Below are 56,551 nucleotides of genomic sequence, written 5' to 3'. Positions count from 1 at the left end.
CGAGGTCGTCCTCGATTTGGGTCAGCAGGCGGCCCACCTCCGAGACGAGGACGGTGCCGACGCCGTTGTCGTTCGCGCCCTCGCCCACGTCGTGGGCGTCCACGTGCGCGGTCAGCAGGACCTCCTCGTCGGTGTCGGGTCCGATGACCGCTTCGATGTTTCGCGAGGTGGCGGGTTCGTTGCGACACTCCACGGAGAGTTCGGCGTCTATCGGGCCGTCCTCGCAGTACCGGACGAGTCGGTCGCCGACTTCCTTGGAGACGCCGACCGCCGGAATCGGGCCGGGACCGTCCTCGTTGCCGATGCTCCCGGTCGGCGGGAGACAGCCCTCGATGTGGTTTCGGAACAGGAACGCGGCGGCCCCGGCCTTCGCGGCCGCGCCGTACTTCTCGGCTCGGTGAATCCACCGGCCGTAGTCGTCGGGGGTGACGCTCGACGCCATCACGATTTTCCCGTCGAGGTCCGCGCCCTCGAAGTCCTTCGGAAGGCCGTCCCCCACGTCCACGATTTCGGCGTCCACTTCGCCGCTCGGGGTCCCCGGCAGTTCGACCATCTCGAACCGCTCGTCGAAGGTGTGGGTCCGGTCGGGTTCGACGGTGAGCGAACACGACCCGCGCCACCATCCCGGAATGCCGAACTCGTTGATAGACGCGTCGCGGAAGCCGTGTTCCTCGAAGGCGTCCTTTACGAGCTCGGCCCCATCGGCTTCGCCTTGCTGTCCCGCCATCCGATTGTCGATATCGACGAGGTCACAGAGCAGGTCCCACGTGTGGGTGCTGGTGTACGCGTCGCCGACGAGCGTGGTCGGTAGTGTTGACATCGTTGAAGACGACTGGAGCAAGGGAGACTACCTACATGGTCATTTGGTTAGCGGTAGCCTCGTCTCGTCAGAGTTTGGCCTTGGTATCGCCGTCGGTCACCTGACGTTCGGCGTTCGTGCGGCGTCTCGCGGTGATTGTGTTTTCGTCGCTCGTTTCGGTGTCGAGACATACGAGACGGTTCGGCGTTCGAACCTCTCCGCGCTTCGAGTACCGAAACACATTTGGACATAGATAATCCTTATTAAATTGGCCGAAAAATATAATTTTTAGACGCTTACGACGCCGATATTCGGCAATTTGCTTCCTGCCGTTTTTAACTATCGGTAGGTTTTTATAGGCGCTTGTGTAACGATGTCACGTTCCATGGCGAAGTCAGACGATTTGAAACGGCGAGATTTCCTGAAAGCGACCACCGCGGGCGGCATGGTCGGCATGACTGCACTGGCTGGCTGCTCAGGTGGCGGCGGTCAGGACGATGAGACGACAGAAGACTCCGGTGGCGACGATACCGGTGGCGACGAGACGACCGAGGACTCCGGCGGCGACGACGGTGGCTCGGGCGAGACGCTCCCGACGTACACGTACGTCAACAACGCGCAGAGCTACAACCCGCCCCGACACGACGCGATTAACATCATCGCCGACCAGTTCGGCGACATCGGCCTCGATGTTGAAGTCGACGTGCTCGAATGGGGTACCCTGTTCAGCCGCGTGTCCGAGGAGTACGACTACAGCTTCGCGACGTGGCACACGTTCTTCGTCTCCGAGCCGGTGACGGAACTGAACAACCTGTTCAACTCCGACAACACCGACCCCGGCGACGGGAACTACTCGGGCTACGAGAACCCCGACGTGGACGAGCTGATGTCGAGCTACCTCGCGGAACCCGACGAGGACACTCGTATCGAGCAGTGCCACGAAATCCAGCAGACGCTGATGGACGACGTGCCCATGATGCCCATCACGCACATGCCGCAGTTGGCCATCTACAACAACGAGCAGGTCGACAACTGGCAGTCGGACCTGGCCAACGGGTACAACTCCTACTGGACCATGATTAACCTCGAGATGCAGGGTGACGAGGACACCCTCAAGGGCTACTGGCCCGAGACGCTCTCGACCATGAACGTGCTCGGCCACAACGACGAGAGCAAGCACGTCTACCAGTTCAACGTGATGTACGACAAACTGGTCCAGCTCAACAACGAGGGCGAAATCGACCACGACGTGAGCCTCGCCACCGACTTCGAGCGCGTGGACGAGACCACCATCGAGTACACCATCCGCACCGACCACTCGTGGCACGACGGCGAAGACCTCACCGCCGAGGACGTCGCGTTCACGTACAACTACATCAACGACAACGAGGTCCCGCTCTACTCGACGCAGACGAGCTACCTCGAAGGCGCGGAAGTCGTCGACGAGGAGACGGTCCGCATCAACATGTCCGAACCGCTCGGTCCGTTCAACCTCGCGGTCGCGAACCTGATTCCCATCATCCCCCAGCACGAGTGGGAAGATGTCGACGAGCCGAGTCAGGCCAACATCGAGGAGCCCGTCGGCAGCGGTCCGCTCCAGTTCGACTACTGGAACGAGGGCAGCGAGTTCGGTCTCACGAAGTTCGAGGACCACTTCGCACCCGTCGACTTCGAGCAGCGCTTCTGGCGCATCATCCCCGAAGCCTCGACCGTGTGGGAGAACCTCATCAACGGCGACCTCAACTACGAGCCGTTCGGTCGTGTCGACCGCAGCCTCGACGAGAATCAGGACGAAGACGTCATCACGGTCGAAAGCAACCCGGCCGCGACGTTCTGGAAGTTCACGCCCAACGAGCGCGAGGACTACCTCGACGACGCGCAGATGCGCAAGGCGCTCGTGGAGACGATTCCGCGGACGCCCATCGTCGACCAGGTCCTGTTCGGCTTCCCGGAAGTCGGCTTCAACCTCGTCTCGGAGGCGTTCGGTCCGCTCCACACCGAAGACGTGACCGAGTACGAGGAGAGTCCCGAGGCGGCTCGGAGCCGCCTCGAAGAAGCGGGCTACTCGTGGAATGACGACGACATGCTCGTCGCCCCGAGCGAGTAACGATTCATCGGGCGTTTGTACACCCGATAGATTTTTTAAGAACGAAGGACAGAGGACAACGTAAATCAGTAACATGGGAAAAGCTAGCTTTGTTGTAAGACGGTCACTCCAGCTCGTGGTGACGTTCTGGGCGGTCGGGACGGTCCTGTTCGGACTGTTCCGGCTGATGCCGGGCGACCCGACATCGTACATCGTGTCGTCGTCGATGACGCCCGAGGCGCGCCAGGCGATTATCGCGAGTTACGGACTCAACGAACCGATGCACATCCAGTACATCAAGTTCCTACAGAACATCGTCGTACTGGACTTCGGTCAATCGTTCCACTCGAACGCTCCGGTGAGCGAAGTAATTGCGACGTACCTGCCGAACACGCTCGTCTTGATGCTGACGGCGTTCGTGCTCGCGTACGCCGCCGGTATCACGCTCGGCGTGCTGTCGGGATGGTATCGCGGGTCGCGCTTCGAGCGCACCGCGGTCATCGTCGCGCTGGTCGCGCGGAGCGTCCCGACGTTCTACGTCGGCCTGTTGGTGCTCTGGATATTCGGCGCGGGTTTCGGCGTTATCCCGATGAGCGGGATGACCAGCGCTGGGACGGCGAATCTGAGCTTCTTCGCTATGATAACCTCGGTGGACTTCCTGCAACACCTCGCAGCACCCGCGCTGGTGCTGGCGTACTACTTCATGGGCTACCCGCTGCTCATCATGCGGTCGAGCATGCTAGAAGTTCTCTCCGAGGACTTCATCGACGTGTGCCGGGCGAAGGGCCTCAAAGAGCGCACCATCATGTTCAAGCACGCCGCGCGAAACGCGCTGTTGCCCATCGTCACCGCCGCAGCAATCGCGCTCGGCTACGCGGTCGGCGGAAGCGTGCTCATCGAGACGGTGTTCGCGTGGCCCGGTATCGGTCGGGAGATGGTCCGTGCGGTGCTCCGCCGTGACTTCCCGGTCGCGCAGGGAACGTTCATGGTGCTGGCCGCGACCATCATCATCCTGAACTTCATCGCCGACCTCGCCTACGGCTACCTCGACCCGCGGGTGACCTACGACTAGAATCATGGCACAAGAAGAAACTACAGGCTCGATATTCACGGACATCGACGACGGCGGTTCCGGCGAAGAGATAAATCGGTGGCAACGGACGGCTCGACTCTGGCGCGAGACGCTAAGCGAGCACTGGGGGCTGCTGACCGACGAGCTGTCGGTCAAGCTCTCGATGCTCATGGTGGCGTTCTTCATGGTCGTGGCGGTCATCGCCCCGTACATTACGGAGAACCCGCCGCTCCAACGCCAGTACGAGTCAGACGCCGAAATCATCATCCTGAAGTGGGCCGAACCGTCGCTGTTGGGAGCCGACAGCGGCTATCTCCTCGGAACGACGGCCGAGGGATTCGACATCTTCAGCCAGCTCGTCTACGGGACGCGCGCCGCGCTCCTCGTCGGACTCATCGCGGCGGTGTTCACCGCGGGCATCGGGACGATGGTCGGACTAGTCGCGGGCTACTACGGCGGGAAAATCGACGACGCGCTGATGCGCATCGTCGACTTCCTGTACGGGATGCCGATGCTCCCGACGGTCATCATCCTCGTCGCGTTGCTCGGGCCGAGCCTCTGGAACATCATCTTCGCGCTGATAATTCTCCAGTGGCGCTCGACCGCGCGTGTCATCCGGTCGCAAGCACTCTCGCTTCGCGAACGGCCGTTCGTCAAGGCGGCCGAAGTGGCGGGTGCGGGCGACTGGCACATAATCAGCAGACATCTCGCACCGAACGTGCTTCCGATGTCGTTCCTCTACGGGTCGTTCGCAATCGCGTGGGCGATTCTCACCGAAGCGGGCGTCTCGTTCATCGGTCTGGGAGACCCCAACACCGTGTCGTGGGGAACGATGCTTCAGGCTTCGCGGGCGTACTCCGCGCTCCAGTTCGGCGCGTGGTGGTGGTTCGTGCCGCCGGGAATCTGCATCGGCCTACTGGTCATCAGCGGCTTCCTGATCGGCCGCGGCTACGAAGAAATCACTAACCCCAAGCTACAATGAGTCTACTCGAAGTCGAAGACCTCGAAGTGTACTACGAAACGGAACAAGGACCCGCTCAGGCGGTCGACGGCGTCTCGTTCGAACTCGAAGAGGGCGAGAACCTCGGCATCGTCGGCGAGTCCGGGTGCGGTAAGACCACGCTCGCGAAGTCGATAATCGGGATTCTGCCCGACGCGGGCTACATCAACGCCGGGAGCATCAACTTCAAAGGCGACGACCTCACCGAGATGAACGGCGCGCAGCGCCGCCGTCTCAAGTGGGAAGAAATCTCGATGATTGCCCAGTCGGCGATGAACAGTCTCGACCCGGTGTACACGATTCGCGAGCAAATCGTGGAGGCCATCGAGACCCACCGACCGGGGACCGGGCGAGTGGAGTCGAACGAAATCGTGACCGAGATGTTCGAACTCGTGGGCCTCGACCCCGAACGGGCCGACGACTACCCCCACCAGTTCTCTGGCGGGATGCGCCAGCGCGCGATGATTGCGATGTCGCTCGCGCTCGACCCGTCGCTCGTGCTGGCCGACGAGCCGACCACCGCGCTCGACGTCATCATGCAGGACCAAATCCTGAAGCGCATCAGCCAGATTCAGGACGAGATAAACTCCTCGATGCTGGTCATCACCCACGACGTGAGCGTGGTCGCGGAGACGTGCGACCGCGTCATCGTGATGTACGCTGGCCAAATCGCGGAGGAGGGACCGGTCGAGGACATCTTCAACAACCCCTACCACCCCTACAGCATCGGGCTGAAGCGTGCGTTCCCGAACATCCGGATGGAGAACCAGGACCTGCTCTCCATCGCTGGCTACCCGCCGGAGCTAATCGACCCGCCGGAGGGCTGTCGATTTGCCGAGCGGTGCCCGATGGCGACCGACAGGTGCCGCGAGGAGGTCCCGTCCGAACACGAGATGGGCGACCTCCGGACGTACTGTCACTACGCCGAGGACATCGACCAGGAGCTTCGACCGTACGCCGACGACCCCGAGACGTGGGAGAACACCGTCGCAGCGAAGAACGCTGGCGCACAGGCAGGTGATGACTAAATGAGTAAAACCGACGACGACGTGATTCTTCACGTCGACGACCTGAAGAAGCACTTCAAGGTGGACGAAGGCTGGATAGCGAGTCTCCTCCAGTCGGTCACCGGTGACGACCCCGACTACGTTCACGCGGTCGACGGCGTCTCGTTCGACCTCAAGCGAGGCGAGACGTTGGGTCTCGCGGGCGAGTCCGGATGTGGCAAGACCACTACCGGCATGTCGCTGGTGAAGCTTCACGAACCCACCGACGGCGACATCCACTACAACAACAAGCGCCTCTCGGAGGCCAGCGACGAGGAAATCAAGGAGTTCCGCCAGAACGCCCAGATGATTTTCCAGGACCCCTTCGAGAGCCTCAACCCCCGGATGACGGTGTACGACATCGTGGCCGAACCGCTTCGGGTCCACGACATCCGGAACGAGACCGCTCGGGTCCAGCGTGCGCTGGAGTTCGCCGAACTCATGCCCGCCGAGCACTACTTCGACCAGTACCCCCACGAACTGTCGGGCGGCCAGCGCCAGCGGGTCGCCATCGCGCGGGCGCTCGTGCTCGACCCCGACTTCATCGTGGCCGACGAACCGGTGTCGATGCTCGACGTGAGCCTGCGGGCGGGCGTGCTGTCGCTGCTCGACCGGATGACCGAGGAGTTCGGTCTCTCGGTCGTCTACATCAGCCACGACCTCTCGCTCCTGCGTCACATGTGCGACCGACTCGCCATCATGTACATGGGTAAAATCGTGGAGAAGGGGCCGACCGACCAGATTATCGAGAACCCCCAACACCCCTACACGCAGGCGCTCATCAACGCCGTGCCGGTTCCCGACCCCGACGTGGGTCGCGAACGCGTCGAACTCCAGGGCGAGGTCGGCGACGTCATCGACGTGCCGACCGGATGCCGGTTCAAGGACCGGTGTCCGAAGTACATCGGCGACGTGTGCGACCAAGTGGTGCCGCCGCTCGAAGCCAAGTCCGACACCGGCGCCGACCAGGACATCGCGTGCCACCTGTTCGAGAGCGCAGAGGGGTACGACCCCTACGCCGAACTCGACGGGGGTCGCGCAGAGAACGCGACGGCGGCCAACGACGGTTCGGAATCGGCTCCGGCCGACGACTAGTCGATTCGAATCGGCACTCGATTTGAAAACGGAGTCGGTTCGAAAATAGGGCTGGTTCGAAAACGGACCGACTCACGGACGATTACTTCGGTTTTGGGCGATTTTCAGTTTTTAGATGATTAGTTCCGTTCCTTTAGCGTCGCTCGGAGTCTGACTCCGGGCGCGCTCACCGCCCACGGCAGCTGTGATTTGTGCTTCTCACAGACGCCCGTGACCGTGGCGCGAGTCGTTCCGATGTCGGTGATGTCGCTGACGGTGTCGGGGTCGTAATCTACTGCGACGTTATCGACGCGTCCCGCGCGCTCGCCGTCTTCGAGCCGATAGCCTTCGGCGACCGGGAGTTCGGCGCAGCCTCGGTCGGGCCGGTCCACGGTTTTCCGGTCGATGTCCTTGGCGTAGAGGACGCTCGCGGGCATGACTCCGGTCCGTTGGACGCGCTCGAACTCGTCGCGGAGCCACGGCGTTCCGAACCGTTCGACGTACACGTCGGCCGACTCCCGGAGTTGCTTGGGGTCAGCGTCGCCGGGCGCGACCTCCAGATGCCGGGCGTGGATTCGTGGTGCCTGTTCGAAACCGAGGCTCGGTACGGCATTGCCCGCGGGGTAGGTTTCCTCCTCGGCCGCCGTCGCGGTGTTGTGGAGGAGTCGCGTGACCTCGCCGTCCTCGACCAGTTGCACCGGCGTCGTGGGTCGGAGTTCGGCGTCGTACGCGAGCGCGGCCCACGACCCTGCTCGAACGCCGTCCTCGATGGTGAGGTCGTCGGGACCGATTTCGTCGCCGACCGAGTAGGGACTCAGCCCCATGTAACCGTGGTCGGTTTCGAGGTAGTGGGAGACGAAGTGGAACAGTTGGGCGGCGGCTTCGGGACTCAGCGCGACCGTCCGTTCGCCGGTCGGCGATTCCGCGGCGGTCGCGTCGGCGAGTTCTCGTGCGTCGGCGAGCGCGCCGTCGAAGAACTCCGGAAGGGTGTCGAGGAACTTCGCGCCCCGGGTCGAACCGGCGTGACGTTCGAGTTTCGGCCCGTCTTCGAGGTCGAGGACGAGAGTGACCTGCGCTCGGTCGGTCGTGGTCTGGACGGTGCTCCCGGTGGTCGACCCCCACGACGCCTCGACGTGGGCGTCGGCGTAGTTGGCCCAGACGTGGCGCAAATCGAGGTCGTCGGCCGGTTCGAGACCGTCCACGACCGCATCGACTTTGGCGTCCTTCTCGCGAGCGTCGATGCGCTCGTTCGCCCATCCGCCGTGGACCGCCCGGTGGGTGGTGTAGGCGTCGAACTGTGCGGGGTCGTCTTGGGCGAGGACCTCCCCGCTTCGAACCGCGCGGTCGGCCACGTCCTCCAGACTCTCCTCGTCGATGCTCGACGAGTAGCGGTAGTCGGCCGACCCGTTGGCGAACACTCGCAGACAGACCCCCGTCTCGGTGAATGCAGTGTTCTCCCGCGGCCCGTCCTCGGTCACCACGAGGTCGGTCTTCTCCTGATAGATGCCCCCGACTTCGGCGTACGCGACGTCGTCGTCGTTCTCGAATCGGTTCAGTAGCCAGTCCATCGCGTCCAACACTTCTTCGCGTTCGTCGCTCATGCTTCGTGGATATGTAATCGCGAACCATGAAACCCCCGTTACCGGTCACGCCTCGCAGGTCGAATTTCGCTCGCGACTCAGTCCCGTTCTCTCACGCCGCCCTCCATTGCCGCCGCGATTCGCTCGGAATCGACGCCCTCGACTGCCTTCGGCGAGTCGGGGTCGGGCGGGCGCTCGCCGAGCGAGCGTTGCCACCACCCAACGTCCCGCCAGTCGCCGTTTTTGAAGCCGACCGACTCGAACGTCCCGACCGACTGGAACCCCATCGACTCGTGGAGACCGACGCTCGCGGAATTCGGGAGCGCGATAACCGCGATTGCGGTGTAAAAGCCCTGTGCACTGAGAACCGGGAGGAGCGCGTCGTAGAGTCGGGTTCCGACCCCGGAGCTACGCGAGTCCGCACGAACGTACGCCGACACGTCCACCGCCCACCGGTAGGCCGCGCGACTCTTGTGGGGTCCGGCCTTCGCGAATCCCAGTACTTCACTCTCGGTCCCGCCCCGAGACTCATTCCGACCCTCGCGCTCGTAGACCAACCACGGGTACCGGTCGTCCGCGATTTGCTCCCGAAACTCCGCCACGCTCGGAGGCGTCTCTTGGAACGAGATGGCGGTCTCGCGGACGACGGGCGCGTAGATGTCTCGAATCGCCCCGGCATCGTCCGGGGTCGCGAGTCGGATTTCGGAACTCACGCCGATTTCCCCCCGGTCTCGGTATCGGAATTCCCCTCGGTCGCGTCCACCCCACGCGCCATGCAGACCGCCGAATCGGGGCACAGTTCCGCGAACTCGGTCGTGTCACGAATCTCGAAGGGTGCCGACTCGCGCTCGACCTCTGCGAACCCCTGCGCGTCGAAGAACTCGGGCGCGGTGGTCGTGAGCAGGTACGCCGACTCGACGCCCGCGTCGGCGGCGTCGTCGAGCAGGCGCTCGCAGATGGTTCGTCCGTAGCCGTTTCCGCGCGCGGTTTCCTCGACCGCGACCGAGCGCAGGAGTGCGGAGTCGCCACAAATTTCGAGGCCGCCGACGCCGACGCGCTCGCCGTTGACTTCACAGATTCGGAGGCAGTCGATTTTCCCGTCGAGGTCCGCGACCGGGAGACCCTCGTCGGTGAGCAGTCGCTCGGCGTACTCGCGGTCGCTCGCGTCTGCGGCACGCAGTTGGGATTCCGGAGCCATGGAAAACGAATCGAGACCTACGGATATAAAATTTGTGAGCGAATCGCACATATCCCGGCAGTATCCGGAAAGAAACCGCCCCAACTGCACACTACGAAAACGTTTATGTAAATACGAATCGTTCTAGCCCGATATGAGTGATGTCGATTCGAACGCGCCGACCGACGACGCCCGAGAGACGCTCGAACGCCTGTACGACGACCCGGACGAGGAAATCCCGGAACTCCTCGACCACCGCGCGGACGAGGACGCGGTCGAGTCCCAGTATCCGGTGTTCCGGGCGCTCGCGAACGAGGACCGCCTCCGACTGCTCGATATCCTCCGGAACGGCGAGCGATGCGGCTGTGAACTCATGGTCCTCATCGACGCGCCCCAGTCTACGGTCGCGACCCACCTCCGCAAACTCCGCGAGGCGGGACTCGTGACGAGTCGCAAGAAGGGCAAGTGGAACTACTACCGCATCGCCGACGCCGCGGTCATGGACGTGCTCGACCTCGCGGTTGCGGTACGGGAGGACTGAGATGGTCGGGTTGCTCACTGGCGACGTCGCGGCCGCGTGGGACTTCTTCGTCCACCTCGCGGTCGTCCTGATTCCGCTGTTCGTCGCGGGGGCGTTCCTCGTCGGCCTCCTACAGGAGTACATGCCGCCCGAGCGCGTCGAGGGGATTCTCCGCCGACACGACGGCGGGACCGGGAACGCCGTCGCGGCCGGAATCGGTGCAGTCACGCCCTTCTGCTCGTGTTCGACCGTGCCGGTCCTCGCGGGTCTGCTCGGCGCTGGCGCACCCCTCGGTCTCGCGTTCTCGTTCTTGCTGGCGTCGCCGCTCGTGAACGAACTCGCAGTCATCCTGCTCGTGGGACTGTTCGGTCTCGAAGTCGCGGCCGCCTACGTCGGCCTGACGCTCGTGGCCGCGGTGGTCGGCGGCATCGTCATCGGACGACTCGACCTCGAAGCCCACGTCAAGGACGTGTCGCTGCTCGCGCCCGACGAGTCGCCGGACGGCGACTCGTCGGGCGATTCGGAAGTCGCTACCGACGGTGGGACCGCGAGCTGCGGAACCGCGGACAGCGGGACCGCGGGCTGTGGACCCACCGACTGTGGAACCGCGGACGCCGGAGCTTCGGAGTCGTGTTGCGACTCCGGGTGCGGCGGTGGGACGCCGCGGAACGCGGCGTCCCACCGCGAGCGCGTCGGCCGGGCCGCGACTGGCGCGCGGGAGTTCTTCGTGGACCTCCTCCCGTACCTCCTGCTCGGCATGACGCTCGGCGCAATCGTCCACGGCTTCGTCCCGGCGTCGGTCGTGCTGGCCGTCATCGGCCCGGAGAACCCCCTCGCGGTTCCCATCGCCGCGATAGCCGGAGCGCCCATCTACGTGAGCATGAGCGCGATGCTCCCGGTCGCGGCGTCGTTCGCCGAGCAGGGCGTCCAAATCGGCACCGTGCTCGCGTTCGTCGTGGGGAGCGCGGGCGTGAGCATCCCGAACCTGATTCTGCTCAACAAGCTGTTCGACCGGACGCTGCTGGCGACCTACGCTGTGACCGTGGTCGCGACCGGCGTCGTCGTCGGACTGGCGTTCAACGCGGCGTTAGCCTGAGGTGGGCTACCCCGCCGGAACCTGAACGTTAATAGCCCGCCGAGAGCTACGTGATGCCATGTCAGGCCCAACGTACCAGCCGGTCGAGTCGCCCGACGCGACGACGGTGTTTCCGTACCACGACCTCACGCCGCCGACCACCAAGGACGTGTTCCGGGCCAGACGAATCGTGAGCAAGTATCTCCCGAAGACGCCGCTCGTGCGAAGCGAACTCCTCTCGGAGGAACTCGACGCCGACGTGTACCTCAAGCGCGAGGACACCCTTCCGACCGGCGCGTTCAAGGTCCGGGGCGGAATCACGCTCGGCGCGCGACTGGACGACGAGTTCCGCGAACAGGGCCTCATCGCGGCGAGCACGGGCAACCACGGCCAGTCCGTCGCCTACGCGGGCCGGGAGTTCGGCCTCCCCGTCACAATCGCGGTCCCCGACGACCCGAACCCGGGCAAAGTCCGGTCGATGGAGCGAATGGGCGCGACCGTCGAGGAGCGCGGCGAGGGCTACGACGCCGCCCGTGAATGGGCGGAGAATCAAGCGGCCGAGAAGGGCTACCGGTACGTCCACTCCGCGAACGAACCCGACCTCGTGGCGGGCGTCGGCACCGCCGGACTCGAAGTGCTCGACGAACTCCCCGACGTGGACACCGTCTTCTGCCCGGTCGGCGGGGGAAGCGGCGCGGCGGGCTACTGCCTGACGCTCGGCGCGATTTCCGACGCGCGCGTCGTCGGCGTGCAGGCCGAGGGCGCGAACGCCGTGTATCGTGGCTTCCACGAGGGCCACCTCGACCCCGGCGACGGCACGAATACCACCGCCGAGGGAATCGCCTCGCACGTCCCGTTCGCGCTCACGATGGAAATCATGCGCGGGCGTCTGGCCGACCTCGAAACCGTGAACGACGACGAAATCTGGGACGCCGTGGTCGCGATGTTCCGCGAGGAGAACATCACCATCGAGGGCGCGTCGGGCGCGGCCATCGCGGCCGCGCTCCGCGCGGGCGACGACCTCGCGGGCCAGACCGTCGTGGTCCCGACTTCGGGCCGAAACGTCGCTGGCGACAAACTGATTCGCGCGCTGGAGGAACGATAACCATGACAGCAGACACACCTTCGACCCCGATTCGTGACCGACTCAGCGAACTCCGCCGAGAACTCCACCGCTACCCCGAACCCGCGTGGCGCGAGTTCTACACCACCGCCAAACTGGTCGAGGAAATCGACCGAATCGGCGTGGACGAATTGTACCTCGGCCGAGACGCGATGAACCCCGGCGAGCGACTGGCGGTGCCGCCCGCCGACCAAATCGCCGAGTGGCGCGAGATGGCCCGCGAGCGCGGCGCCGACCCCGACGTTCTCGACCGACTCGACGACTGTACGGGCGCTGTCGCGGTCCTCCGTCGCGGCGAGGGACCAACCGTGGCGCTCCGGGTGGACATCGACGGCCTGCTCCGCGAGGAGTCCGAAGACTCCGACCACGTCCCGGTCGCCGAGGGCTTCCGGTCGGAGCGCGACGACACGATGCACGCCTGCGGTCACGACGCCCACATGACCATCGGCCTCGCGGTGCTGGAAGCGGTCGCGGAGAGCGACTTCTCGGGGACGTTCAAGCTGTTCCTCCAGCCGGCCGAGGAGAAGGGCGGCGGCGGCCGACCGATGGCGAAAAGCGAACACATCGAGGATGTGGACTCGCTGTTCGCGGTCCACGTCGGCCTGAACCACCCGACCGGCGAGGTGGTCGCCGGAATCATCGAACCCCTCGCGGTCAGCAGCGTCGGCGTCGAGTTCCGGGGGGAGTCGGCCCACGCGGGCCTCGCGCCCAACGAGGGCAACAACGCGATGCAGGCGCTCGGCACCGCCATCCAGAACGCCTACGCCATCCCGCGCCACGAGGACGGCGCGACCCGGGTCAACATCGGCGAGGTCGAGGGCGGCACCGCGTCGAACATCGTGGCCGAGCGAATCGAGGCCGGGGCCGAGGTCCGGGGCGAGACCACCGAACTCATGGAGTACATGAAAGAGAAGGTCGAGCGCGTGATTCACTCGGCGGCCGAGATGCACGGCTGCGAGGCCGAAATCACGACGCGCGGGCAAGCCCCCCGGTCCGACAGCGACCCCGAACTCGCGGCGCTGGTTCACGACGCCGCGCTCGACCATCCCGCGGTCGAGAACGCCATCGCCGAGTCGTCGTTCGGCGCGAGCGAGGACGCCACTTACCTGATGGACGCGGTTCAACAGCGCGGCGGTCTCGCGGCCTACGCCATCGTCGGTACCGACCACCCGACCGGCCACCACACCGCGACGTTCGACGTAGACGAGGAGACGATTCCCATCGCGGTGGACGTGCTGACCGAGGCCGTCCTCGCCGCGGGACGCGGCGAGGCGGCCCGCGACAGCTAAGTTCGTCGCGACGGTCCGACACGAATTCCGAATGGTATTTTAATCTATCTGGTCATCGCTAGACGAATGGAGTGGAAACGGTTCGTCTCTCGCTGGTCTGTCGTCGGCGTCGGCGGACTGCTGCTCGCGTTGGCGCTCACCTACGGTTACGTGGACCGAGACCGCATCGTCGTCGATTCCGCGGAGATTCTGCTCCCGGTCGTCGTCGCGGCGGGTGTGATAGGGTTCGGTCGGTGGCTCCACTACAGTTCGTTCGCCGACCGTGACGTGGCGCTCGTCGCGCTCGGCCACCTTTCGGGCGGGGTGCTGTTCACCCTGCTCATGGGGTGGATTCTCTTCGTTCAGGGGCTGGACGGCGACGTGCCGCCCGAACCGGGCTACACCATGCTTCACGGCGTCGCAATCGGTACGTTCGCGAATGGCGTTCTCACGGCGGGCGTCCTCCGTCTGCGGGACCAGCGCGAGCGACTTCAGCGACGCGCCGACCAACTGGCCGAACAGAACGACCGCCTCGAAGATTTCGCGAGTATCGTCTCTCACGACCTCCGGAGTCCGCTCAACGTCGCGCACGGCCGCCTCCAACTGGCTCGCGAGACCGGCGAGTCCGAGCAGTTCGACGCGGCCGAACGCGCACTCGACCGAATCGAGGACATCGTCGAGGACATGCTGACCCTCGCGCGCCAGCAACAGGCAATCGGCGAAACTCGACCCACGAATCTGGAATCGGTCGCCGCCGACGCGTGGCAGACGGTCGAGACCCGGGACGTGGACTCGCGCTTCGACGCCGAGGTTCGAATACTCGCGAACCGAACGCGCTTACAGCAACTGTTCGAGAATCTGTTTCGCAACGCCATCGACCACGGCGGCGAGTCGCTCGCCGAGGTTCGGGTGGGTTCCCTTGACGACGGTTTCTACGTCGAGGACGACGGCGTCGGGATTCCGGAACCGGACCGCTCCCGAGTGTTCGACCGCGGCGTGTCGAAGGACGCTGGCGGGACCGGTCTCGGACTCGCCACCGTCGAGGAAATCGCGCAGGCCCACGGGTGGTCGGTCGTCGCGGCCGAGGGCCGCGACGGCGGGGCGCGGTTCGAAGTCACGGGGGTCGAAGTGGCGTCGGATGCCGAGACCGAACCGGACGGGGAGAAGCGTTCGGAGGGAGGGGCGAGGCCGGACAGAGGGACGGGGCCGAAAGGAGGGACGAGGGCGGACGGGAAGACACGGTCTGACGCCGAGGGTGAATCGACCGCCCGCCAGTGACCCCCTCGAACTCGCCTCCTTCGGTCCCGCGAATCCGCCTACTTCTGTCGTTTCTGTCGCTGTTCCTCGGCCTCGGCCTCGTAGCGCTCGGCTATCTGCTCGTCCTGTCGCTTGCGTCGGTACTCCCAGTAGCCCGCGACGAGGACTAGAACCGCCAGCATCGCCCCGCTCAGCGGTTGGCCCGCGAGCGCGAAGTACGCGAACGACCCGACTGCGAACAGAAGCGTCAGTCCGAGCGTCATCTTCGCCCACCCCTGCGTCGGCGTCTTCCGTTCCTGCATACTCCCGATTCCGGGAGCGAGCGTATCAAAGTTCGCCTTCCTTCGGACTTATACCGCACCCGGTGCAAGGAGGGCACATGGTAACCGAAAGTGTACTCGTGGGCGAGTTCTCTCACGAGACCAACACGTTCGCGGTCGGCACGACCGACAGGTCGTCGTTCGCCGACCGGCGGGAGTTCTTCGGCGAGGACCTCGTCGCCGGTCTCCGGGGTACTAACACCTCGGTCGGCGGCATCGTCGATGCCGCCGACGCCGCCGGACTCGACCTCGTTCCGAGCGTCGCGGCCGCCGCCACGCCCGGCGGGATGGTGACTGCCGAAACGTACGACTTCTACACCGACGAAATCGTCTCGGCGGCGCGCGAACACGCCGACGACCTAGACGGCGTCTCGCTCTCGCTCCACGGCGCGATGGTTCCCGAGGGGGGGACCGACGGCGAGGGGCCGCTCCTCTCGGCGGTCAGGGAGGCCGTCGGTCCCGACGTGCCAATCGTGGCGACGCTCGACCTCCACGGCAACATCACCAACGAGATGTGCGAGGCGGCCGACGCGCTCGTGGCGTTCGAGACGTACCCCCACGTCGATACCGCCGACGCCGGGCGGCGCGCCACGGAGCTTCTGGTCGATATGATGCGCGAGAACCGGAGTCTGTCGATTCACATCGAGCGCCCGCCGATGCTCCCCTACGGCCCGCTCCAGAACACCCGCGCCGGCCCGATGGCCGAGGTGATGGCGACCGCGCGCCGATTCGAGGAGCGCGACGGCGTGGCGAAGGTCAGCGTGTTTCCGGGGTTCCACAAGGCCGACGTGCCCTCGATGGGGTGTTCGGTCGTCGCGCTCGCCGACGACGACGCGGCCGCCGCGCACGCCGCCCGCGACCTCGCGGCTGAGATGTGGGAGATGCGCGAGGCGTTCGTCGGGTCGTTCCTCGACGCCCACGACGCGGTCGGCGAGGCGCTCCGGAGCGACCACGTCGAGGACCCCGAGGCGGGTCCCGTCGTGCTCGCCGACAGCGGCGACAATCCCGGTGGCGGCGGCACGGGCGACGAGACCGCGGTCCTGCGCGAACTCATCGACCGCGGCGCGACCAACGTCGGGATGGCACTCCTCCACGACCCCGAGGCGGTCGCGGCGTGTCTCGACGCCGGAGTCGGCGAGCGCGTCACCGTCTCGCTCGGCGGGAAGGCCGAGGGCGGATTCACGCCGCCAATCGGCGACGTGGACGGCTACGTCGCCACCATCACCGACGGCGAGTTCCGGAACACCGGCCCGATGGGAACCGGGACCGAGAACCATCTCGGGCGAACCGTCCTCTTCCGGTGCGGGCGCGACGACGGCGTCTCGGTCATCCTGACCGAGAAGCGAATCCAACCCCTCGACGCCGAAATCTGGCGACACGTCGGGGTCCGACCCGAGACCCTCGACGTAATCGCGGTCAAGAGCAACAACCACTACCGGGCGAGCTACGAACCAATTGCGAGCGAAATCATCACGGTCAACAGCCCCGGAATCGCGGCGTTCGACCCCCACCAGTATGACTACCGGCGAATCGGCCGCCCGAAGTTCCCCATCGACGAGATGGCGGCCGACGACTACCCCGACTGGTGCTGATTGATTCCGCGGTCGCGACGACTTCGACCGACTCCGACCATTCTGCCGCCAAATCAGGGTTGAAATGCAGGGCCACCTTCGGATGTGAGTATGTCGGGCAGTGACGAGGCCGAACAGTTGTTTCGGGGCTACGAAGGCCGCCTCCTCGTCGCCTGCTCGCTCGGGTGGGTCGGACTCAGCGTGGGTCGGTTCGCGCTCGCGCCGATGCTCCCGGCCATCATCGAGGACCTCTCTATCACGTCGTTCGAGGCCGGACTCGCGCTGTCGTCGCTCTGGGGGTTCTACGCGCTGACCCAGTACCCCGGCGGTCGGCTCTCGGACGCCCTCTCCAGAAAGACCATGCTAGTCGCGGGTCTCGGCCTGCTAATCGCGGGGTTCGCGCTGTTCGTCGTCACCGTCGAGTACGCCGTCTTCGTGGTCGCCGCCTCACTCGTCGGCGTCGGCGCGGGCACCTACTCGACGCCGACCAAGGCGCTCATCACCGACCTGTTCGCCGCCCGACGCGGGCAGGCGTTCGGGGTCCAGACCGCCGCGAGTGACGCGGGCGGAGCCATCGCGAGCAGCGTCGCGGTCGCCGCGCTCGCGGTGGCGACGTGGCAGACCGCGTTTCTCCCGGTCGTCCTGCTCGTCGGCGTCGCGCTCGCGATGGTCCACGTCTGGAGTCGAGAGCCGTACTCGGTGGCGCGCGTAGACCTCGACCTGCGCGCGACGGTGCGCCGACTTATCGCGGACCCCGACATCCGGAATCTCACGCTGGTCTACTCGCTCTACTCGCTCGCGTGGCAGGGCGCGATTAGCTTCCTCCCGGGGTTTCTGCAGGCCGACAAGGGCTTCTCGCCCGCGCTGGCGAGTACGGCGTTCGCGGTGCTGTTCGGGGTCGGAATCCTCGTCAAGCCCCTCGCGGGCGCGCTCGGCGACCGTGCCGCCCACGGCACGGTCGCGGCGGCGTCGCTCACGCTCGGGATGGTCGGCATCACGGGCGTGGTCGCGTTCCTCTCGCGCCCGGTGATACTCGCGATGGTCGTGGTGTTCTCGACCGGATTCATGGCGTTCTCGCCCGTGATGCAGGCGTTCCTGATGCAGACGTTCCCGGACGCGAGCATGGGCGGGGACATGGGTGCGACTCGAACCGTCTACCTCGGCGTGGGTGCGCTCGGCCCGGCGTACGTCGGCTACGTCGCGGACGTTGCGAGCTACACCGCGGCGTTCGTCGGTCTCGCGCTCTGTCTGCTCGCGAGCGCGGCGATTCTGGTCGCGATGGTGTCGCCCACATGGCTCCGGCTTCCCGCGGCGATTCGGTGACTGACAGTCGCTCGCCGCTCGCCACCCGCCACCTGCCGAACCCAGACGCTATCGGTTTATACTCGCGGTGCATACATCGCTTCTACATGATGGGGACGACGCACGCGCTGGTCGGCGTATTCGTAGCGACTGCCGTGGCGCAGGCCATTCCGGAGTTCGGTCCGGTCGCACTCGCCGCCGCGGTCATCGGGAGCGTGTTCCCCGACTTCGACCTCTATTCGGGCCACCGAAAGACGCTCCACTTCCCGGTGTACTACTCGATTCTCGCGGTGCCCGCGCTCGCGCTCGCGCTCGCGGCCCCCGGAACCGCAACCGTCGCGGTCGGCCTGTTCCTCGTCGGCGCGGCGCTCCACTCGACGATGGACGCGCTCGGCGGCGGTCTCGAACTCGAACCGTGGCGCGAGACCTCCGAGAAGGCGGTGTACGACCACTACCGAAGCCGGTGGGTCGCCCCCCGGCGCTGGATTCGCTACGACGGCGCGCCCGAGGACCTCGGGTTCGCGGCCCTGCTCGCCGCTCCTGCGCTCGCGCTTCACGACGCCCCGATTCGGTGGTTCGTCCTCGCGGTGCTGGCCGTTTCGGCGGGCTACACCCTCCTCCGGAAGCCGCTGGCGAAGCTGTGGGCCGCGGTCGTCCCGATGATTCCGCACGGCGTTCGGCCGTACGTGCCCGAGCGATTTCACGAGACGGACGAAGACGGACGGGGTCGAATCCTCTCGGACGCCGACTGACCGCATTCGCGCGGCGAGATAGTGACCGTACTCATTCGCCGAGCGCGCGACCGCTTCGGTGAGATTTATAAGGCGTGACGAACCCATCTCTCTCAATGCGATTGGAGAACAGTTTCATCCCCGCGAGCGGCGTCGGGGAGTCCACCGAACGAACACTCTGGCGGCAGGGCATCACTCATTGGGACGACTTCGAAGACGGCCTCCTCGGTCCGAAGATGACCGAGAACGTCCGGGAGTTCATCTTCGACGCCCGCGACCACCTCGACGACCCCGACGCCAGTTTCTTCGGCGAGTATCTGCCGAGCGGGAGCCTCTGGCGGGCCTACGACAACTTCGCCGAGAACGCCTGCTTCTTCGACATCGAGACCACCGGTCTCGACAGCGCGCGCAACGACGTGACGACCGTCAGCCTCCACCGCGCTGGCGACACCCGGACGTACGTGCAGGGCGACGACCTCACCGCCGAGGCGCTCCGCGAGGAGTTCGCCGCGTCGAGCATGCTCGTCTCGTTCAACGGCAAGCGGTTCGACCAGCCGTTTCTCGAAGACAACTTCGACCTCGACGTGACCACGCCCCACCTCGATTTGATGTACCTCTGCAAGCGCGTCGGTCTCTCGGGCGGGCTGAAAAACATCGAGCGCGAGGTCGGCATCGGCCGCGCGGACGACGATGTGGACGGTCGCGAGGCGGTTCGACTCTGGCACCGCTACGACCGCCGCGGGGACGACGCCGCGCTCGACAGACTCGTCCGATACAACCGCGAGGACGCCGAAAATCTAAAGACCCTGCTCGAAACCGTCCACGGGAGCCTCCGGGCCGACGTGTTCGAGTCGTACCTCTAATCGCGGGTCCCCTTCGGTTCGGTCCCGTCGTCCGGCGTGCGCGACGGGCGCTCTGCGACACGGTCGGCGGATGGGTCGCCGGGTCGGTCACCCTCGGTCAGCCGCGACACCCGGATGTGGGGACGCGACCCGAACAGGCGGTCGATTTCGTCGGACTTCGTCTCGGCCGCGTTTTCTGTGACCATCTCGTCCGCGTCGTCCGTGACCATACGCCGAGTTCGGGCGCACTAAACTTCACTCTATCTTACAACTACTCGGGTCGGGTGGGAACCGCTATAGAGCGCTACGGAGTCAGTACTCGGTTCGGAGGTAGTCGAACACGTCGGCCACGATTTCCTCGTCGTAGCTCCAGAACCCCTCGAACGCGTTCGGCTCGCGCTCGTCGGCCACGAGCGCGCAGTCGGTGGCGTCGGACGACTCGAACGCCACGAACCACGCGTCTCGCATCTCGGGCGCGTCGGACTCGTGGACCGTGATGCGCTCGGTCTTCGGCGGTTCCCAATCTGGAGCGCCGTACACGTGGACCTCGACGCCTTGGTCGGCGAGTTTGGCGTAGACGTCCCACTGGTCGCGCAGGAGCGAGAGGTGTTGGAAACCGGCGCGGAGTTCGCCGCCGCCCGCGCGCCACGCCCGCTCCTCGATTTCGCGGGACGCAAGAATCATCCTGCGCTTTCCGTAGTCGGAGAACGTGGTGTCGCTGACGTGTTCGAGCACGTCCGGCCGGTCGAGCGCCTCGAAGTCGGTGTTCTCGACCAGCCCCGTCTCGAACGACACCGCGGCCCGGAGGTCCTCGACGCCCGACGCCGCGAGGAACTCCCCGTCGTCGTGGAGCACCGCGAAACTGTGGGGGGCGTCCGGCACGTCCGCCTGCTCGACTTCGACGTTCTGAACCGAGAAGTGGCGCTCGATGGCGTCCAAGGCGTCCGGGTTTCTGTGATTGTAGACGGTCAAGGTGCGCGCGCTCCCAGTCACGTCGTCGATAATTGATGCAAGCGTCATCTGGCTCGTCAGACGTATCGTTACGCTGGACGACTATAAATCCTGACACACCGACGCGATTTTCCGCCGATTCCGCGGTCCAAGCGACAGCTATTACACTCTGCCATCGCAAGGTTCTATCATGACCACAGGGGTCGTCCTGCTCAACTTCGGCGAGCCGTCAGAACCGACCCGCGAAAACGTCGTCGCGTATCTCGAACGCATCTTCCTCAACAACGCCTCGCTGGAGGAGGCCGACACCGAGGAGGAGGCCCGCGAGCGCGCCCGCCAGCTCGCGGAGCGGCGCGCGCCCGGACTCATCGAGGAGTACGAGGAAATCGGCGGCTCCCCGCTGAATCCGCAAGCGGAGGCGCAAGCCGACGCGCTCGGCGCGGAACTCCGCGACCGGGGCTACGACGTGAAGACCTACCTCGGGATGCAGTTCACCGAGCCGTTCATCTCCGACGCGGTCGAGGCCGCCCGCGACGATGGCGTCGATGAACTGGTCGGGCTTCCGGTCTACCCGCTCTGTGGAGCTTCCACGACCGTCGCCTCGCTCGAAGAGATGACGGATGCGGTGGCCGACAGCGATTGGGACGTGTCGGTCGCCGAAATCACGGGCTGGCACCGCCACCCGCTCTACAACGAGATTCGGGCCGACAACGTCCGCCGATTCGCCGACGCTCACAACCTCGACCTGACCGACGACGACACCGAACTCCTCTACTCGGCTCACGGCACGCCGAGCCATTACCTCGACGAAGGGAGCCGATACGACACCTACGTCACCGAGTTCTGCGAGGTTATCGCCCGAAAGCTCGGCGTCGAGTCGTACACGCTCGGCTACCAGAACCACGAGAACCGCGACATTCCGTGGACCGAACCCGACGTTGAGGACGCCCTCGAAACCGTCGAGGCCGACCGCGTCGTGGTCGAACCGGTCAGCTTCATGCACGAACAGAGCGAGACGCTCTCGGAACTCGACGACGAACTCGCCGAGGAGGCGGCGGAACTCGGTCTCGACTTCTACCGGGTGCCGGTCCCCCACGACGACGACAGATTCTCGGACGTCCTCGCCGACCTCGCCGAACCGTTCGTGGGCGACTTCGACCCCGGCTACTACCAGTTCCGACAGTGCCAGTGCTCGGATTCACCCGGCGCGATGTGCCTGAACGCGCCGCGATGACGGCAGACGGACACGCCGACCGCGGCCGAGCGGCCGCGGTCGGCATCGTCGGCGGCGGCGTCACCGGTCTCGCGCTCGCCCACTATCTCGACCGCGAGGGCGTCGAGTTCGAACTGTTCGAGGCCGCGCCCGACCCCGGCGGCGTCGTCCGGAGCGAGCGCGTCGCGGGCCACCTGCTCGAATACGGACCCCAGCGAATCCGGCGCACGGACCACATCGACGAACTGATTCGGGACCTCGACCTCGAATCGGAGGTTCGAACTGCCGACCCCGACCTCCACATTCGCGTCTACGCCGACGGAAAGCTCCGACAGGCCCCGTTCACTCCCGAGGAGTTCGCGACGACCGACCTGCTCTCGGCCGACGCCAAGCGCGAAGTCCTCTCCGAACCGTTCACCGCCCCCGGCGACCCCGAGGAATCGGCCGCCGAACTGTTCACTCGGAAGTTCGGACGAGAGGCCTACCGGAATCTGCTCGGCCCGCTGTTCGGCGGCATCTACGGCTCGAACCCCGAAGCGATGCCGGTCGAACACGCGCTCTCGGGCCTGCTAAAGCTCGAAGCCCGCGACGGAAGTCTGCTGAAGACCGCGCTCAAGCGCGCGGCGAGCGACCGCGAGACGCCGCCCGCCATCTCGTTCGACGACGGTCTCCAGCGACTGCCGGAGGCGCTCGCGGAGGCGCACGCCGACTCGATTCGGCTCGGAACGCCCGTCACGGCCGTCCGCGGAGCGGACGGCCGTGACGACGAGCGCGAGGGTGGATGGCTACTCGAAACGCCCGACGGAACGACCCACGTTTCGGACGTGGTGCTGACCACGCCCGCGGACCTGACCGCCGACCTCGTTTCGGACCTCGCGCCCGACTCAGCGGACGCGCTTCGCAATCTGACCTACAATCCGCTCGCGATGGTCTATCTCCGGGCCGACCTCGCTGAGGGCGACGTGGACCCCGACGCGCTCGGCTATCAGGTCGGCTTCGGCGAGGACCTTCGCACCCTCGGCGTCTCGTGGAACGCGAGCATGTTCGACCGGGGGGTTCGCGCGAGCGAAGCGAGTGCGAGCTCGTCACGAGCGGAGCGAAGTGACGGTGTTTGTACGGTCTTCCTCGGCGGGATGCACGACCCCGAGATTCTGGCCGAGAGCGACGACTACCTCGGCGAGGTCGCGAGTCGGGAGTTCGAGGAAGTCACGGGCGCGCCCGCGGAGGTCGTGGAAGTCCACCACCTCGGGCGCGGCTTCCCGGCGTACGACGACTCGTGGGCCGCGCTGGACGACGTGAATCTGCCCGACGGGATTCGACTGGCGACGAACTACACCGCCCGGATGGGCGTGCCGTCTCGGATTCGGGAGGCCGAGTCGGTGGCCGAGGAGTTGGCCGCGCGGTAAGTCCGTCGAAGGTCGCGCATCGAAGCTTCTTTTCCCCCGACACGTCTCGGCTCGAACGATGGTCCCCGAACTCACGCGCCGCCGACTTCTCGCGGGCGGCGTCGCAATCGGCACGGCGGGTGTCGCGGGCGCGACGACCCGAATCGGCGTCGGCCCCCTCGATGCGTGGACGCCCTCTATCGGCACGTGGCCCCACGACCGCTACGACCTCCGCAACGCGGCCTCGAATCCGCACGCCTCTCCGCCTTCGAACCCGACCGTCGCGTGGCGCGCGCGACCGGTCGAACACGTCCAGTCTCTCGTGGTCGGCCCCGAGCGCGTCTACGTCGGCGGCCGAGTCGAAGACGGCGGTTCCGGTGTCGCCGCGCTCGACCGAGCGAACGGCGAACTCGCGTGGAGTTCCGACGTGGTGGGGTCCGCGCTCGCGCTTCGGCGCGGAACGCTCTACGCGGGCAGTTCGCGCGGAGAATCGAGCGGCTTGACCGCCTTCGACACCGAGACCGGCGAGCGCCGATGGCGCGAGGCGGTCGGTGACGTGGAGGGTCTCGTCGCTCTCGACGGCACCGTCTTCGCCGGGTCGCACTACCACCTGACCGCGGTCGCCGCGAATTCGGGTGACACGAAGTGGACCGCAGACGGCGGACTCCCCGCGGTCGCCAACGGCGCGCTGTTCGCGTCCGGCGGCGGCGTGCGTCGGTATCTACCCCGCCGAATCAGCGACGTGTTGACTCGGGAATCGCCGCCCGTCGAGTGGGACGAACGCGGCGGCGGAAGCCTCCGTCCGCCCGTGGTGTCGGCCGACCGAGCGATGGTCGGGCAGGGCCTTCCCTCCCACTCTGGCGGTGAGAGCGTGTACGCCTTCGACCTCGAAACCGGGACGCGCGAGTGGGGCGCAGTCGAGTTTTCGGACGGCGAGTATCCCGTCGTGACTGGCTCTCCGGCGGTCCGTCGGGGTCGGGGCTTCTTCTCGTTTCGGCGTGGCAAACAGCGCGCCCGCTCCCACGCGCTGGTCGCCTGCTCGCTCGCAGACGGCACCGAGCGGTGGCGCTGGGAGTCGAGCGACTGGGTCACGTCGGTCGCAGTCGGCGGCGAGACGGTCCTCGCAGGGACCTCCGCCGACGACGATACGCCCGGAGTCGCGCAGAATCGCCTCCTCGCCTTCGCTCCCGACGGCTCACGGAAGTGGGCGTTCGACACCGAGGGCGCGGTTCGCGGCCTCGCGCCGGTCGGGGAGACAGTGTTCGTGGGAACCGGCGTCTCGCTCGCGAAGGGGACGTCAGGCGTGGTGTGCGCGCTTCGGTAGCCGAGAGTCACTCTCCGGCGGTTGGCGAGCGAGGCGACGAATGGGAAGCTAATCTTATTGATGTACGCTCTGACAGCTACCACGTGTCCTCGAATCAGCCCTCCCGACGAACCGTACTCACCGCTGGTGTCGGTGCAATCGGCCTCGGCATCGTCGGCGTTTCGGCAATCGAGTTCGCGACGGACGACGACTCGCCCGGTGCCGAGGGATTCACCGCCAAGACGGTGCCCGCCGGGAGCGACCCGCTCGTGTTGGTCGATGCCGACGAAATAGCGTCATCGGATACGGCGAACGGCGTGACTCGAACCCTGCTCGGCGCGGGTCAGTTCGACGACCTCCCTGACGCGCTCGTCGGGATGTTCGGGGACGAATCGCAGTCCGTCATCGACCCGGAGGCGGTCGGAAAGATGGCGTTCGTCGGTTCGGAGACCGGTGACGGTGGCGGCGCGGTCGTCTGGGCCGACTGGACCGACGACGAACTGCTCGAAGTCCTCGAATCGGGAGGCGGGAATGCTACTCCTTCGGAGTCGTACCGGGACCGGATGATGTACGGAACCGACGACGCGAGCGCGGCGGTCCTCGGCGACACCGAGTTCGCGCTCGGCACGCCCGAAGTCGTCCGTACTATCGCGGACGTGTGGCACGGCGACGCCGACCCGGTCGGCGGGACGACGTTGGACTCGTTCGAGCGCACGCCGTCGGAAGCGACCGTCCGGTTCTCGTTCGAGGAGATTCAGTTCTCCTGCGACGACACGACGGCGTCCGACTCGGACGCGTACGACGCCGTCACGCAGGTCTACGGGTGGGTTCCCGCCAGCGACGACGGAATTCGACTCCGCCTGCGCGTCGAGTCGAACGACGCCACCGACGAGGTGGCGGCCGCCGTGCGCTCCGACCCCGGCGTCGATGGCGACGCCGTCACCGTCGGTCACGACGCCGATTTCGTTACGGTCGAGTACAGTCCCGACGACGAAAATAGCGACTTCGCGGGCGACGGAATCGAGACGACCGTGTGTGCGATTGGTCGCTCGGGATAGCCGAACCGCGCGCTCGGATTTCCGCGCCCGACCGTCTCGGCTGTGTCTGCTCAGTTTGCTCCGTCCTCCTGCCGCCGCCGATAGAGGACGATTCCCGCACCGACGAGGACGACGCCGAACAGCAGCCTCGCCCAACCGAATCCGGATTCGCTGGTGGTGGCTTCGGTCGTCACTTCGCCTGACTGTTCGGTCGTCGCTTCGCTTGGCTGTTCGGTCGTCGTCGCGGCCGATTCGGTCGTCGCTCGGGCGGTTTCGACCTGAATTGCTCCCGCGGACTTCCCGGCGGCCGACACGTCGTAGGTGCCCGCGGTTTCGAACTCCACCGGAATCGTAACCGTCCGATTGCTCCGGGCGGGGACGGTCACCGACTTAGTTTCGGTGGTCTCGCCGTCTGCGCGGACGGTCAGGTCGTAGGTGCCCTCGGCGGCCCCGACGTTCTCGACGACTGCTCGGACTTCCACTTGCTCGCCCGGCGAGGCGTCGTTCGAGTCGAGAGCCACTTCACGCACCTCGAACAGCGGCGAGGAGACGCCGACGGTGAACTCCGAGAGACCGGGCGAGACCGCCTCGAAGACGTAATGGGTGTCGGTTTCGGCGACCTGCTCTGTCGAGAGCGTTCGCCAGCGCACCTGTTCGTTCCGGTAGAGTGCCACCGACTCGGGGTCGCCGACGGCGTCCAGATAGGTTTTGCGGACCTCGAAGGTGAAGGTCACGCCGTCGATGTCGTCGTCGCTAATCGAGTGGTTCACAACGACCTGCCCCGCCGAACGCGCGCCCGTCTCGTTGGCGAACTCGCGGTCGGTCTTCGAGAGACTCTCGGCCGACTGTCTGTCGGCGGTCTGCTCGCCCGGAGTTCGCTCGGAGTCGTCGCTGGCGTTCGTGCCGTTCAGCGTTCTGCTTCGGGAGGTGACGTTCAGCGTGAAGCCGCCCGAGCGCGTGACGTTTATGTCCATGCCCGTCACCGAGACGTTTTCGACCCTGTCGGTCGGTGCCGAGGCGCTCCCGTCGTCGGGTTCCTCGGACTCGTTCGAGGCGTCGCCGAGGTCGATGGCGACCGTCGAGTTGGCCTCGGCGTTTCGAACCCGCGCATCGACCGACGACCCCGAATCGGTTTCGTTTCGGTCGGCGTCGTCGCTCGCGTTCACGACGATTTCCGTCGTTTTATCGTCCGAATCCGAAGGTCCGGAGTTCGACGGCGACCGACTGTTCGAGTTGTCCGGAGGGGCGGTCACCGTCACGTTTAGCGATTCGGTGTCGGTGTGCCCCACGTCGTCGGTGACGGTGAGGTTCACGGTGTAGGTGCCCGACTCAGCGTACGAGTGGGTCGGGGTCGCGCCGGTCGCGGTGTCGTTGTCTCCGAACTCCCACGAGTAGGCCGCGATGGCGTCGTTGTCCGAGGAGTCCGTGGCGTCGAACGCGACGTTCTCGTTCACGTCCGCACTTCGGTCTGCTCCGGCGTCGGCGGTCGGCGGCGTGATGTCGTTCACCGTCACCGTGACCGCCGAGGTGTTCGTGTTGCCCGCGTCGTCGCTGACCGTGACGTTCGCGATGAAAGTTCCGGGGTCGGCGTAGGTGTGGCTCGGTGTCGCGCCAGTCGCGGTGTTCCCGTCGCCGAACTCCCACGCGTAGCCCGTGACGCCGACGTTGTCCGACGAACCGCTCGCGTCGAACGAGGTCGCGGCGTCCTCGTCTGTCGTCCTGTCGCCTCCCGCGGCGACCGTCGGCGCAATCGCGTCCTCGACTGTGACGGTCAGCGTGTCGGTGTCGGTGTGGCCTGCACCGTCGGCAACAGTGAGGGTGGCGGTGTAGTCACCGGGAGCGGCGTAGGTGTGGGTGGGATTCGCGCCCGTTGAGGTGTTTCCGTCCCCGAAGTCCCAGTCGTAGCTGTCGATGGCATCGTTGTCGGTCGAGCCACTACCGTCGAAGGTGGTCGCGGTCTTCTGGTCGATGGTCTGGTCGCTCCCGGCGTCGGCGGTCGGCGGGGTCGTGTCTTCCACCGTGACGGTAAGAGAGTCGGTGTCGGTGTTGCCTCCCCCGTCGGTAACGGTCAGGGTGGCGGTGTAGGTTCCGGGGTCGGCGTAGGTGTGAGTCGGAGTCGCGCCGGTCGCGGTGTTTCCGTCGCCGAACTCCCACGCGTAGCCCGTGACGCCGACGTTGTCCGACGAACCGCTCGCGTCGAACGAGGTCGCGGCGTCCTCGTCTATGGTCTGGTCGTTTCCGGCGTCGGCAGTCGGGTCGGTCTTATCCTCGACTGTGACGGTCAGCGTGTCGGTGTCGGTGTGGCCCGCGTCGTCCGTCACCGTCAGCGTGACCGTGTACTCGCCCGTATCGGCGTAGTCGTTCGTCGCTGTCTCACCCGTGGCCGTATTCCCGTCGCCGAAGTCCCACGAGTAGTCTGCGATACCGAGGTTGTCCGCCGACCCGCCCGCGTCCACTGACACCGTATCGCCGAACGCGACGGTCTGGTCGTTTCCGGCGTCGGCGGTCGGGTCGGTCGTGTCGATTGTCACGCTGTCGGACTCGCCGGTCGCGCCGTCCGCGCCGTCGGCGTCTTCGGCGGTATCGACCGAGACCTCGTACTCACCGTCCGCACCGGTCTCGTACTCGGACGAGAGCGTGTAGGTGTAGGGACCGCTCCCGGACTCGCTGAAGTCGTTTTCGGTGAACGTCGTCGAAGATGGCCCGTCCACCGACACCGAGAGACTCGCTAGTGCCACCGAGGAATTGAATTCGACGGCGAGATTCTGCCCGGAGGGGTTCGTCGCACTCACGTCCGAAATCGAGGGCGCGGGCGGTGTGAGCGCGTAGAAGTGACTGCCTGACCCGTAGTACACGTAGTTGTCCCAGACGAGCGGTGTGGGGTACAGCGTGCCCGTCGGTGAGTCGTACTCCCAGAGTTGGTCGCCGGTATCCGCGTCGAAGGCGTGAACCGTCGTGTTTCCGAAGTCCGAGACGTAGACGACGCCGTTGGCGACGACCGGCGCGCCTCGGAAATCGGTTCCAGATTGGGTCCAGACCTCGCTCCCGTCGGCGGCGTCGAGCGCCGCGAGGTCGCCGCCCCGACTGGCGGCGTAGACGACGCCGTCGGCGTAGACCTGTCCGGAGTCCACGTCTCCGGCCATCGTATAGCTCCAGTCCTCCGCGCCCGTCTCGGCGTCGAGCGCGTGAATCGTACCGTCTCCAGATGTCTCCCCCATACTGCTGTCGCTCCCGATGAAGACGGTTCCGTCGGCGACAGTCGGGTCCGACTGGCTCTCGTCGGGGAGCGTGAAGTTCCAGATTTTCTCGCCGGTGGTGGCGTTCAATGCCGTGACGTTGTCGTCGTTGCCCCCGAAGTAGACCACGTCGTCCACGACCGCCGGGTTCGATTCGACGAGAACGGGCTGATAGAGTTCGTAATTCCAGATTTTCTCGCCGGTGGTGGCGTTCACCGCGGTCATGTTGCCGTCGTTGCTCCCGACGTAGACGACGCCGTCCACGACTGCGGGGGCCGAGCGAACGTTGGTCTGCGTGTCGTAGTGCCAGAGTTCGTTTCCGGTCGCGGCGTCGATAGCGTGGAGTTTGTAGTCGTTACTCCCGAGATAGAGGACGCCGTCGGCGTAGGCGGGCGTCGTCCACGTCGAACCCTCGGTGCCGCCGGGATTCGCGCTCCATTTCTCCGCGCCCGTCTCCGGGTCGAGCGCGTAGAGGTTACCACCATTGTGGAACGCGGTGTACAGCGTCCCGTCCACGATGGTCGATTGCATCACGTGGGGGACCCCTTCCGAGATGCTCCACGCTTCCTCGGGTTCGGTCGTCGGTCCCTGCTGGTCCGGATAGTGTCCGAGATTTCGCGCCCCGCCGTGGTAGTTCGCGTTGGCGTTCTTCACTGTCACCGTTTCGGTCGCGCTCGCGCTTCCTGCGGCGACGGCGACGGTTCGGCCGCCGGTCTCTTCGAGCGTCTTCCGAACCGAGACGCGCTTGGTCGTGCTGGCCTCAATCGTCCCGTTCTCCCACGCCACGACGCTCCCGTCGAGCGTCAGCGAGACGTTGTAGGTCTCCGTTCCGCCCCCCGTATTCTCGACGACGACGCTTCCGTTGACCGTACTCCCGGTGTACAGCGAAGTCGGAGTCACGGAGGCGTCAGAATACGAAACGTTCCCCGCGGCCGCGCTTCCTGCGGGAACCCACGCTATCGCTGAGAAGAGAAGACAGACAGTCAATAGTACCGCCCGCGACCGGTCGTGCGAACCACGACCCACGTCTACTGACCTCTACTGCGAACGCCTTCCACGTCCTGTTCGAAATATGTCCTTTTTTCCGCTGCAATTCCTCTGTACATGAGAATATATCGAAATACATATGGTATGAGTATTCCGGTTGTTCGAACTTCAGCGTGAGTGTCACCACTCCCACTGCTTCGCAGTCTCCACGAACGCCTGCGCGTTCTCGACCGGCGTGTTCCGATTGATGCCGTGACCGAGGTTCAGGATGTGGCCCTTCGGTCCGGCCTTCTCGATGACGGATTCGGTTCGCTCGCGGATGAATTCCCTATCGCCGAGCAGGTACGTCGGGTCGAGGTTGCCCTGCACGGGCGTCTCGCCCAACTGCTCGCGGGCGTCGGCCATGTCCACGGTCCAGTCGAGGCTCACCACGTCCGCGCCCGAGTCGGCGAGTAAATCCAGCTTTCCGCCGGGGTTTCGCGCGAAGACGATGGTGGGAACGTCGGCCGCGTCGAGGATTCGCCGGTGGAGCGGTTGGACGAACTCCGCGTAGTCGTCGGGCGTGAGGAGTCCGGCGTAGGTGTCGAACAGCTGAATCACGTCCGCGCCCGCCTCGACCTGGTACTCGACGTACTCGACCACCACGTCGGCGAAGCGTTCGAGCAGGTCGGCGAAGGCGTCTGGATGCTCGACCCGGAACTTTCGGATGGGAAGCTGTTTCTTCCCGGCTGGCTGACCCGCCACCGCGTAGGCCGCGAGGGTGAACGGGCCGCCGGTGAAGCCGATGATGCTGGTCTCGTCGCCGATGCTGGCCTGCAGGCGTTCCAGCAGGGCACCCACGTAACCGAGTTCCTCGCGCACGTCCGCGTGGCCCGCGGGCACGTCCGCGGGACCGTTCACGGGGTTCTCGACCACGGGGCCGACGCCGCTCTCGATGTGATAGTCGAGACCGAGGGGTTCGAGCACCGTGAGGATGTCCGAGAACATCACCAGGCCGTCGGGTTCGAACAGCTCCCACGGCAGGAGGGTGATGCGTTCGGCGACCTCGGGGGTCGAGATGGCCTGCTTGAAGGTGTACTCCTCGCGTATGTCGCGGTACTCGGGGATGTACCGCCCGGCTTGGCGCATCAGCCACACCGGGGGACGCTCGGTTCGCTCGCCGCGGGCGGCCCGCACCAGTAGGTCGCTCATTGCCCGGTTCTTCTCACGCGACGGGCTAATGGTTTCGCAATCCGGTCGGGTCGAGCGGCGCTCGACCCGACCGGTCGCGCTGGCACAGCTCCCTTCAGTCTGCGATTTCGGGACAACGTTTAAGCACCACCCAGCAGAATGTCAACATCTCTCATGAGTGTTAATGACATATCCGGTCCGCTCGACTACCCGACCGAGGAAATCGCGCTCTCGGTCAACGGCGAGGAAGTCACCGCGGAGGTCGAACCCCGTCACAAGCTCTCGGACTTCCTCCGGGACGCCCGAGGTTTGCGCGGCGTTCGGGTCGGGTGCGAACACGGCGTCTGCGGAGCCTGCACGGTGCTGATGGACGGCCGGGCCGTCAAGTCGTGTCTCACCTACGCGGTCCAGGCCGACGGCGCGGACATCGAGACGGTCGAGGGACTGGCCGACGACGGCGCGCTCCACCCGATTCAGGAGTCGTTCCACGAGGAACACGCGCTCCAGTGTGGCTTCTGCACCAGCGGTTTCGTGATGGCGACCAAGGAACTCCTCGACAGCGAACCCGACCCCGACCGCGACGACATCGAGGACGGACTCGCCGACAACATCTGTCGGTGTACCGGGTATCAGAACATCTACGACGCGGTGCTTCGCGCCGCCGACCGGATGGACGGCGAAGCGGACGACGAAGGAGCGGCAGACGACGAGGAAGCGACGGGCGACGGAGCGACCGAGACGGAGGCCGACCGATGAGTTCCCGTCCCGACTCCGACGCCGACGGCTCCACCTCGGCCGACGCCCGGGGGTCAGAGCGCGCTACCTCCGAGAAATTCACCGGGAGCGGTCTCAACCGCGTCGAGGACCGCCGCATCCTCACGGGCGAAGCCGAGTATATCCACGACAAGGCCCCCGAGAGTGCGCTCCACATGGCGCTCTACCGGAGCGTCCACGCCCACGCCGAAATCGAGTCCATCGACACGAGCGCCGCCGAGGACCACCCCGGCTGTCACCTCGTGCTGACTGCCGAGGACATCAAGGCCGACTACAACCCGATGCCTGCGGGACTGACGGGCTTCGAGGAGTGGTCGCTCGCCGACGGCAAGGTGCGCTACGTCGGCGAACCGGTCGCGGTCGTGGTCGCCGACGACCGGTACGTCGCCGAGGACGCGGTGGACCTCGTGGACGTGAGCTACGACACGCTCGACCCGGTGGTGGACCCCCGGGGCGCGCGCGAGGACGAGACGCTGGTCCACGAGGACTTCGGAACCAACGTCGGCGACCACGAGGAACTCACCTTCGGCGACCCCGACGGGGCGTTCGCGGACGCCGACCACGTCGTAGAAGGCTCTTACTCGTGGGGTCGAATCTCGGGCGTCCCGCTCGAAACCGCGGGCGTCGTCGCCGACTACGACGACGATTCGGACTCGTTCGACATCGACTGCAACATCCAGCTTCACACCCTCGTGGACGACACCGTCTACGACACGCTCGGCTACGACCCCGACGACGTGAACCTCGACGTGCCGCCCGACGTGGGCGGGAGCTTCGGGACGAAAATCGCGATTCACCGCTACTGCTGTCTCGCCGCGATGGCGAGCAAGGAACTGAATCGACCGGTCGCGTTCGTGGAGGACCGCATCGAGAATCTGCAGGGCGGCGACATGCACTCGACCGAGCGCGAGTACGACGTGAAACTCGCGGTGGACGACGACGGCACGATTCGCGGCCTCGATTTCTGGTTCGTGGACGACTTCGGCGCGTGGCCGCGCTACCCCGTGAATCAGGTCCTCAAGCCGCTTTCGGTCCTCACGAACGCCTACGACGTGCAGGACGCCCGGTACGAGTACGACCTCGTGCTGACGAACAAGACCTGTCAGACAGCCTACCGGGGATTCGGCGTGCCCGCTCATCTCTACGCGTTGGAGATGATAGTGGACGAGGCCGCCGAGGAAATCGGAATGGACCCCGACGCTCTCCGCAGGCGGAATCTCATCGAGTCCGACCAGATGCCCTACGAACTCCCGTCGAAGAACATCTACGACTCGGGCGACTTCCCCGCCGCGCTCGCGCACGTCCAAGAGAAAATCGAGGACGAGCGCGACGGCGGCCTGCTCGACCCCGAGGTCGTCGAAGCCAAGCGCGCGGAGGGAAAGTACCGCGGCGCGCGCCCGACGGTCCACATCGAACCCGGCGTCTCGGGGTCGGACTGGACCGACCGCCAGCGTTCGAATCGGGAGAGACTCGCCGACCGCGACCGCGACGACGTGGCCGAACTCCCCGAACACCTCCGGGCGGAAATCCGGCCGGACGGGACGGTGCGGGCCTTCCTCGCCACCGACTCGTCGGGACAGGGCCACCAGACGCTCGTGACCCAACTGCTTGCCGACGAACTCGGCGTCCTCTCGAGCGACATCGACGTGCGCTACCTCGACAGCGTCGAGGCCCCGACCGAGTACGGCACCGCCGCCTCGCGGATGGCGGTGATGGTCTCGGGCGCGGCGAAGGGTCTCGGCGAGGCGCTGACCGAGAACCTCGAAACCCTGGCCGCGGAGGTGTGGGACTGCCCCGACCGAGACGTGGTCTACCGCGACGGCGCGGTCGAACGCGCGGGCGGCGAGCGCCTGTCGCTCGCGGCGCTCGCGGAGCGAGACCGCGAGCGACCCGACGACGACCGACTGACCCGCGCGAGCTACGACTACCAGCACCCCGCGACCGACTTGGAGGAGTTCGACGACGCGCTCGCCAGAAAGCTCCCGGTGTACCCGACCGCGGCGTTCGCGGCGAACGCGCCAATCGTGGAGGTGGACGCCAAGACCGGCGAGGTCGAGATTCTGAAATTCTACTCGCTCCGGGACTGCGGCACCCAACTCAATCCGACGATAGTCGAGGGGCAGGCCCACGGCGGTCTGGCGCAGGGCATCGGCGCGGCGCTCCTGGAGGAGTTCGGCTACGCCGACGACGGTCAGCCCCAGGCCATCACGATGTTCGACTACCGCCTGCCGTCCATCGAGAACATCCCGGAGATGGAACTCGACCACACCGAGACGCCGTCGCCCTTCACTCCGACCGGCGCGAAAGGCACGGGAGAAGGCGGGATGATTGACGGACCGGCGAGCCTCGCGTGTTCGATAAACGCGGCGTTGGAGCCGTTGGACGTGCAAGCCGACCAGATTCCGTTCACGCCGAACCGGGTGCGAGAGCGGATTCGGGAGAGGGAGGACGAGTAGCGGGATTTCGGTCCGTGTCTGTCTCGCGTTTGTTACTGATTCTGTCCGTGTTCGAAGTCAGTGGCTTTCCACTCCGTCGCTCGTCGGTTTTCACACTCCGTCCGGCGCGTCTGCGTGTTCGGCGCGTCTGTGCGTTCGGCGCGTGCTGCGCGGCGCGTTCATGCGCCGCGCAAGCGCGCGAGGTCATCGGGAACGGAGTGACCGATGGCTCGTCGGACGTGTCCGACGGTGGACGAGGACCGCAGCGAAGCGAGGACCGCAGGAGGCTGGGGAGGTGTGAGGCCTGTGGTCGCGGTGCTGTGCGGTTTCCCCTAGGCTCAAGCAGAAGCTAGTTCGGTACCGTCTCCGTGAACATCACGTCGCCGTCTTCGGACAATTCGTGTTCAAGCAGAAGCTAGCTCAGTACCGTCTCCGCGAGCATCACGTCACCGTTTTCGGACAATTCGTGCTCAAGTAGAAGCTAGTTCGGTACCGTCTCACAACGGGGGCGTATCCGAAGCGAGGGTAGCTATCGTTTGAGCCTCGGAGACGCCGCAACCTCACGCCTCTGGCCTCCTTGCTCACTCCGATTTCACCTACTCGGATATCACAGATAGTCGAACGCCCGGTCGTCGCCCGCGAACCCGGCCCGGTCGTGGGCCCACTCGAACACCGAATCGTCTCGCCGGTCGTCGAGGAACTCCACTATCTTCTGGCTCACGTTCTCGCCGTACAGCTTCTCGTTGGATTCGAGGCGGTCGCGAACCGCGTCGGTCTCGTACACGTACTCTATCATCTCGCGGACCCCCTTGCCCGATGTCGGCGGGACGAGCAGATTCGATTCGGCGTCCATCACGGTCTCCGGGCGGTCGGTGTTGAATCGCGCGGTGAGACACAGCGCCTCGTCGATGACGTTGAGTTCCTCCTGCATGCTCCCGGAGTCGGTGAACTCCGCGAAGCACTGGCCGGACGTGAGGAACTCGTAGACGTGGGCGTGCTTCTTCCAGAGGCCCGTAAAGAGGAAGTTCTCGCGCTCCGCGTCGAGTTCGAGCAGGCGCTCGCGGTAGCCGTAGTTCTTCAGCGCCCGTCTGGTCGCGTTCAGTTCCACGAAGTTCACGTTGTACCCGTCTTCGACCAGTCCGACGACGCCCTCCACGATGGCCGAGAATCGCTCGGGCAGGAGGTTCGCCCGTCGGTGGATGTCCACTCGAATCCAGTCGTCGCGCGCTTCGAGGGCCGGATAGATGTCGAAGATGGATTCGTCGAGGTCGGGGTCGCGCTTCGCCTCGATGGCGTCCACGATGGAGTTGCCGACCACCGGGATGCGCTCGACCCCGTCGGACTCGCCGGGGTAGCCCTCGTTCAGGAGGTGCTGGCGGTTGCGTTCCACCGGCGCGAAGTGGTATATCGACGCCGCGCTCCCGACGAACGTGTCGTACTGCTCGGGGAACGGCTCCGCGCGGTTGAGCGTCCACTCGCCCTCGAACTGGTCGGTGACGAACGCCTCGGGGTCCTCGACGTTGTCGAACGAGGGCATCATTCCGCGAAGCCCTGCTTCGTTGTGGGCGACGAATTGGTTCGTGGCGAACGCCCACGCCTGCGGGAAGACGCCCGCCGCGTGCGTGTCGCCGTGAACGACGGGGAGAATCGTCGTGTCGGGGAACTCCGACTCGAAGTACTCCGCGACCGACTTCGTGCGAGTCATCAGGTCGGCGGTCTTCTCCGAGAGGCCGCCGCGGATTCGCATGTCCACGCCGATGTGGGATTCGACGTCGTACTCCGCGAGTCCGTGGCCGAGCACGTCGTCGTAGTGTTGTCCGGTGTGGAGGACGAAACAGGGGAGGCCGCGCTCGTCGGCCGCCTTCACTAGCGGTGCCTGCTTGTAGAAGTCCGGCTTGGTCGCGGTGACGACGGCGACGGCGAACTCCTCGCCCGCGAGTTCGCGGGCGAGGAGTTCCTCGTTCAGTTCGAAGGACGTCATAAAATCCGATACCGAACTCGGTTGTAAAACCGTTGTGATACTCGAACACCGCGTCGGCGTCCGGATTCGGGTCCGAGTTCGAGTTTGAGTTCGAATCCGACGTCGCCGAGTCGTCGATGGCCCTCCGCGCGCCGCGAACTCAATCCTCCAACGACGCTTCCGCGTCGGGCTTGCCCTCCAGTTTCGATTCCGCGGGTTCGCCCTCTCGCGCCTTCTCCTCTAAGTCCTCGAAGAAGTCGTTCACCAGCTTGTTCGTCACGCTCCCCAACGCTCGCTGGCCGAGACTCGCTATCATGCCGGATACGTCGGTCTTGGCCGCCCAGTAGGCGGTCGTCCCGCCGTCGTCGCGCTCGTCTAAGCTCATCTCGGCGACCGCGTCGAACGCGTTCCGGGACGCGCTCCCGTCGGCCTGCATCTCCAGCAGTTCGGGTCGGTCGGCGCGCGTGACCACCATCTCCACGTCGAAGGTGGGTTTGACGCTCCCGACGCCGACCGAGATGGTCGCGGTGACCTCGTGGGGCGACTCTAACTCGATGGCGTCGGTTCCGGGCGCGCACTCGGCCAGCACGTCGGGGTCGGTGAAGTAGCTCCACAGTTCGTCTCGGGGCAGGTCGGATTCGAATTCGCCGTCAAATTCCATCATGGTTACAGTTGGTCAGTATCGGTCTCGCCGTTCGTCGCGCGGTCGTACGAGGCCGCGAGCGAGCGCCGCGCGTACTCGCCCGCGACCTCGCACTTGAACTCCCGGTCGGCGTGCATCTCGTCGGCGGGGTCGGCCGCGGCCGTCGCCGCCTCGGCGACGGCCGCGAGCGTTTCCTCGGAAAGCGGTTCGCCCTCGATTGCGGTCTCGCACTCCTCGACGCGGAGGGGAACGTCCGCGGCGTTCGCCAGCGCGAGACGGGCCTCCTCAACGACCGGCTTTGTGGCGTCCGGGTCGTCCACCCGTATCGCGCTCGCGGCGCTGACGGTCGGCCACGTCTGGGCCGCGGGCTTGAGTTCGAGGAACGCCATCCCGGTCCTGTCGGGCGGAAACGGCTCGGTCGGTACCCTCGCGGCCGCGATAATCTCGTCCTCGCCGAGGTCGGTGAACATGTACGCGATGAAGTAGTCGGAGACGGGGACCTCGCGCTCGCCGTCGGCCGACACGAGTTCGAGGGTCGCATCGAGCGCGAGCAGCGCGGCGGGGTAGTTCCCCGCGGGGTCGGCCTCGCCGACGCTTCCGCCGAGCGTACCGCGGTTCCGGACGCTCGGTCCCGCGATTTGCTCGGCGGCCTCGGGGAGCATCGGCAGGCGCTCTGCGAGCAGGCCCGAACGCTCGATAGTCCGGTGGGTGGTCATTGCGCCGACGGCGACGGCGTCGCCGTCGGCGCGCTCTTCGACGTAATCGAGGTCTTCGACCGCGTTGAGGTCGATGAGGTGGTCGGGGGTCGCGAGTCGATTCGCCATCACGATACCGAGCGACTGATTTCCGGCCAGAAGTTCGGCGTGGTCGCGGTCGGCGAGCAGGTCGGCCGCCTCGGCCACGGTCGTCGGTCGGTGGTATTCGAACGGTGCGGGTTTCATATCGTGGATGTTTCGTGTGCGGTTTGCGAGCAGTGCCTGAAGTTCGCCGAAAGCGTCCCGAATCGAGTCGGGAAATCGGTGAATCCGAAACTTCACGTACGACTGTTATAAACCTTGGCGTGATTTCCCATACCAATGTCGAGGGTCTCCGCACCCGAACCGGCGTTTTAGTACGGTACCCCCACGAAGCTTTAAGTCCCTGCCACGACCTTTCAAGAATTCAGAGGTGTTCACGACATGTTAGACGGATACGAAATGTACGACCTGACCCAGCCGTGGTCTCAGGACACGCCCGCGTGGCCGACTTACGACAACCCCAAGGTGTGGTACGAGAAGAGCCTCGACACCGAGAAGGTCAACGGCCAGAAGATAGAGTTCATGAACCACACCGGCACCCACCTCGACGGCGAGAAGCACTTCGTCGCCCACGGCCGGGACATCGAGTCGATGCCGCTCGACGAACTGGTGAGCGACGCGGTGGTCGCCGACATCTCCGACAAGGTGGGCGACTACGACGTGTACACCAGCGACATGATAGAGGACGTCGCCGACGTGCGCGAGGGCGACATCCTGTTCGTCCACACCGGCTATCAGAAGTACGCGTGGCACCGCGAGGAGGCCGACCCCCACGCGTTCTTCTGCAAGCACCCCGGACCGAATCAGGAGTTCGCCGACTGGTGCAAAGAAAAGAACCTCAATTACCTCATCCTCGACTGCGGGAGCGCCGACCACCCGATGAACACGGTGGTCCGCGACGTGCGTCCCGAACTCGCGGCGGAGGCCGCAGACCACCTCGGCGTGGACGACTTGGACGAAATCTTCCCGCCGGAGGGGTATCAGCTCATGCACACCGAACTGTTCCCCGAGGGCATCGTTCACGTCGAGAACGCACAGGTCCCCGAGGAACTCCTGAACGAGCGGGTCCAAATCGGGACGTTCCCGTGGCGGTTCCGCGGCGGCGAGTCGAGCGTGTCTCGGTGCGTGGCGTTCAAAGAGGCGTAACCGGCTTCGATTTTCCGTTCTTCGCTGTCCGCGCCGACAGTCAGACGTCGAAACGCGCGGGGCGGTTACCTCGAAGTAACCTCGTTTCACTGGGGTTAGCAAACGTATAATCCCCCGGCGCGACATACTCCGAGTGAATGTCCGACTGTCTCGACCCTGACGCACCGCCGAGCGCGAAGCTGGTGGTAAAGGTGCTCGAATACGCCGACCAACCCCTGACGCAGGGCCAACTCAGCGAGCGAACCCGGCTCTCGCCCCGAACCGTCCGGAGTTCGATGAAACGGCTGAAAGACGACGGCGTGGTCGAAGAGCGGGTGTACATCCCCGACGCCCGCAAGCAGATTTACGTCCTCGCCGACCCCGTCAGGGAGTGTCTCCAGTCGGGAGCCGAGGGCGTCGAAGCCGTCTGAGAATCGAAATATTTTGGATTCGCCCGCGCGCAGACGAGCGCGTGACCGAGTACGACAAACTCGTCCGCGACCGGATTCCCGAGATTATCCGCGAGAACGACGAGACGCCCGTGACCCACCTCGCCGAGGGAACGGCCTACCGCGAGCGACTCCGCGAAAAGCTCTGTGAGGAAGCCGCGGAGTTCCGCGAGAGCGCCGACCCCGAGGAACTCGCCGACGTGCTCGAAGTCGTCGCCGCGATTCGGGACGCCGAGGGGTTCGACCCCGACGAACTGGAACAACTTCGCGAGGCGAAAGCCGACGAGCGCGGTCGGTTCGAAGACGGCGTGGTTCTAGAGCGCGTGGAGTGACGGCATCGTTCGGGAAAACGCTGAAGTGATGTCAACGCGAACGTTGACACGACATGGGGACCGCGAACAAGCAGATTCGTATCAGCGAAACTGTCAAGCGCGAAATCGAGCGACGGCGACGTGAAGGCGAATCCTACAACGACGTTCTCGAACGCGTCTTCGAGGACGACGACCGCGACCTCCTCGCAGGGTTCGGCCGGTGGGACGACGACCACGCCGAGCGGGTACGTCGCAAGCGTGAGGCGACCAAGCAGAAGTCGAAGGACAGGATGGCGGACCTCGGTGAAGAATGAAAGTTCTCGACGCGACGTTTCTCATCGACTATCTGAACGGCGTCGATTCGGCTGCCGACTATCTGCTCGCCAACGACGACGAGACGTTCGTGTTTCCGGCCCCGGCGTACGCCGAAGTCCTCGTCGGGGAGGGCAACGCCCCGAACGGCGACGTGGCCGCCGCGAAGGCGGACCTCTCGTGGGGTGAGGTCTACGAAACCGACGAAGATACGGCCGCACTCGCCGGAAATATCGCCGCCGAAATCTCCGACGAAGGCCCGTTTCTCGCGGGGGCAGACGGACTAATCGCGGCGACGGGCCGAGAACTCGGTGCCCCGGTCGTGTCTAACGACAGCGACCTCACCCACGAGGAGACGAAGGCCGTCGTGGCCGTCGAGGAGTATCGAGACTGAATCGTTCTCGTGAGTCGCGGGGTCGCTCAGTCATCGGTCGCGGGGTACTCGCTCTCGGAGTCGCGGTCGGTTTGGCGGCTTCCATTCGATTCGTGGACTCCGACGGGTGGACGATTCACCTCCGCGGCAGGTGAGTTCGCGAGGTCGGTCTCGTCGCCGAGTGTGTCCATCTCGCCCGCGTCTCTGGCGTCTTGGTCGATTCGCATCGAACAGAACTCCGCGCCGCACATCGAGCAGAATCGCGCCTCCTTGTAGTTGTCACCCGGAAGCGTCTGGTCGTGGTACGACCTGGCGCGTTCGGGGTCGAGCGCGAGTTCGAACTGGCGCTCCCAGTCGAAGTCGTACCGGGCCTCCGAGAGCGCGTCGTCCCAGTCGCGCGCGCCCTCGCGACCGCACGCCACGTCGGCGGCGTGGGCCGCGATTCGGTAGGCCGCCAGTCCCTCGCGCACGTCCTCGGCGTCGGGCAGACCGAGGTGCTCTTTCGGGGTCACATAACACAGCATCGCGGCCCCGGCGCGGGCGGCCTCCGTCGCGCCGATTGCGCTGGTGATGTGGTCGTAGCCCGGTGCGATGTCGGTCACGAGCGGACCGAGGACGTAGAAGGGAGCGCCGTCACACACCTCCCGCTGGCGCTCGACGTTCGCCGCTATCTGGTCCATCGGGACGTGCCCCGGTCCCTCGACCATCACCTGCACGCCGTGGTCGCGCGCGGTTCGTGTGAGTTCACCGAGCGTCTCCAACTCCGCGAATTGGGCGTCGTCGCTCGCGTCGGCCAGACATCCCGGTCGAAGTCCGTCGCCGAGGCTGAACGTCACATCGTACTCCGCGAACACCTCGCAAATTCGCTCGAACTCGGTGTAGAGGGGGTTCTGGCTCTCGTTTCGCTCCATCCACTCCGCGAGGATGGACCCGCCTCGCGAGACGATGCCGGTCTTGCGCCCGTCGGTCAGCGGGAGGTGTTCCATCAGCACTCCCGCGTGAATCGTCTGGTAATCGACGCCCTGAGCGGCCTGTTTCTCGATGACGTCGAGGAGGAGGTCCGGGGTGATGTCCTCGACGCTCTCGGCGCGCTTGACGGCCTCGTAGATGGGGACGGTCCCGACCGGAATCGGCGACCGCTCGACGTTCGCCACCCGGATTCGGTCCAAATCCCCGCCCGTCGAAAGGTCCATCACGGTGTCCGCGCCGTAGTGGACCGCGACGTGGAGCTTTTCGAGTTCGCCGTTGACGTCGCTCTCCGGTTCGCTGTTTCCGATGTTGGCGTTGACTTTCGTCGCGAACTCGCGTCCGATTATCATCGGGTCGAGTCGGTCGTGTTCGACGTTCGCTGGAATCACCGCCTGCCCCTCGGCGACTCGCTCGCGCACGAACTCGGGTTCCACCTGTTCGCGCTCTGCGATTCGTTTCATCTCGTCGGTCACGATTCCGCGTCTCGCCGCTCGCAACTGCGTCATGAATCACTAGGTTATACTACTAGGTAATAAGTGTGCCCGAACTCCCGAACACGTTTAAGCGTGACACCGAAATCACCTCCTGATGGACACGTGGCAGCGCCGGACCGTCTCGTATCTCGCCACGCTCGCGGCGGTCATCCTCGGCTTCTCGGTGGCGTACGACTACGGGATGTCAGCGTTCGAGAACCGACCACAGCCGTTCCACCACTCGCTTCAGGTCGTCGTCGAGACGTTCACCACGACCGGCTACGGGTCGAACGCGCCGTGGGAGTCGGTCGAGATGACCGCGTTCGTCGTCCTGATGGACCTGACCGGCGTGCTGCTCATCTTCATGGCGCTCCCGGTCTTCATCGTGCCGCTGTTCGAGGAGGCGCTCTCGACCACGCTTCCGACTCGCGTCGAGGACGTCGAGGACCACGTCGTCATCTGCACCTTCTCGCCGCGCGCAGAGGCGCTCGTCGCGGAACTCGAATCGTGGGGCGTCGAGTACGTCGTGGTCGAACCCGACCGCGAGCGCGCGACCGACCTCTACGAGTCGGGCTACCGGGTCGTCCACGGCGACCCCCAATCGGTCGAGACCCTGCTGAACGCTAACGTCGAGGAGGCGTCCGCGCTCGTCGCCGACGCGAGCGACGAGGTGGACGTGGGAATCGTTCTCACCGCCCGCGAGGCCGCCGAGGACGTGCGAGTCGTCAGCGTAGTCGAGGACCCCGAACTCGGAGCCTACCACGAACTCGCGGGCGTGGACGAGGTGCTGTCGCCGCGCGAACTCCTCGGCGAGAGCCTCGCCGCCAAGGTCACGACCAGCGTCACCGCCGAACTCGACGGGAACTTGAGAGACTCGCGGGACGGTCGCTCCCCGTCGGACGCGACCGTCGAAATCGGCGAGGAGTTCGAGGTCGCCGAAATCCCGGTCCAGCGCGGGAGCGACCTCGTGGGCCAGACGCTCGCCGAGAGCGGTATTCGGGAGCGAGCGGGCGTGAACGTCGTCGGCGCGTGGGTCCGCGGCGAGTTCGATACGCCGCCGTCGCCCGACTTCGAACTCGCCGCCGGAACGATTCTACTGGTCACCGGCAACCCGGCCCAACTCGACCGCCTCACACACCTCACGCGCTCGCAGGTCCGCCCGTCTCGGAGCGGTACCGTCCTCATCGTCGGTTTCGGCGAGGTCGGTTCGACTGTCGCCGGGGAACTCGCGGCCGCCGACATGTCGTACACCACTATCGATATCGAGGACAAGCCCGGCGTGGACGTCATCGGTGACGCGACCGACCCCGAGACGCTCCGCGAGGCAGGCATCGACGACGCCCGCACGGTCGTGCTGACGCTGGCCGACGACACGCTGACCGGCTTCGGAACGCTCGTGGTTCGGAACCTCGACCCGGACGTCGAGGTGCTCGCCCGCGCCGAGGAGACCGAGAGCGTCCAGAAAATCTACCGGGCGGGCGCGGACTACGTGCTGGCGCTCGCGACCGTCTCGGGTCGGATGCTCGCCTCGACTATCCTCGAAGACGAGGACGTGATGTCGATGAACAAGCAGGTGGAAATCGTCCGGACCTCCGCCCCGAAACTCGCGGGTCAGACCCTCGCGGAGGCCAATGTGCGTGCCCGAACGGGCGTTACCGTGGTCGCTGTCGAGCGCAACGGGGAAGTCGTGACGAGCGTCGGGCCGGAGTTCCGACTTCAACACGGCGACGACGTAATCGTCGCGGGAACCGACGAGGGCGTGCATCGGTTCACCACGCTCGCGAACTGAGAACGGAGACGGCGCTACCGGCCGCTTCTGACGGACTTGAAGAGCGACGAGCCACCGACCACGGCGAACAGACCGCCGATTCCGACGAACAGGAGCGGACTGTTCGACTTCTCGTCCTTGAGGAACGCGTCGCCCGGCGAGTCGGGGTTTACGTACGCGGTCACCGTCTCGCCTTCGTCGTACCCCTCCAGCACCGACGCCGCGGCCGACCGCGTATCGTAGTTCCGGCTAATCGTGGCCGGGAAGACGTTGTTTCCGGTGTACGTCTCGCCGTCGTACTCGTACTCGAAAGTCACCTCGGGTTTGTAATCGACGCCCGGCGAACTACCGCCCCTGACCGAATCGACGCCGGTCTCGACGACCGTGGCGTCGACTTCGACCGCCTCGTTCACCGCGTCGGACTGCTGGACGTAGTCGTACGCGCCGAAGCCGCTGGCTCCCAGTCCGATTACGAGGAACAGCAGTCCGCCCTGCGCGGCGCTCAACTGTTTGCCGCCGACGCTGAAACCTGAACCATCTGACATACTCGAAGTTGACTTCTCATCACCGTTAAATATGGCGATTTTCCTGCTGTAATTTGTCGCCGGTGCTGTGGACCCCCGGACTCAGAACACTCCCGCGACGAACCCGACGCCCATGAGTATCAGCACGGCCGCCGAGAACGCCGGGAGGTAGTCGGTGTATCGCTCGACCCGCTCCTCGTGGCGCTCGTATCCCGCGATGAGCAGGAGCGTCAGCCCCACGATTCCGACGATAACCGTCAGCGCGTACGTCGTCATCAGCGAGAGGCAGTAGTCCGACCCGGCGCACAGCGCGATGATTTCGAACTCCTCCTCGTGGGCGAACCCGAGGACGAACGCGAACCACGCGATTCCCCACAGGCCGCGGTCGGCCGCGTCGTCCGCGGAGGCGTGTTCGTGGCCCCCGACGAAGGGGAGGGCGATTCGGACTTTGTCGAGGAAACTCCGGTCGGCGTCGTGGTTGTGGTCGTGAGTGTGTCCGTGTTCGTGGTCGTGTTCGTGGTCGTGAGTGTGTCCGTGGTCGTGGTCGTGAGTATGGTCGCTGTCGTGCGACTCGTCGCCTTCGCGACCGTCACCGACGTGCGAGTGGCTGTGCCCGTGGAAATACTCGCGCACCCCGAGCAGAATCAACAACACTCCGGCCACGATACCTACCGGACCGCCGACTTCGACGCCCCAGACCGACAGCGGTTCGTTGACCTCCGTGAGTTCGAAGTACGACTTCGCGAAGAAGAACGCGAGCACCATGGCGATGCTGCTCACGAGGTGGCCGAGACCGAGAATGAAACTCGCCGCGAAGCCGTAGAGCCACTTGTTCGACTGGTCGAGGGCGTAGCTCGCCGCGACCGGCCAGCCGTGTCCGGGTTCGACACCGTGAATCGCACCGAGCGCTATCGCCCCGGCGAACAGCCCCACCGCGTCACTCGGAATCATCGGTCGGAAGTTGTCCGACCGACCGTAAACGAATTGTTATTACCGATTCGGGGCGGCCGTAATAATCCGGCTCCTCGAGTCCGCGCCCGCCGGTCACGCGACCAGATGCACGTAGTCGTCGAGCGACAGCGCGAACTCCGACCCGGTGGGGAGTTCGACCCACGAGAGTTCGAACTCCGCCCCGGACTCCTCGCCCTCCCCGGTCACGGTGTGGGTCCACTCGTCGCGAGGTTCGTGGACGGTCGCGTGGAAGAAGTGCCGGACGTATCGCCGGGCGGGACGCCGCCGCCACACGTCGGTCGCGACGTGGCGCGTTCCGTCGAGCGCCCCCAAGCCGGTCTCCTCGACAATCTCGCGAAACACCGCTTCGCGGGGCGTTTCGCCCGACTCGATGGTCCCTTTCGGTATCTGTAAGTTCTCGTGACCCGGCCCCTCGAACACGAGCAGTTCGCTGTCGCCCCGCGTGATGTACGCGCACGCCTTCTGGACGTACGTCACTCCCCCCGCGGACACTTCCGTCTCTGCAGACATTTTTGTCACTCGACGACGGTTTCCCGTAAAAAGGTTTCTGCAAGGTGTATTAAGGAGGGTAAGGGCATCGAACGCGCCCCTTTTTCGCAGATTCCCTTCGGCCGTGTCTCGGCGAGACGCGACGAAAACTGTTTCTCGGTGGACACGCAACTACGAGGGAAATGCGCCAACTCGACGAAACCGACCTCGAAATCCTCCAGCACCTCGTCACCGACGCTCGCCGCCCGTTCAACGAAATCGCCGACGCCGTCGGCCTGTCGCCGCCGACGGTGTCGGACCGAATCGACCGCCTCGTCGAACTCGGCGTCATCGAGCAGTTCACCGTCGATTTGGACCGGTCGCTCCTCTCGGAGGGGGTCGCGGTCCTCGTGGACCTCCACGCCGAACCCGGCCGGGTCGCCGAGGTCCGGTCGGGCGTCGAGGATATCGACCGGGTCGAACACGTCTTCGTCACCGCCGACGGCCACGTCGTCTTCCACGCCCGCGTGCGGGACGGTGCGGTCGAACCCCTGCTCGCCGAGTCGTTCGACGCCGACGCGATTCGGGAGTACGACGTGAAACTCCTCGCCGACTCGTCGTGGAACCCCGAACCCGAGGGCGTCGAGTTCGCGCTGGAGTGCGACGAGTGTGGCAACACCGTCACCAGCGAGGGCGAATCTTCCCGCATCGACGGCGACCTCTACCAGTTCTGCTGCTCGTCGTGTCAGGCCCGGTTCGAGGACCGGTACGAGGAGATGAAGGAGGCGGCCTGACGCTCGCCCCCGAAACATAGATTTGCTTACAAAATTCGGTTTCAGCGAATCGTTTTGAGGGATGGTGACAAATCCCTATCCATGGCAACCGAAGAATCTGAGCAGGCTGAAGGGGCGACACCGAGCGTGGAGTTCGTCGGCGTCTGCGACGCCGACGAACTCCGCGAAGAAGGCCGGACGGTCGTGCGCGCCGACGGGCGCTCGCTCGCGCTGTTTTACCACGAGGGGGTGTTTCGCGCCGTGGACAATCGGTGTCCCCACATGGGGTTTCCGCTCGCGGACGGCACCGTGGACGACGGCATCCTGACCTGCCACTGGCACCACGCCCGATTCGAACTCTCCTGTGGCGACACCTTCGACCCGTGGGCCGACGACGTACAGAGCTTTCCGGTCGAGGTCCGGGACGGCGAGGTGTTCGTGAACCCCCATCCCGACCCCGACCTCCCGCCGGTCGAACACTGGACGAACAGACTCGAAACCGGGCTGGAAGAGAGCTTGCGCCTCGTCGTGGCAAAGTCGGTCCTCGGGCTGGCCGACGAGGACGTGCCCTACACCGACCCGCTCGAACTCGGCCTGACATTCGGAGCCACGTACCGCGACGACGGGTGGAGTTCGGGCCTGACCATCCTCTCGGCGATGGCGAACCTACAGAAGTCGCTCCGAACGGAGGACCGAACGCGCGCGCTCTACACCGGCCTGTATCACGTCGCGGAGGACTGTCAAGGGGAACCGCCCAAATTCGACCAGCCCTCGTTCTCGGCGCGGGACCTCTCGCGCGAGCGCCTCGAATCGTGGTTCCGAGAGACCGTCGAGGTCCGGGACCGTGATGGTGCCGAACGGTGTCTCCAGACCGCCATCGCAACGCTCGAACCGGAGGAAGTCGCGGACATCCTCTATCTGGCCGCGACCGACCACCTCTACATGGACGCGGGCCACACCTTCGACTTCGTCAACAAGGCGTGCGAGGCGCTCGACCACGTCGGGTGGGACCACGCGCCCGAAGTCCTGCCGAGCGTGATTCCGCGACTCACGCAGGCCACGCGCTCGGAGGAACTCTCGTCGTGGCGTCAGCCCATCGACATCGCCGAACTCACGTTCGACGCCTACGACGAACTCCCCGACCTCGTCGAAGACGGCGCGGACGAGAGGTGGGACGCCCCCGACGGCTTCACCGACACGCTCCTCTCTGACGACCCCGAGGAAATCGTGACCGCGACGAAGGCCGCGGTCCAGAACGGCGCGACCCCCGAGCAGGTCGCGGCAGGGGTCGCTCAGGCCGCCGGAATCCGGGTCGCGCAGTTCGGCACGAGCAACGAGTTCAACGACTGGAACACGGTCCACCACACCTACACCTACGCGAACGCGGTCCGGAAGGCCGCCCGCCGGACCGACTCCATCGCGGCCTACCGTGCCGCGTTCGCCGGGGCGATGAGCGTCTACCTCGACCGCTTCCTCAACACCCCGCCGACGCCGATTCCCGACGGGACCGAGGTCGAGGCCCCCGACGACCTCCGGACCGAACTCCTCGACGCCTTCGACGAGGAGGGCGAGGTGAACCGCGCCGGGCGTCTGGTCGCGGCGTATCTCCGTGACGGCGGCGACCCGGCCGAACTCAAGCGCGTCCTCGGCGAGGGCCTGCTTCGGGAGGACGCCGACTTCCACACGCTCCAGAACGTCGAGGCCGCCTTCGAGCAGTTCGACCTCGCGGACGACCCCGCCGACGCTCGCACGCACATGGTCGCGACCGCGCGCTACGTGGCCGCACACGTCCCCACGCGCCGGTCGGCCGAGCAGACGTTCACCATCGCGGACAGGCTGAATCGGGGCGAGAAGGTCCACGAGTCCTGATACTGTCGGCTGTAAGCACGCGAATATCACTCGGCGGGACTGTTCGTTCTATCGACTCTCTCCGTCGGCTTCTGTGTCACCCCCGTTCGAAGAATTACAGCCGACAGTATGAGCCGCCTCCCCGGCTTTGAAAACTCACTTGACTTTCTGAAACCAAGCTTGGAAAACTTTATCCGGGTCGCGCCGAACAGCCACGGGTACGGCCGGGGAAATCGGGAGTGACCGTCTCACGAGGCCGATTAGTGGCGATGCTGTCGGACGAATCCGGCTTCGAATCGCCGAACGCGGCCCGCGGTCCCCGTCTCGGCCAGACCCAACCATGAGTCAGACGACCACCACGACAGACACGATACGCGCGGTCATCGACCGCGCCCGGAGGGGTAACGAGGACGTCGTCACCGACGAGGTGCTGGCGGACCTCGTGACCGAGACCGAACGAAGCCTCTACGAGGGAGCGTCCCGCGAGGAACTGTACGACGCCGCCATCGGTGCGGCGACCGCCCGCGTCGAGCGCGACCCCGCGTACAAGCGGGTCGCCGCGGCGCTCTTTCGCGAACAGTACAACCGGGAGGTAATCGGCGAGCGCCCCGACGACCTCGATTCGGCGTACCGCGAGACGTTCGCCGAGAACGTCGTCCGGGGCGTGACCGAGGGCCTGCTCGACGAGCGAATGCTGGCCTACGACCTCGACGAGATGGCCGGGGCGCTCGTCCCCGACCGCGACGAGCGATTCGACTACATGGCCCTCGACACGCTCTACCAGCGGTACTTCCTCAAAACCGCCGACGGCGAGCGCCTCGAACTCCCGCAGGGCTTCTGGATGCGGGTGGCGATGGGCCTCGCGCTCCGCGAACCCGTCGCGGAGCGCGAGGAGCGCGCGCAGGAGTTCTACGAGGTCATGTCCACGCTCCGGTTCGTGCCGTCGAGTCCGACGCTGTTCCACGCCGGGACGACCCACGCCCAGTTGAGTTCGTGCTATCTGACGACCGTTCCCGACGACCTCGAAGGCATCTTCGACTCGTACAAGGGCCACGCCCAGCTCTCGAAGTGGAGCGGCGGTCTCGGAAACGACTGGACGCCCCTGCGCGCGTCGGGCGCGCTCATCGAATCGACTGGCGTCGAGTCCACCGGCGTCGTGCCGTTTCTCAAGATTTCGAACGACGTGACCGCGGCTATCAATCGGTCGGGCAAGCGCCGCGGGGCGGCCTGCGCGTATCTGGCGTGTTGGCACCTCGACTACCCGGAGTTCATCGACCTCCGGCGCAACACGGGCGACGAGCGCCGCCGGACTCACGACATGAACACCGCGGCGTGGATTCCGGACCTGTTCGTCAAGCGCGTTCAGGCGGGCGAGGAGTGGACGCTGTTCTCGCCGGACGAGGTGCCCGAACTCCACGAGACGTACGGCGCGGAGTTCGAGGAACTGTACCGGGAGTACGAGGAGAAAGCCGAGGCGGGCGAACTCCGCCAGTACGAGACGGTCGATGCCGCCGACCTCTGGCGCGACACGCTCACCCGCCTGTTCGAGACCGGCCACCCGTGGATTACCTTCAAGGACCCCTGTAACGTCCGGTCGCCCCAGGACCACGAGGGCGTGGTTCACTCGTCGAACCTCTGCACCGAAATCACGCTCAACACGAGCCAAGACGAACACGCGGTCTGCAATCTCGGGTCGGTGAATCTCTCGGAGCACACCGGTTCGGACGGTCTCGACCGCGAGCGCCTGCGCGAGTCGGTCGAGACCGGCATGCGAATGCTCGACAACGTCGTGGACCTCAATTTCTACCCGACCGAGGAGGCCGAGCGCTCGAACATGCGCCACCGGCCAATCGGCATGGGCGTGATGGGATTCCACGAATCGCTCATCGAGCAGGGCGTTCCGTTCGCGTCCGAGGACGCAGTCGAGTTCGCCGACGAAGCCCAGGAGTTCGTCTCGTATCACGCGATTCGGACCTCCGCGGAGTTGGCGGGCGAGCGCGGCGCGTACCCCTCGTTCGAGGGGTCGAAGTGGGACAGAGATATCCTGCCCCACGACACCCTCGACCTGCTCGAAGACGAACGCGGCCGGGAGATTCCCCTGCCGCGCGAGGAGCGTCTGGACTGGGACGCGGTTCGCGAAACGATTGCCGAGTACGGCATGCGAAATTCCAACACGATGGCAATCGCGCCGACCGCGACCATCTCGACCATCGCGGGCACGACGCCCTCCATCGAACCGCTCTACTCGAACCTCTACGTCAAGTCGAACATGAGCGGCGACTTCACCGTGGTCAACGACCACCTCGTCGCCGACCTCAAGGACCGAGACCTCTGGAGCGCGGAGTTGGTGGACCGAATCAAGTTCCACGACGGGTCGATTCAGGAGATAGACGAGATTCCCGCGGACGTGCGCGAGCGCCACCGGAGCGCGTTCGAAATCGACCCGCGCCACCAACTTCGGTTGACCGCCCGGCGCGGCCAGTGGATAGACCAGTCGGTGTCGCACAACGTCTTCTTCCCCTCCACCGACGGGTCGCTGTTAGACGACGTGTACCAGACCGCGTGGGAACTCGGCGTGAAGACGACCTACTACCTCCGGACGCTCGGGGCGTCCCAAATCGAGAAGTCCACGCTCGACATGGCGGAGTACGGCAAGACCCAGACCCGCGGCCAGTCGAGCGCGGACGATGGCGCAGGCGGCGGGGACAGCGAGGACGATGAATCGAACGACGAGAGCGACCTCCCGAGCGTCGAGGACCCGACCTGCGAGGCGTGCCAATGATTCTGAGCGACGACAAGACCGACCCGAACAAGATTCTGCCCATCGAGTACGACTGGGCGCGCGAGTACTACCGCGCCGGGGTGGACAACAACTGGGTGCCCGAGGAGGTCCCGATGGGCGAGGACGTGGCCCAGTGGAACGGCGACGCGCTCACCGACGCCGAGCGCCAGTTGGTCGAGTGGAATCTCGGCTTCTTCTCGACCGCCGAATCGCTGACCGCCAACAACATCGTGCTCGCGCTTTACGAGTACGTCACCGCCCCGGAGTGTCGCCAGTACCTCCTCCGGCAGGCCTACGAGGAGGCCATCCACACGGACACCTTCATCTACTGCTGTGACTCGCTCGGACTCGACCCCGACTACGTCTACGGGATGTACGACGAGGTGCCGTCCATCGCCGAGAAGGACGAGTACGTCGTGGACCTGACCGAGTCCATCCTCGACGACGACTTCGAAATCGAGACGGACGCCGACGTTCGAGCCTTCCTCCGGGACCTCGTGGGCTTCTACGTCATCATGGAAGGAATCTTCTTCTACGCGGGGTTCGCCATGATGCTCGGACTCAAGCGCAAGAACAAGATGGTCGGCATCGGCCAGCAGTTCGAGTACATCATGCGCGACGAGTCCATCCATCTGGCGTTCGGCGTGGACCTAATAAACACCGTCCGCGAGGAGCGCCCCGGCGTCTGGACCGACGAGTTCGGCGCGGAAATCGTCTCGCTCATCGAGGACGCGGTCGAACTCGAACAGATTTACGCCCGCGAGGCCTGTCCCGACGAGATTCTCGGCATGGGACCGGAACAGTTCGCGGAGTACGTCGAGTACGTCGCCGACCGTCGGCTCCGCCAACTCGATTTGCCCGAATCGTACGGCACCGACAACCCCTTCCCGTGGATGTCGGAGGCGACCGACCTCAACAAGGAGAAGAACTTCTTCGAGACGCAGGTCACGGAATACCGGTCGGGCGGGTCGCTCGACTGGTAGTCTCCTCGTGGAACTCGGGGTAGCTACTCCTTCTCTGCGAACTCGGCCCGTCGTCGCGACCGCTCTTCGAGCGCGACTCTGCGCTTTCGCTTCTGCTCGTCGGTCGGACACTCAAGTTCGGGAACCCGGGCCGAGTTCTCGTCGTCGTCGAGCGCGACGAAGGTGAAAAACGAGGTCGCGGTCTCGCGGCGCTCGTCGTCGGTCGGACGTTCTGCGTACACGTCTACCTTCGCGTCCATGCTGGTCTCGCCCGTGTCGAACACGTAGGCTTCCGTGACGGCGATTTCGCCGAGGTCGATAGGGCCGAGAAAATCGACGTGGTCCATCGACGCCGTGACGACCTGCCGCCGGGAGAACCGTCGGGTCGCTATCGCGCCGCAGATGTCCATCCAGTGGAGGACCGACCCGCCGAGCGCCCGCCCGAGGTTGTTGGTGTCGTCGGGCATCAGAATCTCGCTCATCTCGGTGTACGAGTCGGCCAGCGTCGCGGTCTCGACCGCGGTCTGCTGTTCCATACGCCACGTCGGACGCCGGGCGAGATAAAACCACTAGGATTTCAATAAAGCAAATAAACTTTCATAACTGTTCGTCGCGGGCGCGCTCCGTGAGCGCGCCCGCGACGACTTTCTCGATTTGACTCCTCTGTTCGACTCCCCGATTCAGCCGCCGAGTCGCGCCCGACTACGCGGGGTCCTGTACGAACTCGCCCCCGCACTCGTATTCGATGAGCGTTCGCTTCCCGTCGGAGGTGGTCCCCTCGTACGGGTCCGAGACCTCGTAGAGGTAATGAATCGTGACCGATTCGATGTCGTCGTCGTGGTGGCGGTTCCAGCGGTCACAGAGGTAGCGTCCGAGGTACGACCGGTGATTTCGGTTGTCGGCCGACCGGACGTTCGAGAGGTACTTGCGCCACCGCGAGGTGGGATACGTCCGCTCGACTCGCTCCGGCCTGTCCAAATCGACCGCCGAGCCGTCGAACGCGTCGATTCGCTCGCCGCTTTCGAGGTCGGCGGGGGCCGCGAACCACCGGGTGGACCGCGTGGGATACGGCGCGAACATCTGCCAGCTCTGGTCGGCCTGCACGGTGTCGAGGGCGCTCTCGGCGATATCGGGCGCCTCGGTGTAATCGACCGCCTCTGCGTTCGACATGACGACCAGCGCGAGAAGGACGTACGGAATCAGCGCGAAACACGCCGCGCGACCCCGCGAAGCGACGCCGCCGACGGTCGAACCGCGCGGGAGCGTCGGCGCACGGACGAGCGCCGACGCGGAGTCGCGTGCGGATGTCGAGGGAAGCACCGAAGCCCACCGGGCGAGCGCATCGAGGACATCTCTGTCGGCCGGTGCGAGACGAGCGGCCAACCGGGCCACGGCGTCCCAGACCGCGGGCGGGTAGAACGCGAGCAGCCCCGCGACCACGACGAGCGGGAACAGGTCGATGCGGAGCGTGACGAGCATGCCGAGGTGCATCCCGACGAACACCGTCGCGAGGACGGCCCGCGGAATCCCGGTCAGCACGAGTAACAGCGGGGAGACGACGATGAGACCGAGCCACAGGTACGACGCCACCTCCAGCAGCGCGTGGTACTCGGCGAGGACGTTCCCGAGCAGAATCGTGAAGTGGTCCGCGCTGAAGATGTAGACGAGCGCCTCGCCGTCCACCCAAGCCTCGCCTCTGAATTTGTGAATCGCGTTCGTGACGTACATCAGGACGACTTGGACCAACAGCGCCGCCGTCGCGACGGAGGCCACGGGTGCTCGGTCTCGACCAGCGTCCGCCGAGTCGTCCGACCGTTCGCCACCGTTTCGCAGTGCGGCGACCGACCACCGCTCGTCGAGGGGCAGGAAAATCGACCACAGCAGCAGCATTCGCAGCAGGGTGTCGCCGCTGTTGAGGACCATCGGATTCCGAATGTGGAGTGACACCAGCAGGAGCCACGACGCGACGGTCGCGGTCCGGGTTCGGTAGCCGACGACGAGCGCGAACGCGAACCCGCCAGCGAGCGCGAAGAGGACGACCTGCACCCACGCCTCTCCCGAGAGCGCGTGGAACGAGTACGCGCCCGAGTAGTCCGCGAACAGCGCCCGACGAGGGAGCACGCCCGCGTCGGTGTAGAACGCGACGAGGTCGCGCGACCGGAGGAGCAGGTCCGCGACGACCAGCCCGCCGACCGCGATTCGGAACGCGGCGAGCGCCCGGTAGTCTACCTCGAAGCGCCGCGCGACCCCGGCCGAGAGTCGGTCTGCGAGGGCCGCAAGCCGACCGCTCGAACTGTCGGGAGTGGAGGGTCCGTTCATGGATACGTCCGGCGTCCGTGTGGGACTCTCTCAAATTCTCATAAGCTTTCCGCAGTCCGAAACGCTCAACTCGCCCGCGTCCGAACTCTCAGTGATGAGCGCGGAGATTCCGGACGGCGGGCCAATCGTCCTGTTCGACGGCGTCTGCAACCTCTGTAACGGGTTCGTGCAGTTCATCGTTCCGCGGGACCCCGAGGGCCGGTTTCGCTTCGCGTCGCTCCAGTCGGAGGTCGGCCAGCGACTGCTGGCCGAGCGCGGACTCCCGACCGACGAACTGGAGTCGCTCGTCCTCGTCGAGGGCGACGACTGGTACGTCAAGTCGTCGGCCGTCGCTCGAATCGCGGCCCACCTCGGCGGCGTCTACGCGCCGATTTCGGCGCTTCGGTTCGTCCCGCGTCCGATTCGCGATTGGGCGTACGACTTCGTGGCTGCCCGACGGTATCGGTGGTTCGGGAAGAAAGACCAGTGTACGATTCCGTCGGGCGATGTCGGAGCGCGCTTTCTGGAGTGACCCTCGGCCTTCGAGGTCGTCGCTCTCGCCGCCATCTCCGCGAACGCTTCCTCTGGCTTTCGAAACCAAAGCTCGAACTCACGGAGACGAACGTTCTTCGGTCCGAACCCGACTCGAACCGTGATTTCTAAGGGACAAATCGCTTCAACGTGGGTCCCCTACGTTTAGACAGAGTGAACACCATGTCCAGAACCGAGCGCCTCGAAATCCGAGGCATGAGCTGTGCCAACTGCTCGGGCACCGTCGAGGACGCCCTCGGGGAGTTGGACGGCGTCCTCGCGGCGAACGTCAACTTCGCCACCGACGAGGGGACCGTCGAGTACGACCCCGAAGTCGTCTCGCTGGCCGAAATCTACCGTGCCATCGAGTCGGCGGGCTACGAACCGGTCGCAGAGCAGGTCAGCATCGGCATCTCCGGGATGTCGTGTGCGAACTGCTCGGAGGCCAACGAGAGCGCGCTCGAAGCTACGCCGGGCGTCGTGGAGGCCGAAGTCAACTACGCGACCGACGAGGGTACCGTCCGGTACAACCCCGAAGAGGCCGACCTCGACGACCTCTACGACGCCATCGAGTCGGCGGGCTACGAGCCGATTCGAGAGGACGAATCCGACGACGAGGGCAAATCTGCGGGCGACCGCCGGGAGGACGCCCGGAAGGCCGAAATCCGCCGCCAGCGAAATCTGACGTTGTTCGGCGCGGCCCTCTCCGCGCCGCTCGTCTTCTTCATGCTCGAACACTTCCTGTTTCCCGACCTGCTCGGCGAGAGCCTTCTCGGGGTTCCGCTCGGGTGGGTGATGTTCGCGCTGGCGACCCCGGTGCAGGTCGCGCTCGGCAAGGAGTTCTACGAGAACTCCTACACCGCGCTCGTCCGGAACCGGACCGCGAACATGGACGTGCTCATCGCGCTCGGTTCGACGACCGCGTACCTCTACTCGGTCGCGGTCCTGTTCGGTCTCTCCGGAGGTCTGTACTTCGAGACGGCCGCGCTCATCCTCGTGTTCATCACGCTCGGGAACTACCTCGAAGCCCGGTCGAAAGGCCAAGCCAGCGACGCGCTCCGGAAACTGCTGGAGATGGAGGCCGACACGGCCACCGTCGTCGAAGACGGCGAGGAGAAAGAAGTCCCCGTCGAGGACGTGCAGGTCGGCGACGTGATGGTCGTCCGGCCCGGCGAGCGAATCCCGACCGACGGCGACGTGGTCGAGGGCGAGAGCGCGGTGGACGAGTCGATGGTCACCGGCGAGTCGGTCCCGGTCGAGAAGTCGCCCGGCGACGAGGTGGTGGGCGCGACCGTCAACGAGAACGGCGTCCTCCGAGTCGAGGCCACCAAGGTCGGCGAGGAGACCGCGCTCCAGCAAATCGTCCAGATGGTCAAGGAGGCCCAGAGCCGCCAGCCCGAAATTCAGAAGGTCGCCGACCGCATCTCGGCGTACTTCGTGCCCGCGGTCATCGTAAACGCCCTGCTCTGGGGGGCGGCCTGGTTCCTGTTCCCCGAGACACTCGCGGGGTTCGTTCAGTCGCTCCCGGTCTGGGGTCTCGTGGCTGGCGGCCCCGAAGTCGTGGCGGGCGGCACCGTCTCGACCTTCGAGTTCGCGGTCGTCGTCTTCGCCTCCGCGGTCCTCATCGCGTGCCCCTGCGCGCTCGGCCTCGCCACGCCCGCCGCGACGATGGTCGGCACCTCCATCGGCGCGCAGAACGGCGTGCTGTTCAAGGGCGGCGACGTGCTGGAGCGCGTTCGGGACGTGGACACCGTGGTGTTCGACAAGACCGGCACCCTGACTGAAGGCGAGATGCGCCTGACCGACGTGGTCGCGGGGGGGGGGCGCCCCCGCGGGGGCGCCCCCCCCCCCGGCGGGGGGGGGGCGAAAAAAACCACAC

The 56,551-nt window shown here is 65.7% G+C and carries 50 protein-coding genes (1 of these 50 cut by a window edge); 32 read left to right on the top strand and 18 right to left on the bottom strand.

The window, feature by feature from the left end:
• A protein-coding gene (locus EKH81_RS13085) for a M28 family peptidase (protein WP_132058578.1) crosses the window boundary here: on the bottom strand, window positions 1–820 show its 5' portion. It extends 533 nt beyond the left edge of the window; only the first 820 of its 1,353 coding nucleotides appear in the window; it begins with the start codon at window positions 818–820; the stop codon falls past the left edge of the window.
• A gap of 364 nt (window positions 821–1,184) precedes the next feature.
• Here EKH81_RS13085 and EKH81_RS13080 point away from each other — a divergent pair, with 364 nt between their 5' ends.
• The 5 genes from EKH81_RS13080 to EKH81_RS13060 all read left to right on the top strand — a co-directional run bounded on the left by EKH81_RS13080 (window position 1,185) and on the right by EKH81_RS13060 (window position 7,098).
• The gene (locus tag EKH81_RS13080) at window positions 1,185–2,906 is read left to right on the top strand and encodes an ABC transporter substrate-binding protein (RefSeq protein WP_202935139.1); all 1,722 of its coding nucleotides are present in this window, start codon (window positions 1,185–1,187) and stop codon (window positions 2,904–2,906) included.
• A gap of 73 nt (window positions 2,907–2,979) precedes the next feature.
• Window positions 2,980–3,957 (top strand): ABC transporter permease, encoded by a 978-nt coding sequence (locus EKH81_RS13075; protein ID WP_132058579.1) that lies wholly within the window; start codon window positions 2,980–2,982, stop codon window positions 3,955–3,957.
• 4 nt (window positions 3,958–3,961) lie between these two features.
• Window positions 3,962–4,939: an ABC transporter permease gene (locus EKH81_RS13070; protein ID WP_132058580.1), complete on the top strand. Its 978-nt coding sequence runs from the start codon at window positions 3,962–3,964 to the stop codon at window positions 4,937–4,939.
• Complete coding sequence (locus tag EKH81_RS13065; RefSeq protein WP_132058581.1) at window positions 4,936–5,985, top strand: ABC transporter ATP-binding protein; 1,050 nt, start codon at window positions 4,936–4,938, stop codon at window positions 5,983–5,985. Before EKH81_RS13070 ends, EKH81_RS13065 begins: the two co-directional genes overlap by 4 nt.
• Window positions 5,986–7,098, top strand: coding sequence for an ABC transporter ATP-binding protein (locus EKH81_RS13060; RefSeq protein ID WP_132058582.1), 1,113 nt, complete (start codon window positions 5,986–5,988; stop codon window positions 7,096–7,098). It begins immediately after the preceding gene.
• Window positions 7,099–7,217: 119 nt separating this feature from the next.
• Here the strand turns inward: EKH81_RS13060 and EKH81_RS13055 are convergent, their stop codons facing one another.
• The 3 genes from EKH81_RS13055 to arsN2 form a co-directional block, all read right to left on the bottom strand.
• Window positions 7,218–8,678, bottom strand: coding sequence for a metallopeptidase TldD-related protein (locus EKH81_RS13055; RefSeq protein ID WP_132058583.1), 1,461 nt, complete (start codon window positions 8,676–8,678; stop codon window positions 7,218–7,220).
• A gap of 77 nt (window positions 8,679–8,755) precedes the next feature.
• Complete coding sequence (locus EKH81_RS13050) at window positions 8,756–9,370, bottom strand: GNAT family N-acetyltransferase (RefSeq protein WP_162224618.1); 615 nt, start codon at window positions 9,368–9,370, stop codon at window positions 8,756–8,758.
• Window positions 9,367–9,855 carry an arsenic resistance N-acetyltransferase ArsN2 gene (gene arsN2, locus EKH81_RS13045; RefSeq protein WP_132058585.1) on the bottom strand — a complete coding sequence of 163 codons (489 nt, stop codon included), beginning with the start codon at window positions 9,853–9,855 and terminating at the stop codon, window positions 9,367–9,369. Before arsN2 ends, EKH81_RS13050 begins: the two co-directional genes overlap by 4 nt.
• A 133-nt stretch (window positions 9,856–9,988) precedes the next feature.
• Here arsN2 and EKH81_RS13040 point away from each other — a divergent pair, with 133 nt between their 5' ends.
• The 5 genes from EKH81_RS13040 to EKH81_RS13020 all read left to right on the top strand — a co-directional run bounded on the left by EKH81_RS13040 (window position 9,989) and on the right by EKH81_RS13020 (window position 15,098).
• The gene (locus tag EKH81_RS13040) at window positions 9,989–10,375 is read left to right on the top strand and encodes an ArsR/SmtB family transcription factor (RefSeq protein ID WP_132058586.1); all 387 of its coding nucleotides are present in this window, start codon (window positions 9,989–9,991) and stop codon (window positions 10,373–10,375) included.
• Between the two features lies 1 nt (window position 10,376).
• Window positions 10,377–11,450: a permease gene (locus EKH81_RS13035; RefSeq protein WP_132058587.1), complete on the top strand. Its 1,074-nt coding sequence runs from the start codon at window positions 10,377–10,379 to the stop codon at window positions 11,448–11,450.
• A 58-nt stretch (window positions 11,451–11,508) separates the two neighbouring features.
• Entirely contained in the window at window positions 11,509–12,534 is a 1,026-nt protein-coding gene (locus tag EKH81_RS13030; protein WP_132058588.1) for a threonine ammonia-lyase, read from the top strand.
• A gap of 2 nt (window positions 12,535–12,536) precedes the next feature.
• Entirely contained in the window at window positions 12,537–13,841 is a 1,305-nt protein-coding gene (locus tag EKH81_RS13025; protein ID WP_132058589.1) for an amidohydrolase, read from the top strand.
• A gap of 66 nt (window positions 13,842–13,907) precedes the next feature.
• Complete coding sequence (locus EKH81_RS13020) at window positions 13,908–15,098, top strand: sensor histidine kinase (protein WP_162224617.1); 1,191 nt, start codon at window positions 13,908–13,910, stop codon at window positions 15,096–15,098.
• Window positions 15,099–15,136: 38 nt separating this feature from the next.
• Here the strand turns inward: EKH81_RS13020 and EKH81_RS13015 are convergent, their stop codons facing one another.
• On the bottom strand, window positions 15,137–15,379 hold the full coding sequence (locus tag EKH81_RS13015) for a hypothetical protein (protein WP_132058591.1): 243 nt from the start codon (window positions 15,377–15,379) through the stop codon (window positions 15,137–15,139).
• A 77-nt stretch (window positions 15,380–15,456) separates the two neighbouring features.
• Between EKH81_RS13015 and EKH81_RS13010 the strand changes: the two genes are divergently transcribed.
• The 4 genes from EKH81_RS13010 to EKH81_RS12995 all read left to right on the top strand — a co-directional run bounded on the left by EKH81_RS13010 (window position 15,457) and on the right by EKH81_RS12995 (window position 19,864).
• Entirely contained in the window at window positions 15,457–16,989 is a 1,533-nt protein-coding gene (locus tag EKH81_RS13010; protein ID WP_132058592.1) for a M81 family metallopeptidase, read from the top strand.
• A 90-nt stretch (window positions 16,990–17,079) separates the two neighbouring features.
• Entirely contained in the window at window positions 17,080–18,291 is a 1,212-nt protein-coding gene (locus EKH81_RS13005) for an MFS transporter (protein WP_132058593.1), read from the top strand.
• 86 nt (window positions 18,292–18,377) lie between these two features.
• The gene (locus tag EKH81_RS13000; RefSeq protein WP_202935138.1) at window positions 18,378–19,022 is read left to right on the top strand and encodes a metal-dependent hydrolase; all 645 of its coding nucleotides are present in this window, start codon (window positions 18,378–18,380) and stop codon (window positions 19,020–19,022) included.
• Between the two features lie 95 nt (window positions 19,023–19,117).
• Window positions 19,118–19,864, top strand: a complete 747-nt coding sequence (locus EKH81_RS12995) for a ribonuclease H-like domain-containing protein (RefSeq protein WP_132058594.1) — start codon at window positions 19,118–19,120, stop codon at window positions 19,862–19,864.
• Here the strand turns inward: EKH81_RS12995 and EKH81_RS12990 are convergent.
• Both EKH81_RS12990 and EKH81_RS12985 read right to left on the bottom strand, forming a co-directional pair.
• Window positions 19,861–20,073 (bottom strand): hypothetical protein, encoded by a 213-nt coding sequence (locus tag EKH81_RS12990; protein WP_132058595.1) that lies wholly within the window; start codon window positions 20,071–20,073, stop codon window positions 19,861–19,863. The genes EKH81_RS12995 and EKH81_RS12990 overlap by 4 nt on opposite strands.
• An 82-nt stretch (window positions 20,074–20,155) precedes the next feature.
• Window positions 20,156–20,863: a DICT sensory domain-containing protein gene (locus EKH81_RS12985; RefSeq protein ID WP_132058596.1), complete on the bottom strand. Its 708-nt coding sequence runs from the start codon at window positions 20,861–20,863 to the stop codon at window positions 20,156–20,158.
• Window positions 20,864–20,984: 121 nt separating this feature from the next.
• On the opposite strand from EKH81_RS12985, the gene hemH reads away from it, so the two are divergent.
• The 4 genes from hemH (at window position 20,985) to EKH81_RS12965 (ending at window position 25,753) form a co-directional block, all read left to right on the top strand.
• On the top strand, window positions 20,985–22,028 hold the full coding sequence (gene hemH / locus EKH81_RS12980; protein WP_132058597.1) for a ferrochelatase: 1,044 nt from the start codon (window positions 20,985–20,987) through the stop codon (window positions 22,026–22,028).
• Complete coding sequence (hemG, locus tag EKH81_RS12975; protein ID WP_132058598.1) at window positions 22,025–23,413, top strand: protoporphyrinogen oxidase; 1,389 nt, start codon at window positions 22,025–22,027, stop codon at window positions 23,411–23,413. Before hemH ends, hemG begins: the two co-directional genes overlap by 4 nt.
• A 58-nt stretch (window positions 23,414–23,471) precedes the next feature.
• Window positions 23,472–24,716, top strand: coding sequence for an outer membrane protein assembly factor BamB family protein (locus EKH81_RS12970; protein WP_132058599.1), 1,245 nt, complete (start codon window positions 23,472–23,474; stop codon window positions 24,714–24,716).
• An 83-nt stretch (window positions 24,717–24,799) separates the two neighbouring features.
• Complete coding sequence (locus EKH81_RS12965; protein WP_132058600.1) at window positions 24,800–25,753, top strand: hypothetical protein; 954 nt, start codon at window positions 24,800–24,802, stop codon at window positions 25,751–25,753.
• Between the two features lie 50 nt (window positions 25,754–25,803).
• Here the strand turns inward: EKH81_RS12965 and EKH81_RS12960 are convergent, their stop codons facing one another.
• Window positions 25,804–29,868: a PKD domain-containing protein gene (locus EKH81_RS12960; RefSeq protein WP_202935137.1), complete on the bottom strand. Its 4,065-nt coding sequence runs from the start codon at window positions 29,866–29,868 to the stop codon at window positions 25,804–25,806.
• Window positions 29,869–30,135: 267 nt separating this feature from the next.
• Window positions 30,136–31,146, bottom strand: coding sequence for a uroporphyrinogen decarboxylase (gene hemE / locus EKH81_RS12955; protein WP_132058602.1), 1,011 nt, complete (start codon window positions 31,144–31,146; stop codon window positions 30,136–30,138).
• Window positions 31,147–31,299: 153 nt separating this feature from the next.
• On the opposite strand from hemE, the gene EKH81_RS12950 reads away from it, so the two are divergent.
• Window positions 31,300–31,881 (top strand): (2Fe-2S)-binding protein, encoded by a 582-nt coding sequence (locus EKH81_RS12950; RefSeq protein WP_132058603.1) that lies wholly within the window; start codon window positions 31,300–31,302, stop codon window positions 31,879–31,881.
• Window positions 31,878–34,355, top strand: a complete 2,478-nt coding sequence (locus EKH81_RS12945) for a xanthine dehydrogenase family protein molybdopterin-binding subunit (RefSeq protein WP_132058604.1) — start codon at window positions 31,878–31,880, stop codon at window positions 34,353–34,355. Before EKH81_RS12950 ends, EKH81_RS12945 begins: the two co-directional genes overlap by 4 nt.
• A gap of 586 nt (window positions 34,356–34,941) precedes the next feature.
• Here EKH81_RS12945 and EKH81_RS12940 read toward each other — a convergent pair.
• From EKH81_RS12940 to EKH81_RS12930, 3 genes are all read right to left on the bottom strand, one after another.
• Complete coding sequence (locus tag EKH81_RS12940) at window positions 34,942–36,315, bottom strand: UDP-N-acetyl glucosamine 2-epimerase (RefSeq protein ID WP_132058605.1); 1,374 nt, start codon at window positions 36,313–36,315, stop codon at window positions 34,942–34,944.
• 139 nt (window positions 36,316–36,454) lie between these two features.
• The gene (locus EKH81_RS12935; RefSeq protein WP_202935136.1) at window positions 36,455–36,958 is read right to left on the bottom strand and encodes an SRPBCC family protein; all 504 of its coding nucleotides are present in this window, start codon (window positions 36,956–36,958) and stop codon (window positions 36,455–36,457) included.
• A gap of 2 nt (window positions 36,959–36,960) precedes the next feature.
• On the bottom strand, window positions 36,961–37,878 hold the full coding sequence (locus tag EKH81_RS12930; RefSeq protein ID WP_132058606.1) for an FAD binding domain-containing protein: 918 nt from the start codon (window positions 37,876–37,878) through the stop codon (window positions 36,961–36,963).
• Between the two features lie 237 nt (window positions 37,879–38,115).
• Between EKH81_RS12930 and EKH81_RS12925 the strand changes: the two genes are divergently transcribed.
• The 5 genes from EKH81_RS12925 (at window position 38,116) to EKH81_RS12905 (ending at window position 40,325) form a co-directional block, all read left to right on the top strand.
• Complete coding sequence (locus EKH81_RS12925) at window positions 38,116–38,880, top strand: cyclase family protein (RefSeq protein ID WP_132058607.1); 765 nt, start codon at window positions 38,116–38,118, stop codon at window positions 38,878–38,880.
• Between the two features lie 137 nt (window positions 38,881–39,017).
• Window positions 39,018–39,290 (top strand): winged helix-turn-helix domain-containing protein, encoded by a 273-nt coding sequence (locus EKH81_RS12920; RefSeq protein WP_132058608.1) that lies wholly within the window; start codon window positions 39,018–39,020, stop codon window positions 39,288–39,290.
• 41 nt (window positions 39,291–39,331) lie between these two features.
• On the top strand, window positions 39,332–39,640 hold the full coding sequence (locus EKH81_RS12915) for a nucleoside triphosphate pyrophosphohydrolase (protein ID WP_132058609.1): 309 nt from the start codon (window positions 39,332–39,334) through the stop codon (window positions 39,638–39,640).
• A gap of 53 nt (window positions 39,641–39,693) precedes the next feature.
• Window positions 39,694–39,933: an antitoxin VapB family protein gene (locus EKH81_RS12910; RefSeq protein WP_132058610.1), complete on the top strand. Its 240-nt coding sequence runs from the start codon at window positions 39,694–39,696 to the stop codon at window positions 39,931–39,933.
• On the top strand, window positions 39,930–40,325 hold the full coding sequence (locus EKH81_RS12905) for a PIN domain-containing protein (RefSeq protein WP_132058611.1): 396 nt from the start codon (window positions 39,930–39,932) through the stop codon (window positions 40,323–40,325). The genes EKH81_RS12910 and EKH81_RS12905 overlap by 4 nt, the downstream gene beginning before the upstream one ends.
• A 26-nt stretch (window positions 40,326–40,351) precedes the next feature.
• Here the strand turns inward: EKH81_RS12905 and thiC are convergent, their stop codons facing one another.
• A complete protein-coding gene (thiC, locus tag EKH81_RS12900) occupies window positions 40,352–41,779 on the bottom strand; it encodes a phosphomethylpyrimidine synthase ThiC (protein ID WP_132058612.1) in 1,428 nt (475 codons plus the stop codon).
• Between the two features lie 82 nt (window positions 41,780–41,861).
• On the opposite strand from thiC, the gene EKH81_RS12895 reads away from it, so the two are divergent.
• Complete coding sequence (locus EKH81_RS12895) at window positions 41,862–43,535, top strand: potassium channel family protein (protein WP_132058613.1); 1,674 nt, start codon at window positions 41,862–41,864, stop codon at window positions 43,533–43,535.
• Window positions 43,536–43,549: 14 nt separating this feature from the next.
• On the opposite strand, the gene EKH81_RS12890 is transcribed toward EKH81_RS12895, so the two are convergent.
• From EKH81_RS12890 to EKH81_RS12880, 3 genes are all read right to left on the bottom strand, one after another.
• A complete protein-coding gene (locus EKH81_RS12890; protein ID WP_132058614.1) occupies window positions 43,550–44,059 on the bottom strand; it encodes a DUF3592 domain-containing protein in 510 nt (169 codons plus the stop codon).
• 81 nt (window positions 44,060–44,140) lie between these two features.
• On the bottom strand, window positions 44,141–44,989 hold the full coding sequence (locus EKH81_RS12885) for a HoxN/HupN/NixA family nickel/cobalt transporter (protein ID WP_132058615.1): 849 nt from the start codon (window positions 44,987–44,989) through the stop codon (window positions 44,141–44,143).
• Window positions 44,990–45,082: 93 nt separating this feature from the next.
• Entirely contained in the window at window positions 45,083–45,520 is a 438-nt protein-coding gene (locus EKH81_RS12880) for an NUDIX hydrolase (protein ID WP_132058616.1), read from the bottom strand.
• 161 nt (window positions 45,521–45,681) lie between these two features.
• On the opposite strand from EKH81_RS12880, the gene EKH81_RS12875 reads away from it, so the two are divergent.
• The 4 genes from EKH81_RS12875 (at window position 45,682) to EKH81_RS12860 (ending at window position 51,864) form a co-directional block, all read left to right on the top strand.
• Window positions 45,682–46,272: an AsnC family transcriptional regulator gene (locus tag EKH81_RS12875; protein WP_132058617.1), complete on the top strand. Its 591-nt coding sequence runs from the start codon at window positions 45,682–45,684 to the stop codon at window positions 46,270–46,272.
• An 81-nt stretch (window positions 46,273–46,353) separates the two neighbouring features.
• Window positions 46,354–48,120: a Rieske (2Fe-2S) protein gene (locus EKH81_RS12870; RefSeq protein WP_132058618.1), complete on the top strand. Its 1,767-nt coding sequence runs from the start codon at window positions 46,354–46,356 to the stop codon at window positions 48,118–48,120.
• Between the two features lie 319 nt (window positions 48,121–48,439).
• Window positions 48,440–50,881 (top strand): ribonucleoside-diphosphate reductase subunit alpha, encoded by a 2,442-nt coding sequence (locus EKH81_RS12865; RefSeq protein ID WP_132058619.1) that lies wholly within the window; start codon window positions 48,440–48,442, stop codon window positions 50,879–50,881.
• On the top strand, window positions 50,878–51,864 hold the full coding sequence (locus EKH81_RS12860) for a ribonucleotide-diphosphate reductase subunit beta (protein ID WP_394352042.1): 987 nt from the start codon (window positions 50,878–50,880) through the stop codon (window positions 51,862–51,864). Before EKH81_RS12865 ends, EKH81_RS12860 begins: the two co-directional genes overlap by 4 nt.
• Before the next feature lie 23 nt (window positions 51,865–51,887).
• Here the strand turns inward: EKH81_RS12860 and EKH81_RS12855 are convergent, their stop codons facing one another.
• Entirely contained in the window at window positions 51,888–52,379 is a 492-nt protein-coding gene (locus EKH81_RS12855; RefSeq protein ID WP_132058621.1) for an acyl-CoA thioesterase, read from the bottom strand.
• 166 nt (window positions 52,380–52,545) lie between these two features.
• Window positions 52,546–54,162: an HTTM domain-containing protein gene (locus tag EKH81_RS12850; protein ID WP_132058622.1), complete on the bottom strand. Its 1,617-nt coding sequence runs from the start codon at window positions 54,160–54,162 to the stop codon at window positions 52,546–52,548.
• Window positions 54,163–54,256: 94 nt separating this feature from the next.
• On the opposite strand from EKH81_RS12850, the gene EKH81_RS12845 reads away from it, so the two are divergent.
• Both EKH81_RS12845 and EKH81_RS12840 read left to right on the top strand, forming a co-directional pair.
• Window positions 54,257–54,673 carry a thiol-disulfide oxidoreductase DCC family protein gene (locus tag EKH81_RS12845; RefSeq protein WP_132058623.1) on the top strand — a complete coding sequence of 139 codons (417 nt, stop codon included), beginning with the start codon at window positions 54,257–54,259 and terminating at the stop codon, window positions 54,671–54,673.
• A gap of 182 nt (window positions 54,674–54,855) precedes the next feature.
• The coding region (locus EKH81_RS12840; protein WP_162224625.1) for a heavy metal translocating P-type ATPase at window positions 54,856–56,551 on the top strand (1,696 nt) is incomplete at its 3' end.

Origin of the sequence: Halorussus amylolyticus (assembly GCF_004143485.2) — an archaeon.
In the GTDB taxonomy this organism is placed as follows: domain Archaea; phylum Halobacteriota; class Halobacteria; order Halobacteriales; family Haladaptataceae; genus Halorussus; species Halorussus amylolyticus.
This window is presented reverse-complemented; position numbering and strand designations above follow the sequence as displayed.

What these genes read in the sequence shown, in the direction of transcription:
- EKH81_RS13020 (WP_162224617.1), top strand. Translation starts at nt 13,908, where the DNA reads ATGGAGTGGAAACGGTTCGTCTCTCGCTGGTCTGTCGTCGGCGTCGGC.
- hemG (WP_132058598.1), top strand. Translation starts at nt 22,025, where the DNA reads ATGACGGCAGACGGACACGCCGACCGCGGCCGAGCGGCCGCGGTCGGC.
- hemE (WP_132058602.1), bottom strand. Translation starts at nt 31,146, where the DNA reads ATGAGCGACCTACTGGTGCGGGCCGCCCGCGGCGAGCGAACCGAGCGT.
- EKH81_RS13005 (WP_132058593.1), top strand. Translation starts at nt 17,080, where the DNA reads ATGTCGGGCAGTGACGAGGCCGAACAGTTGTTTCGGGGCTACGAAGGC.
- EKH81_RS13065 (WP_132058581.1), top strand. Translation starts at nt 4,936, where the DNA reads ATGAGTCTACTCGAAGTCGAAGACCTCGAAGTGTACTACGAAACGGAA.
- EKH81_RS12990 (WP_132058595.1), bottom strand. Translation starts at nt 20,073, where the DNA reads ATGGTCACGGACGACGCGGACGAGATGGTCACAGAAAACGCGGCCGAG.
- EKH81_RS12995 (WP_132058594.1), top strand. Translation starts at nt 19,118, where the DNA reads ATGCGATTGGAGAACAGTTTCATCCCCGCGAGCGGCGTCGGGGAGTCC.
- EKH81_RS12920 (WP_132058608.1), top strand. Translation starts at nt 39,018, where the DNA reads ATGTCCGACTGTCTCGACCCTGACGCACCGCCGAGCGCGAAGCTGGTG.
- EKH81_RS12870 (WP_132058618.1), top strand. Translation starts at nt 46,354, where the DNA reads ATGGCAACCGAAGAATCTGAGCAGGCTGAAGGGGCGACACCGAGCGTG.
- EKH81_RS13025 (WP_132058589.1), top strand. Translation starts at nt 12,537, where the DNA reads ATGACAGCAGACACACCTTCGACCCCGATTCGTGACCGACTCAGCGAA.
- EKH81_RS13055 (WP_132058583.1), bottom strand. Translation starts at nt 8,678, where the DNA reads ATGAGCGACGAACGCGAAGAAGTGTTGGACGCGATGGACTGGCTACTG.
- EKH81_RS13015 (WP_132058591.1), bottom strand. Translation starts at nt 15,379, where the DNA reads ATGCAGGAACGGAAGACGCCGACGCAGGGGTGGGCGAAGATGACGCTC.
- EKH81_RS13060 (WP_132058582.1), top strand. Translation starts at nt 5,986, where the DNA reads ATGAGTAAAACCGACGACGACGTGATTCTTCACGTCGACGACCTGAAG.
- EKH81_RS12970 (WP_132058599.1), top strand. Translation starts at nt 23,472, where the DNA reads ATGGTCCCCGAACTCACGCGCCGCCGACTTCTCGCGGGCGGCGTCGCA.
- EKH81_RS12925 (WP_132058607.1), top strand. Translation starts at nt 38,116, where the DNA reads ATGTTAGACGGATACGAAATGTACGACCTGACCCAGCCGTGGTCTCAG.
- EKH81_RS13010 (WP_132058592.1), top strand. Translation starts at nt 15,457, where the DNA reads ATGGTAACCGAAAGTGTACTCGTGGGCGAGTTCTCTCACGAGACCAAC.
- EKH81_RS12865 (WP_132058619.1), top strand. Translation starts at nt 48,440, where the DNA reads ATGAGTCAGACGACCACCACGACAGACACGATACGCGCGGTCATCGAC.
- EKH81_RS13035 (WP_132058587.1), top strand. Translation starts at nt 10,377, where the DNA reads ATGGTCGGGTTGCTCACTGGCGACGTCGCGGCCGCGTGGGACTTCTTC.
- EKH81_RS12945 (WP_132058604.1), top strand. Translation starts at nt 31,878, where the DNA reads ATGAGTTCCCGTCCCGACTCCGACGCCGACGGCTCCACCTCGGCCGAC.
- EKH81_RS12910 (WP_132058610.1), top strand. Translation starts at nt 39,694, where the DNA reads ATGGGGACCGCGAACAAGCAGATTCGTATCAGCGAAACTGTCAAGCGC.
- EKH81_RS13080 (WP_202935139.1), top strand. Translation starts at nt 1,185, where the DNA reads ATGGCGAAGTCAGACGATTTGAAACGGCGAGATTTCCTGAAAGCGACC.
- EKH81_RS13070 (WP_132058580.1), top strand. Translation starts at nt 3,962, where the DNA reads ATGGCACAAGAAGAAACTACAGGCTCGATATTCACGGACATCGACGAC.
- EKH81_RS12850 (WP_132058622.1), bottom strand. Translation starts at nt 54,162, where the DNA reads ATGAACGGACCCTCCACTCCCGACAGTTCGAGCGGTCGGCTTGCGGCC.
- EKH81_RS12985 (WP_132058596.1), bottom strand. Translation starts at nt 20,863, where the DNA reads ATGACGCTTGCATCAATTATCGACGACGTGACTGGGAGCGCGCGCACC.
- EKH81_RS12875 (WP_132058617.1), top strand. Translation starts at nt 45,682, where the DNA reads ATGCGCCAACTCGACGAAACCGACCTCGAAATCCTCCAGCACCTCGTC.
- EKH81_RS12935 (WP_202935136.1), bottom strand. Translation starts at nt 36,958, where the DNA reads ATGATGGAATTTGACGGCGAATTCGAATCCGACCTGCCCCGAGACGAA.
- EKH81_RS12950 (WP_132058603.1), top strand. Translation starts at nt 31,300, where the DNA reads ATGAGTGTTAATGACATATCCGGTCCGCTCGACTACCCGACCGAGGAA.
- EKH81_RS13030 (WP_132058588.1), top strand. Translation starts at nt 11,509, where the DNA reads ATGTCAGGCCCAACGTACCAGCCGGTCGAGTCGCCCGACGCGACGACG.
- EKH81_RS12845 (WP_132058623.1), top strand. Translation starts at nt 54,257, where the DNA reads ATGAGCGCGGAGATTCCGGACGGCGGGCCAATCGTCCTGTTCGACGGC.
- EKH81_RS12905 (WP_132058611.1), top strand. Translation starts at nt 39,930, where the DNA reads ATGAAAGTTCTCGACGCGACGTTTCTCATCGACTATCTGAACGGCGTC.
- EKH81_RS13040 (WP_132058586.1), top strand. Translation starts at nt 9,989, where the DNA reads ATGAGTGATGTCGATTCGAACGCGCCGACCGACGACGCCCGAGAGACG.
- thiC (WP_132058612.1), bottom strand. Translation starts at nt 41,779, where the DNA reads ATGACGCAGTTGCGAGCGGCGAGACGCGGAATCGTGACCGACGAGATG.
- EKH81_RS12930 (WP_132058606.1), bottom strand. Translation starts at nt 37,878, where the DNA reads ATGAAACCCGCACCGTTCGAATACCACCGACCGACGACCGTGGCCGAG.
- EKH81_RS13000 (WP_202935138.1), top strand. Translation starts at nt 18,378, where the DNA reads ATGATGGGGACGACGCACGCGCTGGTCGGCGTATTCGTAGCGACTGCC.
- arsN2 (WP_132058585.1), bottom strand. Translation starts at nt 9,855, where the DNA reads ATGGCTCCGGAATCCCAACTGCGTGCCGCAGACGCGAGCGACCGCGAG.
- EKH81_RS12895 (WP_132058613.1), top strand. Translation starts at nt 41,862, where the DNA reads ATGGACACGTGGCAGCGCCGGACCGTCTCGTATCTCGCCACGCTCGCG.
- hemH (WP_132058597.1), top strand. Translation starts at nt 20,985, where the DNA reads ATGACCACAGGGGTCGTCCTGCTCAACTTCGGCGAGCCGTCAGAACCG.
- EKH81_RS13075 (WP_132058579.1), top strand. Translation starts at nt 2,980, where the DNA reads ATGGGAAAAGCTAGCTTTGTTGTAAGACGGTCACTCCAGCTCGTGGTG.
- EKH81_RS12940 (WP_132058605.1), bottom strand. Translation starts at nt 36,315, where the DNA reads ATGACGTCCTTCGAACTGAACGAGGAACTCCTCGCCCGCGAACTCGCG.
- EKH81_RS12860 (WP_394352042.1), top strand. Translation starts at nt 50,878, where the DNA reads ATGATTCTGAGCGACGACAAGACCGACCCGAACAAGATTCTGCCCATC.
- EKH81_RS12855 (WP_132058621.1), bottom strand. Translation starts at nt 52,379, where the DNA reads ATGGAACAGCAGACCGCGGTCGAGACCGCGACGCTGGCCGACTCGTAC.
- EKH81_RS12890 (WP_132058614.1), bottom strand. Translation starts at nt 44,059, where the DNA reads ATGTCAGATGGTTCAGGTTTCAGCGTCGGCGGCAAACAGTTGAGCGCC.
- EKH81_RS12880 (WP_132058616.1), bottom strand. Translation starts at nt 45,520, where the DNA reads ATGTCTGCAGAGACGGAAGTGTCCGCGGGGGGAGTGACGTACGTCCAG.
- EKH81_RS12885 (WP_132058615.1), bottom strand. Translation starts at nt 44,989, where the DNA reads ATGATTCCGAGTGACGCGGTGGGGCTGTTCGCCGGGGCGATAGCGCTC.